Raw genomic sequence first — 55,643 nt, forward strand, 5'->3', positions numbered from 1 at the left:
ACCCTGCCGCGCGCCGCCACACCGCTGCGTGTGGTCGTCGCCGCCGACCGCAGCGCCTTGGACGCGCAGGTCAGCAGCTTCCGGCAGCGCACTGCACTGGCGTTGATCGTGCTGGTGGCACTGTGGTTTGCGGTGCTGGTCAGCCAGGTGCACTACGGCCTGCGTCCACTGGCCGAGCTGCGGCGTATCGCCGAGCAGGTCCGCAACGGTGAGAACGTGCGCTTCCCGCAACAGGGCCTGGTGAAGGAAGTAGCGCCGCTGGCCGACGAGCTCAACGCACTGCTCGACCATCATGGCCGCATGGTCCAGCGCGCGCGGCGCAGCGCTGCCGACCTGGCGCATGCGCTGAAGACCCCGTTGACCGTGCTGGGTACCGAAGCCGAGGGCGACGGCAGCGACTGGCGTCAGACGGTGCGGGGTGAAACCGCGCGCATGCAGGCCAGCATCGACCGCTATCTGGCAGTGGGCGTGGCCGCCGATCACCAGCAGCGCACGCCGGTCGGCCCGGTGCTGGATGCGCTGTGCCGGTTGATGCAGCGCGTGCATGGCGACCGCGACGTGCGCTTTTCCTGCGATGCCAACGCACAGGGCCTGTTCGCCGGGGCGCGCGAGGATCTGGAGGAGATGCTGGGAAATCTGCTCGACAACGCCGGCAAGTGGGCGGCGCACACGGTCGAAGTGAGGGTGCGTCACGAAGGCACTCGCATGCGCTTCGAAGTGCGCGACGACGGCGCAGGCCTGCCCGAGGAACAGCTGGAGAACGTGCTGGGACGTGGGGTGCGACTGGATGAGCGCGCGTCGGGCAGCGGGTTGGGGTTGGCGATCGTGGCCGATATCGCCGAGAGCTATGGTGGAACGCTGACGTTGCGCAACGGTGCGCCGGGACTGGTGGCGACGCTGGTGTTGCCGGCGGGATAAGAACGCTGGCACACGCATGTCGCCATTATTAGAGCACCTGCTACGGGAACCGGCATGACATGGGCGCGTGGCGACGCGTTCGTGTCCACGGCGTCTCCAGGTCTGTCATGCGCGCATCCACCAGCAGTCAATCGCATCCAGCACGATGTGGATCATCAACCCGATCCCGAACAGGCGCGTCTTCTTCGGTACGCACAGCCCCGCATACACCGCGATCGCTGGCGCGGTGTGCAACGGGTGGAAGCCGATGCTGCACCGGTTCGGTGCATAGATCGGATCAGCCAGCAGGTGGTCCAGGTCGATGATCCAGCCCAGCAGCAGCAACACCCAGGCTGACAGGAAGCGCTTGCGCCAGAAGATCCACGCCAGCAGTGCAGGCACTGCGGCGTGGAGGAACAGGTGGAAGATCGCGCGGCTGCTCATTGTTCAGCCGGGCATCGCCCGGCGCTACGGTTCTGGTCAGACCAGCGGTTCATCGGACAGGTAGGTGTAGCCGGTCAACCCGGCTTCCAGCGCCTCGGACAGCTCCTGCGCGCGCGCCGGCTCCAGCTTCGCCGCCGCCACGCGCTCGGCGTAGGCCGCACGCAGGTCGTCCAGACGGTAGCCCACATAGTCCAGCATCACGTCGGTGGTGTCGCCGCGACGCTGCTGGGTGATGGCATAGCCGTCGGCGTCGGCCACCACTTCCACCGCGTCGGTATCACCGAACAGGTTGTGGATGTCGCCCAGGATTTCCTGGTACGCACCGACCATGAAGAAGCCGATGCGGTAGCTTTCGCCGTGCTTCATCGCGTGCAGCGGCAGCGAGGTGTCCAGGCTTTCGTTCTCGACATAGGTCTTGACCATGCCGTCGGAATCGCAGGTCATGTCGGCGATGATGCCGCGGCGGTCCGGCACTTCGTTCAGGCGCTCGATCGGCACGATCGGGAACACCTGGTCGATCGCCCAGGCATCGGGAATCGACTCGAACACGCTGAAGTTGACGAAGTACTTGTCGACCAGGCGCTCGTTGAGTTCATCCAGCGCCGGCCGGTGGCTCTTCTCGTCGTAGCTCAGGCGTGCACGCACACCATGGGCGATGGCGTAGAACAGGTCGTCGATGCGCGCCCGCTGCGGCAGGTCGATCTGGCCCAGCGCGTAGCTGGCCAGGCCCTCGGCATGGAAATGCTGGGCTTCCTGGAACAGTTCCACCGCCGGGCGCTGGTCCAGTTCCTCGTGGATTTCGCGCAGGTGGCGGATCGCCGCCGGCTCGTCGTCATGCGCATCCGGCACGCGGCCTTCCTGCGCCTGCTCCACTTCGGAGACGTTGGCGATCAATACCGCGTGGTGCGCGGTCATCGCCCGGCCACATTCGGTAACGATGCGCGGCGGGGTCAGCCCGTGCTCCTCGCAGGCATTGGCCAGCGGCTGCACGATGTTGCTGGCATAGGCGTTCAGGCCGTAGTTGATCGAGCAGAAGCTGCGCGAGCGGGTGCCTTCGTAGTCCACGCCCAGGCCGCCACCGACGTCCACGTGGGTGATCTTCGCGCCCAGGCGCGACAGTTCCACGAAGTAGCGGGTGGCTTCGCGCATGCCGTTGGCGATGTCGCGCACGTTGGAGATCTGCGAGCCCATGTGGAAGTGCAGCAGGCTCAGGCAGTCGGCGTATTCGGTGTCGCGCAGCGACTTCCACAGGTCCAGCAGCTGGCGCGGGGACAGCCCGAACTTGGCCTTGTCGCCGCCGCTGTTCTGCCACTTGCCCGCGCCCAGCGAGGCCAGGCGCATGCGCACACCGAGGCCCGGCTTCACGTCCAGCGCCTTGGACTCCTCCAGCACCAGCTTCAGCTCGGAGGGCTTCTCGATGACGATGAAGGTCTGCAGGCCCAGCTTGCGGCCGATCAGGGCCAGGCGGATGTACTCGCGGTCCTTGTAGCCGTTGCAGACGATCAGCCCACCCGGGCGCGACAGCGCCAGCACGGCCATCAGCTCGGGCTTGCTGCCCGCTTCCAGCCCAAAGCCCTCGCCGTGGTGGCTGGCCAGGGTGCCGGCCACGCCGCGGTGCTGGTTGACCTTGATCGGGTACACGGCGGTGTAGCCGCCGGCGTAGTCCCAGTCCGCCTGGGCCTGACCGAAGGCCGCCTGCAGCTTGCCCAGTCGCTGACCGAGGATGTCCGGGAAGCGCACCAGCAGCGGCAGCTTGGCCCCGGCCGCACGGGCCGAATCCACAATCGTGGGCAAGGACACCACCGGGCCGTCCGGCCCCGTCGGTCTCACCACCATATGCCCCGCCGGATCCACGTCGAAGTAGCCATCCGCCCAGTGCGGAATCGAGTAGGTCTTACGGGCTTGGTCGAGGGACCAATCGGTCATTTCAGTGGGCCTGGTTGGTAAAAAAGGGGGTGCATGATAACGCCTATATGCCGACAGCTCCGTTATCATGCGCGCCCGCGCCCGTGTCCAGGCTTGAACCTGAACGGGGCGGACCCCGTCCGGACGCGCCTTGTGCCGCCATCCCGGCTCCAACACCCTCCGAACAGGACCGTTACTCCATGACTGACAACAGCAACTGGTACATCGAGCATTTCGAGCGCACCGGCTCGGCCATTGGCTACCGCATCACCGGCAAGCTGGACGAGGTGCAGTCGCCGTTCCAGAAGATCGAGATCTTCCAGACCACCGACTGGGGCAACCTGATGACCATCGACGGGGCCATCATGCTGACCAGCAAGGACAATTTCTTCTACCACGAGATGATCAGCCACCCGGTGCTGTTCACCCACGCCGCGCCCAAGCGCGTGGTGATCATCGGCGGCGGCGACTGCGGCACCCTGCGCGAAGTGCTCAAGCACAAGGGCGTGGAAAGTGTGACCCAGTGCGACATTGACGAGCAGGTCACCCGCATGGCCGAGAAGCACTTCCCGGAGCTGTGCGATTCCAACAGCGACCCGCGCGCCGAGCTGATGTTCGACGACGGCGTGGCCTACATGGCCAACTGCCCGGCCGGCAGCGTGGACGTGGTGATCGTGGACTCCACCGACCCGGTCGGCCCGGGTGAAGGCCTGTTCAACAAGGCCTTCTATGAAAGCTGCTTCAAGGCGCTGAAGGACGACGGCATCCTGGTGCAGCAGTCCGAGTCGCCGCTGATGCAGCTGGCGCTGATCAACGAAATGCGCACCGAAATGGGCAAGGCCGGCTTCCAGTCGTTCAAGACCCTGCCGTTCCCGCAGCCGTGCTACCCGACCGGCTGGTGGAGCGTGACCCTGGCGCGCAAGGGCCAGAGCAGCTTCGACTTCCGCCAGGCCGATTCGGCCTCCAAGAGCTTTGACACCCTGTACTACACCGCCGCGCTGCACACCGGCGTGCTGGTGACCCCGCCGTTCGTGCAGGCCGCCCTGAAGGGTTGATTCCGGCGTAATCGGAGTGCCGACCAACGGTCGGCACCTACCCGGGGGGCGGTAGGTATCGACCGTTGGTCGATACCCCCTGCCCCTTACAGCGCCCAGATCCCGGCAATCACCAGCAGCACCAGGCCCCACTTGATCGCGTGGTAGGCAAACGCGCTCTTCGCGCGCAGCGCCTTGGCCTTCAGTCGCACCTTGTACAGGCCGCCAAACGCCTTGTTCACCCCACCGGTCGGATCGCCCGGCAGGTTCGGCGAGGCTCCGCCGGCCAGCAGCGTGGCCGCCACCGCGCGGTTGAACAGCCCCGGCAGGCCGAAGCGCAACGGCCGGGCGATATCGCAGAACAGGATCACCCGGTCTTCCTGGGTCTCGTTGTGCGCGTGGTGGATGTAGGTTTCGTCGAACATCATCCACTCGCCGTCACGCCAGCTTTTGCGGATGCCGTCCACTTCGATGTAGCAGCCATCGTCGTTCGGCGTGGCCAGGCCCAGGTGCAGCCGCAGCGAGCCGGCAAACGGATCACGGTGCGGGCGCAGCTCACTGCCCGGCGGCAGCTGCGCGAACATCGCCGCACGCACCTCCGGAATCGACTCCAGCAGCGCCGTGGTCTGCGGGCACAGCGCCTTGGCCGACGGGTGCGACGGGCCGTACCAGCGAAGGTAGAAGCGCTTCCAGCCTCGGCGGAAGAACGAATTGAAGCCCGCATCGTTATAGGTGCTGGAGGCGGCGATCTTGTCCGCATCGCGCAGCGCCAGCGCCTCGTCACGGATCATCTTCCAGTTCGCGCGCAGCGGCTCCAGCTGCGGGAACTCCTTGCCCGGGTCGAGGAAGGGCGTGGTCGGCACCTTGGAGAACATGTACATCACCACGTTGATGGGGGCCATGAAGCTGGAATGGTCGAGCAGCTGGCGCGACCAGCGCGCCCGGACCTTGCCGCGGTAGTGCACGTACAGCACGCACGCCACGAACAGGGCCACCACAATTATCTTGATCATCGAACGTCCACCGGCGGGGGCCGGAAAGCATCAGTGAAGGGGAGTTACACGCGGTGCTGGCGGGCCATGGGGAGCGGCGGGCCACGCGTGCCGTATTCAAGATCGTTATGGTCCGCGTGGCTTCGTGTCCGGTCAAGCCAGCCGTGTACAGGTAGCGGACAGCGGGCGCGCGCCGTGTCTCGGTTCCACATCAAATCATTGATTCAAAAGTACATTCGCCTGGCAATGAGGCGGCCGATCACAGGTCGCGCGACAAACTGTTCCACGCCTGGGCCCGACATTTGTCCGACAGGGGGGTGGATTGCTGTACTTCCGGGTACTAAAATTAACGAAAGTTTGACAACGCCCCATTCAGCAGCACCGGTACGCCTGACGCTTCGCGCCGACCACCGGGTCGCCCAGAGAATCGTCATGAATACTCCTGTTGCCTCGTGTGTCGATGACACCGCCCCTGCCCTGTTGCTCAAGCGCGGCGAACGCCTGCTCGAACCGGACGTCTACCGCACCTGCCTGAACGGCCAGCCGGCCGTGGTCAAGGACTACACCCGTTACAAGGGCACCCCGCTGTCGCTGGTGGCGCGCCTGCTGGTGCGCCGCGAGGCCAGCATGCTCAAGCGCCTGAGCGGCTGGAAGCACGCTCCTGCCCTTCTGGGCACCATTGGGGGCTTGGCGCTGGGCATGGAGTTCATTCCCGGCCAGACCCTCAGCGCGGCCACCTCGGTGGGTGCGGAGGTGTTCGAGCAGCTGCAGTTCGCGCTGAGCCGCCTGCACGCCGCCGGCATCACCCACAACGACCTGCATGGCACCAACGTGATGGTGAACGGCGGCGTGCCGGTGCTGGTGGACTTCACCTCGGCCTGGCGCAGCCCGCGCTGGCTGCCGGTGCACCCGGTGTCGCGCCAGCTGCGGCGCAGCGACATGAAGAACCTGCTGAAGATGCGCCAGCGCCTGACCGGCGAGCGGCCGACCGCTTCGCAGGCAGCACTCGTCGCCGACCCGCGCTGGGTGGCCGGCGTGCGGGTGGCCTGGAAGCGGTTCTACCGGTGGTTCAAAGGCGTTTGACCGTTATAAGGCGTCCGCGTCCAACTCGCCGGTACGGATGCGCACCACGCTGCCCAGGTCGTACACGAACACCTTGCCGTCACCGATCTTGCCGGTCCCGGCCGCCTTGACGATGGCCTCCACCACCTCATCAACCTGGGTATCGGTGACCGCCACTTCGATCTTCACCTTGGGCAGGAAGTCGACCACGTATTCCGCGCCCCGGTACAGCTCGGTATGGCCCTTCTGGCGACCGAAACCCTTGACCTCGGTTACCGTGATACCGGTGACCCCACGCTCGGCCAGCGCCTCGCGCACGTCGTCGAGCTTGAACGGCTTGACCACCGCCATGACCATCTTCATTCGTTGGCTCCTGTATTCGCGGCAGCGAGGATACCGCCTGTCGGCCGATGAACGCGATGCTGCCGCCGTATTCCGGCCACCCCCACGGGGATTATCCTAGGCGTGAACCTGGCCAGCCCCCACCGAAGCGGAGTCCCCCATGATTGACCTCAACCAGATCGACGACCTGGCCCGCCGCCTGAGCGACATGGTGCCGCCGGGGCTGCGCGAGCAGCGTGAGGAACTGCAGGCCACCTTCAAGAGCGCCCTGCAGGCCGGGCTGGCCAAGCTGGACCTGGTGACCCGCGAAGAATTCGACGTACAGCGCGCGGTGCTGCTGCGCACCCGCGAAAAGCTGGAAGCGCTGGAAAAGACCGTAGCCGCGCTGGAAGCCGCTGGCACTGCGCCGGAACGCCCGGCCCCGTAACCCAATCGGGATCGGGATCGCAACGCAGGATCAACCGTAGAGCCACGCCCTGCGTGGCTGCGCGGTGCGCGAACGGAAGCAGCCACGCAGGGCGTGGCTCTACGGACACCTGGGTTCGTGATTGACGCGCATGGCGCGTCACTACGACACGGTGACATGTTGTCGCTGCTGGCTCCAATCCCCATCCACCGTCACCTGCGCGTCGCCCAGGCGCTGGGTCAGCGCATCGAAATCAAGTTCCGCCATCGCCCACAGCTGGTCACCCTGGGTGCTGGCCAGTACGCCATCGGCCGGGAAACCACGGTCCATCGGCGCGTACAGCACCGCCTCACCAGTATTGATGTCCAACGCCGGGCTCCACGCCGCCTCGCCCGCCGTGACCGCCTTGGCGACGAACATGCGGTTCTCCAGCGACCGTGCCATGCAGCCAACGGTCACACGGGTGGCACCGGCGTCGGTGTCAGTGCAGCTCGGCACCAGCAGCAGCTGTGCGCCAGCTTCGCGCTGGGCGCGCACGCTGAGCGGGAACTCGCTGTCGTAGCAGACCGCGATGCCGGTGCGCACGCCGCCCAGGTCGAAGACCTGCAGCGCATCACCGGGTTCAATCACACCCAGCTGCTTCTCGAAACCAGTAAGCTGCATCTTGTCCTGATAGCCACGACGACCGTCGGGCGTGAACCACCACGCACGATTGCGGTAGCGGCCCTGGCCGACCTGCAACAGGAACGTGCCCGCCTGGATGATCAGATTCAGGCTCTGCGCCAGTTCGGCGTACAGCGCCAGCCAGCCGTCATGGAATACCTGTGTGCCGCGCAGCGAAGCCGGCAGGCTCTTTGATACGTCCGGCCCGAGCGCTGCCGCCAGCTCCAGCGACAGATACTCCGGCAGCACCGCCAGCTGTGCACCGGCGTCGGCCGCCTCGGCCAGCACGGTCCGCTGGCGTGCAGCAAACTCTGCCCAGGACGCCGGAGCCTGGATGGGATACTTCGCCACCGCCACTTTCATTGAGATGTCTCCAGTTCGCGCAGCCAGATGGTCAGCGCGTGCTCGCTCTGCGCCGGTTCACCCACGTCTTTCCACGCAAGCGTTGCACGCAGTTGAGGGTGTTCGTGGTAGCCGCGGCGCTGCCAGAATGCATGGTTGCTGTGGTAGTCCGCCGGGCAACGCGGATCGTCCGCCGCGCGCACGACCGACGCGAACGCGCTGGTGCGAATCCCCGGCAGGCGGCGCGCATGCGCTTCGCGTTCGTCGAAGAAGCGGTGCCCCAGTCCCTGCCCGCGATACGCCGGCAGCAGCACCGACTCTCCGCAGTAGAAGATCCGGTCTTCAGCCAGGTTCGCCTTCTGGAAGGGCAGGCGGATCGCCTCCTCGGCCTCCACCAGCGGCATGCCGGTGGAGGCACCCACGGGCGCACCCGCCTCATCCAGTGCCAACACCAGAACTCCACCGGCGGCTTGGCTCAGCGACTGCAGGTACTCGCGCTCATAGGCCATGTCGCCGTCGTACAGATACGGGAAGTCGCGAAACACCGCGATGCGCAGGCGTGCCACATGGTCCAGCCACGGCAGCATGTCTGCGCCGGTGACCCGCAGCACCTGGATGACTTGATCCATCTCAGGCGTCCGGTGCGATCTGCGCGATCCAGTCGGCCAGGTTGTAATAGTTGGTCACCCGCGCAATACGGCCGTCGCGCACTTCGAAGAAAGCACCGCCCGGCAGCACATAGCGCTGGCCAGTTGCCTCCGGCAGACCGTCGTCGGTGGCCTGATACTGGCCATGCACCACATAGCTGGCGGCCACGTGCACACCGTCGGCGTTGCTCATCACCACGATGTCCTTCAGCTGCTCGGCATAGTTGCGGTCCATGCGCTGCAGGAAGGTCCGGAAGGCCTCACGACCCATCTCGCGCGCGCCCTGGTTCAGATCATGGGCCACGTCATCGGCCAGCAGGGCCAGCATGCCGTCCCGGTCGCCGGCATTGAACGCCTGGTAGTAGCGCTCAACGAGCGCTTGTGCCTCAAGGGACATCAAGATTCTCCTGGTGGGGGGGAGCTGCACCTCGCAGCAGACGGCCAGTATCGGAAATCTTCAGGAGCAGGTAAATCCAAACCCCGCGTAGCGCCAGCCCTGCGTGAACGAACAAGCCAATAGAACGCCAGTTCCCTCGGATCTCCACCCAGCCCTACAGTCACGCAGCATTGAGCCGCTAACGCTCAGCCACCTCTGATTTCTTCACCCGCAAGGAACCGTACAAGATGTTTTCACGGATGACGCGTCTGCCAATTCGCCGGCCGCAGGCTCGAGTGCCCCTGCTGCTGTGCGGCCTGCTACTGAGCAGCCTCGCCCACGCCGAAGGAGCCCCCAGCGTGCAGATGCACCGGGCCGGTGCGGGTACGCTCGGCGCCGACGGCTGGACCGAGGCCACCTCCACTCTGGGTGACTTCTCGGTAAGCCTGCCCTGCCTGTTCAATGACTTCCGGATGACGCCCACGAGCGGTGACATGATCATGGCAGACGGGCTCGGCTGCCCCGCTGGTGCCATCCGCCTCAGCGCGGTGCGGGCGCACTATCGCGATGAAGCCTCGGCAAGCAGGTACTTCGAGAGAATCGCCACGGCCGAAAAGACACCGGGCGCGCAGCTTGAGCGTTCCACCCAGGACGGGCATCCCGCACAGACGCTGCGCACCGAAACCGATGCGCTTTGCGCGCTGGCACGTACGGTGCGGGCGGGGCACAGCAACATTCTGCTGATTGTGGAAGGACCGCGATCTCAGTGCGACGCGATCAAGGCCACGGCCGCGCCCTTTCTGGCCTCGTTGAAGCAGGGCACCAGGGACGTGGCAGCAGCGCCGGCCAACACGACATTGCCGGAGTGTCCGTTGGCACTGGAACTGGCCAACGGTCCCGTGCAGTCTGCCTTCAATGCGCTGCCGCATGATGTGCGCGAACAGATGGAAGAGCAGAAATGCCAACCAGCGACGGTCATGACACTCATGATGAGCCGGCAAGGCATCTGCCGGATTGGCGATACCACCATGTCGATGGCCTCGCTGATGACCCTCAAGGACAGCGGAGCGCCACTGGCGGTGACGTTCGGAGCCTGGTACGGTGCGGACACGGACGCGGCGCTGAAGGCGCTTCTTGAAAGCCAGCACACCCGACAGCCGCTTTCCGTGTACGCGCGCCTTACCTCGATAACGCGCGACGTCACCACGGTGGTCGGTCAGCCAGGCGGCACTCTCCTGTCGCTGACCCGGCCCTCACCAGGATCACCCGGCGTGGGGTTCAGTACAGTCAGCCAGGTCGCTCCGGCCAATCTGGAGGTGGTCCACCGGGACCTCAACACCTGCCGCTGAGGCAGGCGCAAGGGCGGCTGGCAGACAGCCGCCGCAGCCGCTTATGATCTGCGCACTTCTCCCCTGCACCGGTGTCATGGATCGATTCCGTACGCGCGCGCTCTGGCCGGCCCGGCTGTTCTGGTGGGCAGCGCTGTTTCTGCTGCTCGGCTGCGCTGACAGCGCAGTCGCCCAGACCGCGCGCAAGCCATCCCCCTACGAAGTCCGCCCGGGCACTGATGCCGCATCGCCCACGGCCACCACTGGCCCGGACTTCCTGCCGCGCATCGACAACCGCGCCCAGTTCCTGCAGCTGGCGCGGGTGTACAACGCCGGCACCGCCTTGGAACTGCCGCACCTGATCTTCGTGATCGACCGGCGTGACGGCAACCGCATCTACTACGTCAACACCCCGCGGCACGCACTGCACGAGCAGTTCGTGCGCCAGCAACGGCTGGTGCCCAGCCTGGACAAGGCCGCCCTCAACGCCCAGTACCGCGCGCCCGACCGCCGCTTCCTGTTCGGCACGCTGGCGTGGCAGCAGGACCTGCCCGGCTACACCTACGAATTCTGGGAAGGCGACCAGCTCACCGCCGCGCTGCTGCGCGAGACCGACGCAGCGGTGCGGGCTTCGTTCGCCGAGCCTGTCCGCTTCAAGACCAACTCCACCCAGCACGACGCCCTTGCCCGATCGACCCGCCTGGCATTCGTCACCCAGGAGGCACTGCTGCGCGAACAGCGCTTCCTGCCCTTGAATACCGGCAGCGCCGAGGGCCGGTTGCGCATCGTGCGTACACAGGCACAACTGGACGCACTTTCACCGCGTGACATTCCGGTGTTGGACGAGGTGCCCATCGCGCTCGCCCCGGTGGCCGGGCTGGTGACACAGCGACCCTCCACCCTGCTCTCGCATGTGAACCTGCTGGCGAAAGGCTGGGGCATTCCCAACGTGTACGTGCGCGATGCCCAGCAGACGCTGCGCCAATATGATGGACGTTGGGTGTCACTGCAGGTAACCGGCAACGACTATCGGGTCACCCCGCTCCAGCGCCCAGCCCGGGTGCCCTCCAGCAGCACACCTCGCCCGACGCTACGCAACCTGCCTCGCCCCGACCTCAGCGTGACCGCGCTCAGGCCCTTGGCTTCGCTGCGTGCACGTGACAGCCGGCAATGCGGGGTGAAAGCGGCCAACCTGGGCACGTTGAAAGCCGTGCTGCCACCGGCCGCCAGCGTGCCTGACGGCTTCTGCATCCCGTTTGCACATTACCAGGCGATGTCCGATCGGCTTGGCATTGCCGCACGCCTGCAAACCCTGCAGCGCCGCCCCGGCTTCGACAGCGATCCCAATGTTCGCCGTCAGGCACTTGCAACCCTGCGTGCGGAGATCACGAGCGCAACACCTGATCCCGCCTTCGTTCGCGATCTGCAGAACCGGTGGCAGCGTCAGTTGAACGCTGCTGCGGTGTTCGTGCGCAGTTCGTCCAACTCGGAAGACCTGCCCGGCTTCAGTGGTGCCGGCCTGTACACCACGGTGCCGAATGTGACCCGCGCGGAGGCGGTGGCCGAGGCCGTACAAACGGTGTGGGCCTCGGTCTACAACTTCGAAGCGTACGAAGCACGTGCCGCCGCAGGCCTGCCACAGGATGCAGTGTCGATGGCGGTACTGGTGCAACGCGCCGCGCCCTCGGACAGCTCGGGGGTGATGATCACACGCGACCCATTTGACAGCAGTCGCAAGCACATCACCTACATCTCGGCCAAGCGTGGCCTCGGCATCCGCGTGGTGGAAGGCAAGCGGCAGGCCGAGCAGGTGATGTACTCGAACTGGTCCAAAGCGGTGCAGGTATTGAGCCGCTCGGCCGAGGACACCCAGCTGGTCGCCCAGGCCGGCGGTGGTGTGCGCGAGGTACCCATCACCGGCTCACGCCAGGTACTGACCGACGCACTGGTTGCGCGCCTCGCCAAACTGGGTGTGGCCACCAAGCAGGCGCTGGGTGGCGTGGACCAGGACATTGAATGGGCCGTAGTCGGCGACGAGGTGCTGATCCTGCAATCCCGCCCTTACACCCCGTAAAGGCATGCCAGGCGTGGCTGCGCCATGCCAGACCAACCGACGCCGGCGGACGGGCATGGCCCGTCCCTACGCATGGCACATGCACCGCGGGTACATACGCCGTGCACTCAGCCCTGCTTGAACACGGAGCGCTTGCCAATCGGTGCGGTCTTGCGCGCAGTCGGCTTGGCCAATCCAGGAATCAGATAATCCGCCACGCTGCGCCCGCGTGCGGTCTTCTCGAGCAGCCAGCGCGGCGTGCTGCCACGTCCGGTCCAGGTATTGCGCTTGTTGTCCGGGTCGCGGTATTTCACCGGCACCTTGCCAAGCTTCGCCCGCTTGACGCGTTTAACGCGCTTGGCCGCGACCGGCGCTGCGGCCGTGCCGTTGCCGAGCAGTTCTTCGATGCTGTAGCCAGAGGCTTTGGCAATGGCCAGCATTTTCCGGCGGACTTCAGCAACGGGCGGACGCTTCTCCAGAAGCGCTTTGCGCTTCTGGGCGGCCTTCATGAGAGACGTGAGTTCGCGTGAATTGAGCTTTTCGAGGTCAATAGTCATCAAGCGAGAGTCGTGCCAAGCGCGTGGGCTGTCAAGCGCCAACCGTCATCAAGGTCGGACATTATTGTCCGTTGGCTGCACTTCGTTTTCCTCTTCGTAAGCTGGCAACTCCTGGCCGATCCTCAACGTATCGGCCACATGGTCCGATGCGTTGAGGATCGCACGACGCCAATGCGCCCGTTCAATGGCCGTAGTTTCCTGTCCGATTTCCACGATGCGTCTCATGAACAGCCGGATGGCTTCGGCCGGCGCGTAGTGCGTGCGCTTCAGCACGCCTTTGAAGTCAGAACGCAGCTCTTCTTCTACACGCGTGCGTACCCAGGCGGGCTTTTTCATCGGCGTGCCCTCCGACGCGGGTAGCCCAGTGCGGCTTCAAATTCATCTACGGGTACGTACGACCTTCGTATTTGCATGGCGAACCTCCTGCAGAGTGCGACCCCTGCCGGAATGGCAAGGGGTCGGGAGGTTAGAACCGCAAACCTAGAACACAAACGGCGGGCATATTCCCCCCTTGCGGGGGTGTTGTATTAGCCACCCTCCCGACGCAGGACGTACGTTCCGACGCAGGACAACGGTAGTTCAAGGTTTGGAGATTCTACGCTCCGGGGCCTACCCTGCAGGAATCGAACAGCAACTGACATAGCCAATTGCGCCACAATCGTGGCGATTTACTGGCGCGCGATCAAATGGTGCGACGCAATCGGCGCGGCAAACGTTCGAAGCGCCTGCGGCAGTAGACGAAAGCAAACTCAGGTAGCGTGGCGGTCACAAGCGGATGGATATTCCATTGTGTGACGTGCATGCGCTTTTTGCACATCCACGACTTACCGGCCAATTGCGACATCTGGCTCACCTGCGACACGCACCCCCTACTTGCGCAACATCGCGTATAGCCTCGTATTCGAGTCGCTCCTACGCAAAGCAAATCCATATTCACCAATGTGAAAAAGTCGATTCCTATCATAAATGATAGGAGTTGCTGGGTTTCCTATACTTTATGACAGATATGCGCCGGAGCACTACGGACTACGCCACCGTTGCGACCCAGAAGACCGCCAAGCATCTGGGAGAGATGGTCAGAAGCGCCCGCAAGGCACGCGGATGGTCGCAGGAGAGCCTGGCCGAACGCGCCAGAGTGAGCCCTGCAACCATGAACCGGCTCGAACAGGGTGGCGTCAACATCGCCTTCGGCACATGGCTCGCCGCCTTTGAACGCCTGGGACTGCTGTCCAAGCTGGACCAGCTGCGGGACCCCGTGACTGAGGCCATCTTGGAGGGCACGAAGACCAAGCGCCCGATCCGTAGCAAGCCCTCCGACCTGGACTTCTAAGCGCAGGTAGAGCATGCCTTTTGTTTTTGCGTACCTCCCCTTTGAGGTTACTGCGGTGCCCGCCGGCCTGCTCGATCTGACCGAGCAAGGGCCGAAGATGCAGGCGTCTCAGTTCCAGTACGGCGGTGCATAGCATTGCCCCACCCGTGTCCGCTTACCCATCGTGGCCACGGACATCGCACCGCCCGGGTGATTCTGTGGCCGCTCAATGGCCCTCAGGATGCTTGCTCTGGTCTTTGGGCAGAAGCCGAAGGGACGACCCGAGGAACTTTTTGCCATGGCATCGGGGTGGCCTGCATCGCGGCCACCCCGATCCTGCTCTACTGGAAGTCCAACGACAGCTCGACGAACATCGAACGCCCGAACGCGTTGTAGACGCCCTGGTCGTAGTAAGGCCAGTTGCCGTTGGTGTAGTCGCGCGGCGGGCGTTCGTTGGTCAGGTTGTTGGCGGTCAGCAGCACGCTGGCGAGCTTGTTGATTCGGTAGTTGACCGTCGCGTTCCAGGTGGTCCACGGCCCGATGTTGCGTTCCTCGCCCGCGGAGTTCCAGGTGCGGGCGTTGCGCACGCCGAACACATTTGTACTGAAGGCACCGATGTTCCAGCTCGCGCCCAGCGTAGCGCGGTAGTGCAGCTCGTTGGAGTTGGCGCAACACAGCATGTCCAGCACCGGGTCGCCTTCCTGCTGCTGAAGTTCGTGCTTCAGCGGACGATAGTAACCAGCGTTCACCCCGAACTCGCCCGCACGCCCGGCGCTCCAGCGGTAATCGCCCGATGCCTGGATGCCGGTCTGGCGCTGCTTGGCCAGGTTGATCGGATAGGAGAACACCTTTTCGACGCCGTTTGGATTGAGCGGATCGGTGCCGGGCAGGCGCTGTACCTGGGCGAGGATCTGCTGACAGGTCGGAGAGTTGATGTCGAAGGCCACATCGCCGTTCTCGGAGCGTCCCAGCCGGCAGTTGGCTTCGGTGGTCAGAATGCTGTCGGTGCCGAGGATGGAGACCTCGTTCTCGATCTTCACCGAGTTGTAGTCAACCGACAGATTCAGGGCGTTGTCCAGCGCGGACCAGACGAAGCCGTAGGTGAAGGTCTCCGCGGTGATGTCTTTCAGGTCGCGGTTGCCGGTGCTGGAGGACAGCACCTGCAGCGAGGACTGCGGGCATTCGTCGTATGTTTCCGACGTGTATCCCGCCTGACGGCAGAGGAAGGTGTCCACGTTGGTGGTGTACCCGCTGCTCTCGCGCGAATACAGATAGAACATATCGGGCGAGCGGAACGCCGTTGCGTAGCTGCCGCGCAGCAACAGCGACTCCACCGGGCGGTATTCCAAGCCCAGCTTCCAGGTCGCCTTCCCGTTGCCGCCGCCCTGCAGCGAATACTTGTCGTAGCGCCCGGACAGATTGGCGCTGAAGGTATCGAAGATCGGTACCTGCAGTTCGGCACCCACCGCGTAAAGGTCGCGCTGGCCTTCCGCCGACGTACCGGCCGTCGACCCGCGGAACAGCACGCCAGCGTTCGGATCGGCCGACTGGTTGAAGAACTTCTCACGGGTGCCCTGGAGGATCATTGCAAAGCCGACATCGCCGGCGGGCACACCGAACAGCGACGTGTTGGTCAGCAGCGCGGTCACACCCGTGCGGGACGCCGAGGACTCGGCACGATTGATGCCGCTGAACTGGTCGTATTGCTGGCGCGTCAATGGCTGATACAACAGATCGAGATTGGGTGCATAGGCATCGTAGCCGTTTACCTTGCCCAGCTGCGGTCCCAGGTAGTAGTCATCAATACCGGCGGTGGCCAGGAAGTCGGTGGATTTGCGGGTGACATCAGTGCTGGACCGGTTCACGTACACGTCGTAGTCGAAGCCGGTATCGCCCAGCCCGCCGCGTGCGCCGGCCGTGATGTTCAACGAGCGCGTATAGACCCGCTGGTCCTTCGCGTCCATTCCCACTTCTTCGGGCGCGTAGATGCGCTGCCACTGCTCGTAGTTGCCGCTGGTCTGGTTGTAGAAGGTCTTGTTCCAGAACGGACTGCCACCAGAGTACGTCGGTCGGCTGAAGCTGAACAGGATGTCCGAGTACAGCTCAGTGGTTTCGCTCAGGTGATAGCGCAGGAACGTGGTCGCGTTGACGTCCTCGCTCTTGTTGTAAAGCGTGGCCGTGGCCACGTTGTCAGGGCTTCCGCAGTAGTAGCCGGTACCCGCCGCGTTGCGATGCGCATAGGTGGTGCTGCCACTGAACAGGTAGGAAAGCGGCGCGCAGGTAGCTTGGCCGGGGTCGATGTAGCCATTGGGGGACATCTGCATGCGCAGGAAGGTGCGCGAAGGGTCCTGCGGGCCGGTCGGGCTGTCGTTGACGCTGTCGATGTAGCTGCGGTCGGAACCGAAGATCGGCTTCTGCTTCGTGTACTCCAGCCCGTAGCTGATATCCAGATTTCCGAAGGACTGGCCGCTGCTGAAGATGAAGCGCTGGCTGGAACCACCCCCATCGCTGTAGCCACCGGCGCGGTAGCGGAAGTGCGTGCCCTCCACCTTGTCCTTCAGCACGATGTTGATGACCCCTGCCACAGCCGACGAGCCATACACCGACGACTGCCCACCGGTGAGCACGTCGATGCGTTCGACCATGCCCAGCGGGATGTTGGCGATGTCCACGATGCTGGTGTTGCCGTTGTAGGCAAGCGGATAGCTGTTGAGCGGGCGACCGTTGAGCAGGGTCAGTGTGTAACTGGGATCCAGCCCGAACAGACTCACCGTCTTGGCACCCGGGGTGTAGTTCCCCGTGCCTTGGGAATCCTGCACGGAGCCGTTGGACGTGGGCAGCGAACGCAGCGCGTCGAATACCGTGGTGAAGCCCTGCGCTTCGATCTCTTCAGCGGTGATGGTGGTCACCGGCGAAGGCCCTTCGACCTGCGCGCGGGGTATCAGCGAGCCGGTGACGTTCACAGTATCCAGCTGGCGTGTGGCCGGGGTGGCACCCTCCTCCTCGGACGTGGATGACTGTGCCTGTGCGAGCAGAGGTTGGAGCAGTACGGACGACACCAGCAACGACAGCAACGTGCGCTTCATCTTGCAGATCTCCAGTACGAGGTCTCCCGGCGCGGGTATGGCGCAGGAGAGGGGGTGCGGGTTCCATGAGGCGTGGGGGTGGGGATTTTCTAGATCGATCTAAACTCGTTGTCAATAATTTGAAATGAAACCATTTCCAAGCGCTTAGATCGAACGAAATGGCACTTGCGTCGGTCCACGGCCTTGTTGCAGGATCAGCGCGGTTGCCCATCACGTCCTGGAGTGCCGCACATGCGTCTGCGCCGTTGCCTGATCGTCCCCGTGGTTGCTGCAACCCTCGCCTTTTCCAGCGCTTACGCGGCCGACATTCAACAGACCCGCGACGGCGTCACACTGACGTACCAGGACGCAAGCGGATCGACAGTTGCAGATGTGCGGGACCGGATCATCGCCACTTTCTTCGCCACCTACCCGCAACAACGACGCGACTTCCATCCGTCGGCACCGTCCAGCGTGCGCATCGTGATGGACCCGTCGTATGACGGCGTCGCTTATGTAGGCGAAAAGGAAAAGTCGGCCACCATCACGATCAATCCGCGCTGGCTGGAAAAGCACCCTCACGACACCGACCTGGTGACCCACGAAGGCATGCATATCGTGCAGGGGTATCCCGGCTACGCCAGCGAGCAGGCACCTTCGTGGCTGGTGGAGGGCATCGCCGACTATGCCCGCGACCAGTACGGTGTTGACAACGCCGCCGGAGGCTGGGCGCTGCCAACGCAGGTCAAGCCGGAGCACAAGGTGGACAGCGGCTACCGGGTCACCGGCGCGTTCCTGAAATGGAGCGAGGCCGCGCATCCGGGCCTGGTGAAGGCGCTCGATTCGGCGTTGCGCAGTGGCCGCTATACGCCGGCGCTGTGGAAGGAGCGCACGGGTGAGGACCTGTCGGCGCTGTGGCAAGCCTATTCCACCCGGCAGTAGCGCGTCTGCAAAGCAGAAATCTCTGACATGGCCTATCTGCCTGTGCTGATAGGCATGGGCATGCCGCGCTTCCAGACTTTCGGGCTCCTGCCACAATCCGGAGCCCCGCATGAGTCTTGCGCTGGTGCACAGCCGCGCCCGCATCGGCATCCACGCGCCTGCGGTACGTATTGAAGTCATGCTGAGCGGCGGCCTGCCGCACACCACGCTGGTGGGTCTGCCTGCCGCGGCGGTGCGGGAGTCCTGTGACCGCGTGCGTGCGGCGTTGCTGTGTGCGCAGTTCGAGTACCCGAACCAGCGCATCCTGATCAATCTGGCCCCGGCCGATCTGCCCAAGGAAGGCGGCCGCTTCGATCTGGCCATTGCACTGGGCATTCTCGGGGCCAGCGGGCAGATCGACCCGCTGCTGTTGAATCGCTACGAGTTTCTGGGCGAACTGGCGCTGACCGGTGAGCTGCGCGGTGTGGATGGCGTCCTGCCTGCCGCGCTGGCAGCGGCGGAGGACGGCCGCAGCCTGATTGTGGCCACTGCCAATGGCGCGGAGGCCGGGCTGGCCCAGGACGCAGACGTTCGGGTAGGCCGCACCTTGCTGGAGGTATGCGCCTCACTGCAGGCGCATGATCTGCCGCGCGCCGTTCCAGCCGAGGCCGTCGCCGCGCGGGTGCCGGACCTCAGTGACGTGCGCGGGCAGCCCCTGGCTCGTCGAGCATTGGAGGTCGCCGCTGCCGGCGGCCATCACCTGTTGCTGCTGGGCAGCCCGGGTTGCGGCAAAACGCTGCTGGCGTCGCGTCTTCCCGGCATTCTGCCGGACGCAACCGAGGCCGAAGCGCTGCAGACCGCGGTCATCAGCTCGTGCAGCGGCAACGGCATTGATACGGCCCGTTGGCGACAGCGCCCGTTCCGCGCGCCGCATCACACCGCCAGCGCGGTGTCGCTGGTGGGTGGCGGCAGTTACCCACGTCCGGGTGAGATATCGCTGGCACACAACGGCGTGCTGTTTCTGGACGAGCTCGTCCTTAGGTCGTCAAGTTGACTGACAACACGTCGGCTTCTGACGGGAAGAGGGAGTACTCACTGCGTTTCACATAGTCACCATGTGCGGGGTCCGTTTCCGACCAGAAGCAGACAGCCACCCCCTCCCTCATGAATACCCCTAGGCCGCAGCAGACCTCGGGCCCGCTGTGGCCAAAGGGTTTTGGGGCAGACTACGCCAGTTGCCTAAATTCCCTGGGTCAGGAAGTCCAGCCCGCCCCTTCCAGGACGCTTTAGATCACGTCAAGTTGATGCATCGTCCACGCAGAAAATCCCATGCATCGCGCCCAGCAGTGCTGCAACGCGCGGGTCTTCCATGCGGTAGATGATCGACCGCGATTCCCGTCGGGTCGCTACGAGCTTTCGTTGACGGAGTTCGGCCAGTTGCTGGGAGAGCGCCGGCTGTCGAATGCCGGTGGCTTCCTCCAGTCCGCCCACCGTCATTTCACCTTGCGCGAGCTGGCATAGCAGCAACAGGCGCGAGGGGGTGGCCATGAAGCGCAGCAACTCGGCCACTTCAGGCACGCGCTCCTTCATCGTGGCTAGGTCTGACGGGCTGAATGGGGGGCTGGTCACGGGTAAGGGCAACTTGGGCAGGTGATGTGATGCAAAGACCATGCGGGCACGCGTCCAATCTAGCATATTTCCATAGTTGCACATATTACGTAACTATGTAATTCTCAGGTCGCGAAGCCTCTTGGAGCCAGCCATGATCCCATCCGTAGCGGTAGACGCCCCCTTGGACCAGGCTGTGCGCCTGGTCAGCGATGCGCGTGCCGGCCTGCTTCCCTCACCTTCCGTGAAGACGTTCTTTGACCCTGCTACGTTCACTGCCAGCCACGTCGTACGCGATCCAACTTCTTCAGCGTGCGCCATCATCGACAGCGTCCTGGACTTCGACATGGCCGCAGGCCGCACGTCCACTTCCTCCGCATCGGCGTTGGTGGACTACGTGCGTGCCGAGCGCCTGCAGGTGCAGTGGTTGCTGGAAACCCACGCGCATGCCGACCACCTGTCCGCGGCTCCATGGCTGCAGGAGCAGGTGGGAGGCGCGCTGGCTATTGGCGAACACATCACCGCAGTCCAGGAAACCTTCGGCAAGCTCTTCAATGCCGGTACTGCATTCAAGCGGGATGGCAGCCAGTTCGATCACCTGTTCGCCGACGGTGCCTCCTTCCGCATCGGTAATCTGCAGGCGATGTCGCTGCACGTGCCAGGCCATACTCCCGCTTGTCTGGCGTACGTGATCGGCGACGCCGTATTTCCTGGCGACACGCTGTTCATGCCGGACTACGGCACTGCCCGATGCGACTTCCCAGGTGGCTCAGCGCGCCAGTTGTATCGCTCGATCCAGCGCCTGCTGTTCCTGCCCGACGCCGCCCGCGTATTCCTGTGCCACGACTACAAAGCCACCGGCCGGGACCATTTCGCATGGGAAACTACCATCGGTGCCGAAAGGGCAACAAACATGCATGTGCACGAGGGCGTGAGCGAAGCCATGTTTGTGGAACTGCGGGAGGCTCGTGATGCCACACTTCCGATGCCACGGCTGATCCTGCCGTCAGTGCAGGTCAACATGTGCGCCGGCCATCTGCCCGAGCCCGAGGAAAACGGCGTGCGATATCTCAAGCTGCCGGTGGACCTGCTATGACGCTCTCTCACCTGGCCTGGTATTGGCCGCTCGCTGGCGGTGCCATGATCGGAACAGCGGCCGGAGCCTATCTACTCCTTCTCGGGCGCGTTGCTGGCATCTCGGGACTGCTTGCCAAGACACTGGGCATGACGGGTGACGGCGGGCGCAGCGGTGCAGTCCTGTTTCTGGCAGGACTTGCCCTGGCGTCAGGCTTGGCATTGGCGGCCCGACCCATACCCCTGCCGGCGCTCTCCGCAAACGGAACTGTGGTGCTGGTGATCGCCGGACTGCTGGTGGGTTACGGAACTCGCCTTGGGGCTGGCTGTACCAGTGGGCACGGTGTCTGCGGCCTGGGCCGGGCATCGCCGCGGTCGGTGGTGGCGACCTGCGTGTTCATGCTCGTGGGCATGGCCACGGCAACCCTGGTACAGATTACGACCGGGGGCCCGGCATGATCCGTCTAGCCGCGTTCCTGTGCGGCGCACTCTTCGGATTGGGCCTGGTCGTATCCGATATGGCCAACCCAGCCCGCGTGCTTGCTTTCCTTGATGTGAGCGACGCCTGGGACCCCTCCCTGGCGCTGGTCATGCTGGGCGCACTGATCCCTTCCGGCGCAGCCTACCTGTGGATACGCGCCCGCAAAACGCCGCTGCTTGCCGTATCGCTGCACATTCCCGCCCATCGCATCATCGATCGGCGCCTGGTGATCGGTGCGGCGATATTCGGCCTGGGTTGGGGTCTGGCCGGACTATGTCCCGGCCCAGCCATCGCGTTGCTGGGAACCGGCCAGCCCTTCGCGATCATCTTCGCCACGGCAATGATCGCTGGCGTGCTCCTGCATGGCCTCATTCACCGCCCCACTGCAACTACGGGAAAACCATGAACCTCAAGCCACTCTCCGCCAGCCTCAAGGTGTCCGGCCAGCTCCTGCCAAAGGACATTGAAGCCCTGAAGGAGCAGGGCTTTGCGAGCGTGATCTGCAACCGCCCCGACGATGAACAGCCGGAGCAGCCCAGTCACCATGCGCTGCAGGCCGCCTGCCACCAGGCGGGCATGCAGTTTGCCTATCTTCCTGCGCTGCCTGGCGTCATTACCGATGATCAGGTGCATACCTTTGCCAGGTTGATCGAAGCGCTGCCAAGCCCTGTTGCCGCGTACTGCAGAACCGGCACCCGTGCTGCGATGCTTTGGGCGCTGTCGGAAGTCGTTCACAATGGAGCGGCGTTTGACCACGTCCTGTCTGTTGCTTCGGATGCAGGCTATGACCTTTCTTCCATCGCAACACGGCTGCAGCAAGGCCCGGCGTCCGGCGACTGACATATGGAAGCGCTATCTCTGCTGCAGTTGGTTCTGGGCGGCCTGTCTGGCGTCCTGGTCGGCTTCGTCCTGGGCGTGGTCGGTGGGGGCGGATCCATCCTGGCGGTACCACTGATGCTCTACGTGGTCGGAGTGGGAGATCCGCATGTGGCTATCGGCACCAGCGCCCTGGCAGTAGCGGTCAATGCGGTGTCGAATCTGGTGATACATGCCCGTAGAGGGAACGTTCGATGGCCTTGTGCCTCGGTCTTCGCTCTGGCGGGGATCGCGGGCGCATACCTGGGTTCCAGCTTGGGCAAGGCGTTCGACGGCAGGAGCCTGTTGGCGCTGTTTGCTGTGGCTATGATCGTTGTCGGCATCGCCATGCTTCGCAGGCGCAACACGCCTGGACTCACGGACGCTCGGCTCGGCAGAGGCAACGCGCCCGCGCTGATTGGGCTGGGCGCCACCGCCGGCGGGCTTTCTGGCTTCTTTGGCATTGGCGGAGGCTTTCTCATCGTGCCCGCACTGGTGGCCGCGACGGGCATGCCGATGATCGCCGCAGTCGGAAGCTCGCTCGTCGCCGTCGCCGCATTTGGCATGACCACCGCACTGAACTACGCGCGTATAGGTCTGGTCAACTGGAAGCTCGCGGCAGTTTTCGTCGTTGCCGGCGTGGCTGGCGGTATTGCAGGTGCAGCAACTTCGACGAAGCTGGCCAACTATCGTGGAGCTCTGAACACGGTATTTGCAGTACTGATCTTCATTACTGCCGCATACATGCTGTGGAAGGTGAGCTGACCGGATGTGCTCCAGACCACAGCCGAGCACTGATAGCCAGCGCAGCGCTTCAAAGGCTTTGATAGGAAGATACTACGAACGGTGGTCCACATCCTCCAGAGTCAAATAAGATGCGACGGCTCGAAGCGCCTCGCGATCAGCTTCGAAATCCATGGCCAATAGGCCGCGCTCCAACGCGATGCGGGCATGCGCCTGTGATGCGACTCTTGTCGCTTCATTCGAGGACCCTGCCAACGCTGCGAAGGCCTTCTGCAGCCGGATACTGACCTCCAGGGACGCGGCGGCATCCCTGGCAATCGGAGTGAACGCGTCCTCAAACATGTCGCGTACGTCGAGACACTGCACGTGCACGCGCGGATACAGCACCTCGCCTGTCGCAGCGTCCCCTCCGTGGCTGGACCATGCACAGAGCAGCCTGACACATGTCCCGATGACGTCGATGCAGGTCCCAGGGTCGTTCACCGCAGGTGACATGGCTCGCTGGGCAATTTCCGCAAGCACGACCAGCCCGAACCGTGGGTCATTTTCGATGGAGCGCGCGTCGCTAAAGGAAATGGCTGAGATCACTTTACTCTGTACTTCAGGAAGTAGATTTCCCTCGATGGCTATCAACGGACGGGTTGGGGTTGCGAACGTACCCGGCTGGCAGAGCAGATGAACGCGTAGATCATGTTCCTGCGCAATGGCGTTGATCCGCCCGACATCCACGTGTTCAACGTAGGCCACCTGATCGCCGACCAGCTGCACCGCCCCCTCTCCTACCCGAACCGCACTGGCTCCGCCGAGCGAAGGCTCCTCGGCGCGGCGCTTCATTGCCACTTGGGTCGCCCGCTCCACCAGATCGATGGTTTCGCCGACGCGGCCAAAGCGTGAGAACTGCTCGATAGCCCGGAGCAACGTCACTGTGATGACGATGATGACCGCGATAGTTGCCCCGAACAGTACAAGCCGGCCGCTATCTCCGTAGATGCCGGTGCTGAGCGCGATGAGGCCCACGATCGAGAACAGGAAGGCACCAATGAAGGTGGCCAGCGCACCTTGGGCCCGGGTGTCTTCGATCAGCAGGCGGGCCGCGCGCGGGGTGGCGCTGCTGGACGCGGACCCGTAGGCCGAGACCATGGTGGACAGCGAGAAGGTGGTGACCGTCAGCATCGACGCGGCAAGAATGCCAAGAATGTTGCCGACGGAATCTGCGCCGATCCGCGCGGCAAGGCCGACGGGAATGAGGAACTTCAGGAACGCGCCCGCCAACGCCGTGATGATGCCTAGGGCGCCATACAGGGTCGAACGGAACCACATCCGCTTTGTAACTTTGCTGGCTGCAAGCCTCAATCTGGTGAGCATGGGCTACTTCCTGGGAAGTTCGACCATCAATAGCACGGCCGGGCGCCGAGGCCACGTCAACGCAGGGTCATGCCCGACCCAAGGCAGATGCCGCTACTCCGGGCGGCATCTGTGTGCAGATTCTACGAGCGCACCTTGTCCAGGAACTGACGGTGGCGCTCGTATTGATCGAGCACATCGTGGATGAGTTGAACCTTGGTCCATCCCATGACGTCGTAGTCCTGCCCGCCCTCCCGCAGATAGACCTCCGCACGGTAATGACGGGTACCCTCGCTGACCGGCCGACGGGGATCCTGCAGGGCGAACGTCGGCGGCTCATAGGGCTGGGGCCGTACCGAGTAGAAGAAGTCCATCTCCTCGCCATGGCCAACCTGCAGCCACGCACGACCATCCTCCCCCTTGGAGACCTGGACCGGCAGATCCTGCTTGCGCAGCTCAGCCGCAACCTCTTCCAATGCTGGGATGACACGCTGCTCGATGAAGCCTGTCACCTCGATCTTCAACGGATTGTGCGCCAGCAGGCGCAGGCGCGCCCGCCAATCCTCGCTGGTACCCGGCAAGATACGTGCCTCGCGCAGGATCGAGCGCTTGGTTGCATCCAGATGCATGGCCTTCAGCAGTCCCCAGCACATCAGGATCATGACGATCGTAAATGGCAACGCACTGGCAATGGTGGCCGCCTGCAATGATTCCAAGCCGCCGGCCACCAGCAGGGCAATCGCAAGGCCGCCGACCAGCAGCGCCCAGAAGATCCGCTGCCAGACCGGCGATTCCTGCTCACCCTTCGAGGTAAGCATGTCGATTACCAGCGCACCGGAGTCCGCTGAGGTTACGAAGAACAGCGCAACCAGGATGACCGCCAGCGAAGAGGTCAGCATGGTCAGCGGCAGGTGCTCCAGAAACTCGAAGAGCGCCATCGAGCTGTCGGTTGAGACCGCCTGCACCAACTGCTGGATGCCCTCCGCCCGCACCATGTGCAACGCGGTGTTGCCGTAGATGGTCATCCAGAGGAATGTGAAGCCAAGCGGCACAAGCAACACCCCCACCACGAACTCACGGACGGTGCGTCCACGTGAGATGCGCGCGATGAACATGCCAACGAAGGGCGACCAGGCAATCACCAGCCCCAGTAGAACAGCGTCCAGCCACCCAGCCAACCCGTGGGTTCGTAGGCATAAAGGTTGAAGGTCATCGAGAACAGCTGGGAAACGTACATGCCGGTGTTCTGCACCAGTGCCTGCATCAGGTGCACGGTGGGTCCACAGACCAGCACGAAGGCCAGCAACGCTGCCGCCAGGATCATGTTGAGCTCGGACAGCCTGCGTACGCCGCTGTCCAGGCCAGCCACGACCGAGCCGGTCGCCACCAGTGTGATGACGGTGATCAAGCCAACCTGGACGAGCGTACTGACCTCCAGGCCGAACAGGTAGTTCAGGCCGGCGTTGATCTGCATGACGCCCAGCCCCAGCGAGGTGGCCAGGCCGAAGATGGTACCCAGCGCGGCGAACGTGTCTACAGCATGCCCCAACGGGCCGTGGATACGATCGCCGATGAGCGGATACAGTGCGGATCGGACACGCAGCGGGAGATTGTGCCGGTAGGCAAAGTACGCCAGCGACAGCGCTACCACTGCGTAGATCGCCCATGCGTGGATGCCCCAGTGGAAGAAGGTGATGCGCATGGCCTGGCGGGCAGCTGCGGCCGACTCGGGCGAGCCGACCGGCGGCGTGGCGTAGTGCATGATGGGCTCGGCAACGCCGAAGAACATCAGACCGATGCCCATGCCGGCAGCGAACAACATGGCGAACCAGGAGCCGTAGCTGTAGTCCGGCGTACTGTGGTCAGGGCCGAGTTTGATGCGGCCGTAACTGCTGATGGCGACGCCGACGACGAAGACCAGGAAGCCGGCCACCGCAAGGATGGTGAACCAGCCTGCATCATTGGCAGCCCATGACTTGGCCGCGGTGAACCACCGCGTGGCTATATCGGGCGCGATGGCAGCAAGCGCCAGCAGCGCGATGACGATGGCTGCCGTGGGAATGAACACCTGCGGAAGGATCCGCTGGCGAACGGAGGGATGTTGCGGAGCCGTGCTCTGCATGGATACCTCCGTGTTGTTGGGTGAAGAAGCCTCTGGCTTGCGCGAGGCCGATCAGAAGTAGAAGCCGATGTTGAAGTTCAGCCGTGAATGCCAGCGGGAAGGACCTCCCTCGTCGATGCCGATACCATCACCACCGGCAAACCACATGTTGCGGCCAGCGATCCAGTCGACATAGGTGAGCATGATGCCTTTCTGCAGGCTGCAACCGGTCACGTTCTGCCACGAATCACGAAGGCCCGCGCGGTGCCCGACCGGGCGGGTCATGCTGAGGTTGTTATAGCAGGTGATGTCATCCAGCCAGCCCTTCTGGCCGAACGAATAGGCGATGTTGGCGCTTGGCACATCGGCCTGCGCTGCAACCTGGAAGGGGGATTGGAACGCCGACATTGCGATGCGATCTCCGGGCACGGCATACCGGTACCGCGCCCACTGCAACTGCGCGGTCCAACCATCGCGCTGCCACTGTGCGTGGAGGGCCGCGCCCTGATGACCGTAGTGACGCCGTGTCTGAGTGTTCTGCACCTTGCCAGCAAACGCTGATGCGCCCAGCAACAGCTCGCCGCCGCCCCAGGCGCGCGCGCGCTCCACGCGTGCATGCAGTCGTTGCCGCTCACGATACGGCAACGCCTCGGTCTGCGCGACATCAAAGGAGTAGCGATCATAGCGAGCCCCGGACCCGTATTCGTCTCCGGAGAACCAGCCGAGATGCCAGGTCGTGCTGCCGGTGCGGTGAATCACTACAAGGCCCGGATCGTAATCATCCTCAATGCCCAAGTAGTAGCCGGAGCCGAACCAGAAGCTCTGCGAAACGGTAGGGAGCAGCCCGAACGGGACTTGCTGGATACCTGCCTTGAGCTGGGTAGCATCGGAGAACTGCCAGCCCGCGTAGGCGTGATGCACGGCGTCGAAGCCATCGTACCAGCGGTATTGGGCAGAGAAGGAAAACGGTCCGGTTCCAGCGTCAAGGTCTGCACGCAGCAGTTCAAGCTGCAGGCGGCTGGTCGGCCCGTAGTCGAGCCAGCCATAGTTGAACCTGACGGCGCCTCCTGGATCAAAGTAAGGATCTCTATGGAGGTTATCCTCAGAAGCATCTGCAGCCAGCGAAGTTCCCGCCAACGCGGCAGCGACAATGAAGGGAATTGATCTCACGGTTATGCGCCTTGCCTCCCTGATCTGCTACGGAAAGCGCTTGAGTCTAACGTCGATTCATCCAATGCCTCAAACTGGCGATCTCAAAGAATTCTTGGCGGGACCACAGCAATCACTCACGGCGCATCTTTAGTCCTCAGGTCCATATGCCACGTGAAAATCATGTGCAGTGAGAGAGTAGCTAACACGATAAACTTCTTAGTAGTCGATCCTGAGATTGAGCGACTCATAGTGGACATGGAGTGACACGCAATGTCATTTGAGAATAGGCTAGGGCCTCGACATCGGGGAAGAATTCATGACTATTGATATCAGCGGCCTTTCTGCCAAGGAACTTCGCTCACTGATTGCTCAGGCGGAGAAGCAGCAGTCCAAAGTGCTGTCACGCCCTAAGGCCACAGCGATGCGCGCCAAGATCAACAAGTACGTCAAGGATCATGGATACACGATAGAGGAACTCTACGGCGCTTCAGTGATCGTGCCCTCCGAAACCGCCAAGAAGCGAGGTGATCGGAGGCCTGCCAAATCGACAGTGCCCAAGATCGCTCCCAAGTACCGCAATCCTGCAGTGCGCGGCCAGACGTGGTCCGGTCGAGGGCGGCAACCGCGATGGATAGCCGAGCTGGTAGCAAGCGGAAAATCACTGAATGACTTCCTGATCAAGTAGTGATAGCGAGGTAGCCGCACACCGGTACCGCAGCAAGTCCTGAGAATCATTAGTCATCAGATCGAACAGGATGCTGGTGCGCGGAATGCCCTGCCAGGTAGGCGATCAAAGATTTCAGCTAGTCGCAGTTGATGTGACAGCGGGCGAACAGCAGGCGCTCCCCTTGCCTTTGGAGAGTGGGCTCAGGCAGCAATGATTGCAGTATCCACTTCTGGCCGACAGCTGCCGTCCGATCTGGCAGGATCCGATTCCTAGCGGGGATTCGACGCTGCCCGGGCCCTGCGTGTGGCGTGCAACCGCTCCGGGCGTCAGGCAGCCCGATCAGCCCCATGCCGAGCGGGCCGCCGATGCGCGGGCTCACCTAACTTCCCCCGGACCATTCAGCCAACTCCATTGTGAGCATGACTCTTTGCACTGTCGTGCCCGGGTGCCTGGGCCTAAGGTTGCCGGCCGGCATCGGTTCCGTCGGCACTCGCCAATCCATTTTCCAGACGACCTGGCCCAGGGAAATCCATGCTGCCTGCACTCTTGCGCACCGCCTTGCTGACCGTTGCCCTGTCGGCATGGCTTCCAGCCCAGGCGCTTGCGGCCGGTTCTCTTAAGGAAGCCAACAGCAAGGCCAGGGCCTTCATCCAGCAGGCCATGCAGAAGCAGCGGATTCCGGGCCTCCAGCTGGCAGTGGTGCAAAACGGGAAAGTAGTGCTGCTGGAGAACTACGGGTTCGCCAATGTCGAGAACCGGGTGCCTGTTACTGGCAAGACGCTGTTCCCGATCAACTCGGCCACCAAGTCGTTCACCGGCGTAGCCATGATGCAACTGGTCCAGGACGGACGGGTGGATCTGGACGCCCCCTTGTCACGCTATTTGGACGATGTGCCCGCGACCTGGCGTGGGGTGCGGATCCGGCAGCTGCTGGGGCATACATCAGGCCTTCCGGAGATCATCGACTCGCAGGGGGCCTTTGGCGGTGCGACGGAGCCGGAGGCATGGAGCGCGGTCGAGGCTCGGCCTCTGGAGGTATCGCCAGGCGAACAGTTCTCGTACAACCAGACCAACTACGGCCTGCTGTCGCGGATCATCGTCAAGTTGAGCGGGCAACCATACGAGCGATTCGTGACGCAGCGACAGTTCGATGTGGCGGGCATGCCCTCTACCACGTTCGGTGACAGCTATGACCTGGTTGCCGGAGCCGCCACGATCTACAGCTGGTCGCCGCGGGGCTCGCTGGCACCGGACGATGGTGAGCGCCTGTCGCATTGGATTTATGAAATGCCCTACAGCCTGTGGGCGGGTGGCGGAATCCAGACGACGGCCGAAGAGCTGCCGCGCTGGATCATTGCGCTGTCGCAGGACCAGTTGATTGATGATGCACATGTCCAGCGCATGTGGCAGCAAGAGCCACTGAACAGCGGGGCGAAAAGCGATTGGGCCTTAGGCTGGCCGGTTTTGAAGGCTGATCGCCCGCGCCAGGTCGCAGGCATTGGCGGTGCCCGCGCGGCATTCGTCGTCTACCCGGACGAAGACTTGGCCGTGATCGTGCTGACCAATCTTGCCGGTGCGAACCCGCAGCGGTTTGTTCGACGCATCGGCGAGTTCTACCAGTCGCGGGCGAACGACTCCACCCATTGATGCCGACGAAGCTCCGGGACGACGTGTGCTTTCGGCACGAAGCGGACGTCCACACGCACACCTTCTGGCTGGCGCCAGGGGCGGCCGCCGCGAGAACAGGGACAGGTGTGCGGCCCTCGGTGTTCGGCTATCTTGAGAGTTCTTGCCAAAACCCTTCAAGCACAGACGCATGCAAGCGATTTCGAGGATTGTTCGAAACGGGCGGTGGCTCAACTACTTCGTATTGTCCGTCGTGTTCTTGGCTGCCGGCTGCAAGGGCGAGCATGTGCCGGCAAAGGATCTCGGGGCGGACCTCGATGAGGTGGCCGCAACACTGATACAGCAGCCGTTGCTCCACTCAACCTCGATCGCAGTCGTATATCGGGGCCAGGAATTCATCCGTCATCGCGGCAACATGGAAGCCGGCAGGCTGAGCCCTCCGACCGACGCGACCCTCTACGAAATCGGTTCGTTGAGCAAGACCATGGCAGGGACCCTGATGGCCAATGCCGTCCTGGAGCGCAGGCTGGGGCTGGACGACGATGTCCGGAAGTATCTGCACGGCAATTATCCGAACCTGCAGTACAAGGGCGACCCCATCCGCATCCGTCACCTGCTGTCGCATACGAGCGGTCTTCCGAACATGTTGCCGGAACGCGCGAACACGGTGCTCGCGGACTTCACCGATCAGCGTACGCCTCGTGAACTCAATGCCATTTACGCCGGCTATGGCAAGGCGGATTTCTTCAGGGACCTGCATGCCGTCGAGATTCACCAGGTGCCCGGAAAGGATTACGCCTACTCCAGTGCTGGAACCCAACTGGCGGCGCATATTCTGGAGACGGTTTACAAGAGCGACTATGAGTCGCTGTTACGCGAATTCTTCCGCGATTCCGCGGCAATGGCGGACCTCAGAATCAGGCTGGGCGATGCTGAGGCGCCCCGGCTTGCGGTCGGCTACCACAGTGACAACGCGGTACCGACCTCGCCCATGCCGGAGTTGCCTTGGGGAGCATCGGGGAACGTAAAGGCGACCGTTCCGGAAATGGTGAAGTTCCTCAAGTTCCAGCTGGCCGGTGGGCCCGTCGTGACGGAATCACGCCGTACTCTTGTCGAATTCGATTCCGAGTTCAGCATCGGCTATTTCTGGAACATCGTCGGCGGCGACCACTTGAAGGGCACCTACTATGCCCATCATGGTGGTGTGCCCCGCTCGCAGTGCTATATCTACATCATGCCGAAGTATGACCTTGGCATTTTCGTCATCACCAACCAGAGCGGCGACAAGACTGCCCACGCCATGGAGGCGGCGATCAATACACTGGTCGAGAGAATAGCCGCGCGAGATAACATCTCTAGCTAGGGCCTGTCACGTTCGCGTCCTGCGACTCGACTTGACCGAGGGATTGTGAATGACCGCTGCTGGCCAGAAGCAGACGTTATGTTGTGCTGCAGAGGCGCGCCTGATTGACCTGGCGGCGTTACCGTGGCAGGGCCCAGGTCGTCATGGCAGCCAGCAACACAACCAAGATCGGCGGTGTACGCGCGAGGGCCAGTAGCCCGAACGCAACCAGCGCCATCGCGGCATCCCATCGGTCATGGATCGCACTCGTCCACACCGGGTTGTACAACGCAGCCAGCAGAATCCCGACCACCCCGGTGTTGACGCCAGCAATCGAAGCTTGCAAAGCCTTTCGGTGGCGCAGGGCCTCCCAGAACGGCAGCGCCCCCACGAGCACAAGAAAGGCTGGCAGGAAAATGACTGCCAACAGCACAAGGCCTCCAAGCCAGCCACCCAGCGGCCCCTTGGCCAGGGCTCCCAAGTACGCCGCGAAAGTGAAGAGAGGGCCTGGCACCGCCTGCGCCGCACCGTACCCAGCGAGCAGATCCGCAGTGGTCACCGTGCCGCTTTGGACAACCGCGGTCTGCAGCAACGGCAGTACGACATGGCCGCCGCCAAAGACCAAGGCACCAGCACGGTACGTCCCCTCCAACAGCACAGCCAACGGGGAGCCACTAGCCACCACCCACACAGGCAGCAGAACAAGCGGCAGCACCAACAGCATCAGCGCTACCGAGCCCGTTCTTCGCGAGACGGGATAGCTGCAAGCGAACTGGCCCTGGGCAGGCTCGATTTTCAGCGCCCAGCGACCGAGCAGGCCGCTGCAGATGATCACCACCATCTGGCCGAAGACCGAGGGCAGTGCTAGCGTCAATACGGCGGCGACAAGCGCCATCCCTGCCCGCAGGCGGTCCGGGCATAGGGTCCGGGCCATTCCCCATACAGCCTGCGCCACCACGGCAACTGCAACGATCTTCAGGCCATGCAGCCAACCGGATTCGAGGATGCCTTGGTATCGAGCAACGCCAAATCCGAACAGGATCATCAGTACGGCCGATGGCAGGGTAAAACCTGCCCAGGCGGCCAGCAGGCCAAGCCAGCCGGCGCGAGCCAAGCCCAGCGCCATCCCAACCTGGCTGCTGGCTGGGCCTGGCAGTAACTGGCACAAGGCCACCAGATCCGAGTAGCTACGGTCCGTCAGCCACCGGCGGCGCTCGACAAACTCGAGGCGGAAGTAGCTCAGATGGGCGATCGGGCCGCCGAACGAGGTCAGTCCCAGTCGTAGGAACACCAGGAAGACACGCCACGCACTTTCGCTTTTTGCGGGATGGAGCGTCGGCATGGGGCAGGATCTCCGGTTGTTCTCAAAGGCGGCCAGCCCGGCCCAGCACCCAGACTAGGTCGCCGGGCTTCCCCTGTGCTCGGCCACCAACTCTCCATCTTCCTTCCGGAATGGTCCGGGAAGCTTCGGCAGGATCCAGCACCAGTTCGGAAGGGCGGCACAGGCGCGTGCCATTATCGGTTTGCACGAAAGGACGATTGATGAGTATTGGGTGCGCCAGCATGGCATCAAGCAGCGCGTCGTCGCTCAGTGCCGCATCGCCCAGTGCCAGCTCGTCATAAGGAGTGCCCTTCTGCCGGAGGGCGTCGCGCACGCTCAAGCCCGCGGCCCTGATGAGGTCGACCAGGCGCGCGCGGCTGGGCGGGTGGGCCAGGTAGTCGATCACTTCCGGCTCGATCCCGGCGAAGCGGATCATCGCCAGGGTGTTGCGCGAGGTGCCGCACTTGGGGTTGTGGTAGATGACCGCGTTCACGCACTTTCCTCCTCGTTCAAAACAGTTTCCACCACCGCTGCAGCGGCCGCGAGCGCCGCCGCCTCGATGGCCCCCTTGCGCTCGCTGTAACGGTCCACCAGGTAGTCGGTGCGCCCACGTACCAGCAGGGTGAACTTGACCAGTTCCTCCATGACGTCCACCACGCGATCGTAGTACGCCGAGGGTTTCATTCGACCTTCGTCGTCGAACTCCTGCCAGGCCTTGGCGACCGAGGACTGGTTGGGGATCGTCACCATCCGCATCCACCGGCCGAGCACACGCAGCGCGTTGACGACGTTGAACGACTGCGAACCGCCGCAGACCTGCATCACGGCCAGCGTGCGGCCTTGGGTGGGGCGCACGCTGCCCTCTTCCAGTGGCAGCCAGTCGATCTGGTTCTTGAATACCGCGGTAAGGGTGCCATGGCGTTCCGGGCTGACCCACACGTGTCCCTCCGACCACAGCGAGGCCTGGCGCAGCTCCTGCACCTTTGGGTGGGTGGCTGGCACCGAGTCAAGCATCGGCAGCTCATGTGGATCGAACAGGCGGGTTTCCGCCCCGAGCTGTTCCAGCAGCCGCTGCGCCTCCAGCGCCAGCTTGCGACTGAACGACTGAGGTCGCAGCGACCCGTACAGGATCAGGATGCGCGGGCGGTGCGGCTGCGCGGCCGGGTCGTTGAGCTTGGTGGCCGTCGGGATGTCCAAGGCACCTGGGACCAAGTTGGGGATCTGCTGCACGGGGTTGTCCTACGGAATCGATTCTATTATTCTAGAATCATGGAACATAACGCTGCAACCCACGCTCTTGCTGCCTTGGGCCACGCCACCCGCCTGTCGATCTTCCGCCTGCTTGTACAGGCCGGCAGCGGCGGCAAGCTGGCCGGTGACATTGCCCAGACGCTCTGCTTGCCTGGTGCCACGCTCTCCTTCCACCTGAAGGAACTGTTGGCTGCGGGCCTGATCAGCGCCGAGCAACATGGTCGGACGATCTGCTACCGGGCCGAGTTCGAGGCGATGACCGCATTGGTGGCCTATCTCACGGAGAACTGTTGTGCCGACGAACAGGCCTGCGAACGACCCGTTGGCTGCTGACCAACCCACCTTAGAGATCGCTCAGATGACCCGTCGCGTCCTGTTCTTGTGTACCGGTAATTCCGCTCGCAGCGTGTTGGCCGAATCGACCCTGAAAAAGTGGGGCCAAGGCCGCTACGAGTCCTTCAGCGCCGGCAGCCAGCCGGCCGGCCGCGTCAACCCGTTTGCCATTGCTCAGTTGCAGCGCGAGGGTTTCCCGGTGGACGGCCTTCGCAGCAAGTCGTGGGACGAGTTCGCCGAAGCGGATGCCGCGCCGATGGATCTGATCGTCACCGTCTGCGACAGCGCGGCGGCCGAGGCATGCCCGGTAGTGTTCGGCGACTTTGTACGGGTGCACTGGGGCCTGTTCGATCCGGCCGGCGTTGAAGGCTCGGACGGACAGAAAGCCGAAGCGTTCGATCGCGCGCACCAGATCATCAAGGCGCGCCTGAAGGCGTTTCTGGAGATCTCAGACAGCGTCTGGGATGACAGCGAGGCCCTCAAGGCCCGGCTCGACCCGATCGCACAGATCAACTGACCGTCTTTCCGGAAATCCCCATGACCACTGATACCTCCCGCCTGTCCTTCCTGGACCGGTATCTCACGCTCTGGATCTTCGCCGCCATGGCGCTCGGCGTCGGCATGGGGGCGTTGTTCGAAGGTGTACCCAGCGCGTTGAACAGCCTCTCCATAGGGTCGACCAACATCCCGATCGCGATTGGTCTGATCCTGATGATGTATCCGCCGCTGGCCAAGGTGAAGTACGAGGAACTGCCGCGGGTCTTCGCCGACAAACGGGTACTGATGCTCTCGCTGCTGCAGAACTGGATCGTCGGTCCGTTCCTGATGTTCGGCCTGGCCGTGCTGTTCCTGCGCGATTACCCCGAGTACATGACCGGCCTGGTCCTGATCGGGCTGGCACGGTGCATCGCCATGGTGCTGGTCTGGAATCAGCTTGCCCGCGGTGACGGCCAGTACGTCGCCGGGCTGGTGGCATTCAACTCGATCTTCCAGATTGCGCTGTTCAGCGTCTATGCGTGGTTCTTCCTGTCCTGGTTGCCGCCGGTGTTCGGTCTGCAGGGCAGCGTCATCGATGTCAGTTTCTGGACCATCGCCGAGGCTGTTCTGATCTACCTTGGTATCCCGTTCCTGGCGGGCTTCCTCACCCGCCGATGGTTGAAGGCGCGCAAGGGCGTGCAATGGTATGAAGAGACGTTCCTGCCCGCCATCAGCCCGGTAACCCTCGCCGCACTGCTGTTTACCATCGTGGCGATGTTCAGCCTGAAGGGAGGCGATGTGCTGAGGATTCCGATGGACGCGGTACGCATCGCGATCCCGCTGACGTTGTACTTCATCATCCAGTTCGTCATCAGTTTCTTCATGGGCAAGCTGATCGCCAAAGACTACCCCCGCACCACCGCGATCGCGTTCACCGCAGCAGGCAACAACTTCGAACTGGCCATCGCCGTGGCGATCGCGGCGTTCGGGCTGGCTTCCCCGGTAGCCTTCGCGGCTGTTATCGGCCCGCTGGTGGAAGTGCCCGTGCTGATTCTGCTGGTCCACGTCGCCCTGCGCCTGGGCAAAAGCTACTTTCCTGCCGATGCACGGAGCCGCTGAATCGCCTAGGTGCTGCAGCATGAGGAAGTCCCGATGGACAGCGTCGATGTCGTGGTGATCGGAGGTGGCCAGGCGGGTCTTTCGGCTGGCTACTTCCTGCGTCGCAGCGGGCTGTCCTATGTGATTCTTGATGCCGAAACGTCACCTGGCGGGGCGTGGCAGCATGCGTGGAAATCCCTGCATCTGTTCTCGCCGGCGGGCTGGAGCTCGATTCCTGGTTGGCCGATGCCTGCTACCCGGGAACCGTGCCCGTCGCAGGCGGAAGTGCTCGACTACCTCGCGCGCTACGAGCATAAGTATGCGCTGCCCGTCATCCGTCCCGTGCAGGTGAAACGCATCAGCCGCTCGGGGAGCCGGCTGCGGGTGGAAGCAGATGACGGCCGGCAGTGGCAGACACGTGCAGTGATCAGCGCCACGGGTACGTGGCGGCATCCCTGCACGCCCGGATATGAAGGTCTGGACGCTTTCGGCGGCGTGCAGCTGCACTCGGCCCACTACAGCCATCCCGAACCCTTCGCCGGAATGCGCGTGGCCATCATCGGCAGCGGCAACTCAGGCGCACAGATTCTGGCCGAGGTCTCCAAGGTGGCCAAGACCACGTGGATCACCCAGCGGGCGCCAGCCTTCCTGGCCGACGATGTCGACGGGCGCGTTCTGTTCGCACGCGCAACCGAGAAGTGGAGGGCTCAGCAGGAAGGACGTGAGCCGGATATTCAGCGGGATGGTTTTGGCGACATCGTGATGGTGCCGCCGGTGGTGGACGCACGGCGCCGCGGTGTACTGGTCTCCATGCCGCCACCCGTCCGTTTCACCGCCACCGGCATGCAGTGGGCAGATGGCAGCGAACGCAACTTCGACGCGGTGATCTGGTGCACCGGCTTCCGGCCGGTATTGTCGCACCTGGAAGGACTGGGCATTGTCAACGCTCGTGGTCGGATCGACGTGGATGACACCCAGGTTCGGTCGGTCGCAGCGCCATCGGTTTGGCTGCTCGGCTATGGCGACTGGAATGGCGCAGCATCGGCCACGCTGATCGGGGTGACCCGATACGCGCGCGAGGCAGTAAGGCAGATCAGCGACTACATCGGGGAGGCTTCTCCGGTGTTATCTGGCGCGTGAGCCTCGGCGCCATTGCCCAGCGCCCGCACCTGCGATTGCAGGGCCATGCGGTCCAGCGCTTCAGGCTTAAGCGCCAACAGCAATCCGAGACGGTGCTGGAGCTGGTGAAGCGTGCTCAGGAACGCCTTATGGACCTGATCAGCACTGCCCTGCACTGCGGCCGGGTCGGGGATGCCCCAGTGGGCGGTAGCCGGGTGGCCCGGCCACACGGGACACGCTTCACCCGCGGCACGATCGCACACCGTTACGATGAGATCCATCTGCGGTGCTTCCGGACCTGCGAATGCATCCCACGGCTTGCTCGACAGCCCGGCAACGTCGAAGCCAATCTCCGAGAGCACCTGCAGGGCCAACGGATGAACTACGCCCTTGGGATGACTGCCCGCACTGTAAGCGCGGATACGTTCGCGCCCTAAATGGCTGGCCAGTGCTTCGGCAAGAATGCTGCGCGCCGAGTTGCCTGTGCAAAGGAACAGAACATTCAGGGGACGCATGTCATCGCAACCATTTATCCAGAATAATCGAAGTATTGCCTTGCCATATGTCAACTCGATGACTGCCGAAAAGGAAGCGGGCACCCCTCGGTGCCCGCTTCGCTCATCTGTTCAATGACCCGACGACCGTGTGGCGCCTGGCGTACGATGCTTTCCCAAGCGGTCTACCAAGGTCTCACTTGCATCGTTGAGACCGAACACCTCAACGGTCGCGCCGTGCTCGCGCAGCTTCATCACTACCCGGTCGAGCGCATCAACGGCGGTCACGTCCCAGAAGTGGGCGTCCTTCAGATCGATGATGACCTCCTTGGGGACATCCAGATAGTTGAAGCTACTCACGAACTGTCCAGAAGACGCAAAGAACACCTGCCCCTTCACAACGTAGACGCGCGAGTCGGTCTCGACCTGGGTGTCGTCGATGATCAGCATCTTGCCGACCTTGCGGGTGAAGAACACCGCCGACAGGATCACGCCTGTCAACACGCCTTTGGCGAGGTCGTGGGTAGCCACGGTCACGATGACCGTGCCAATCATCACGACCGAAGAGCTCTTGGGATGAATGGCCAGCTCGCGCAGCGAGCGCCAGCTGAAGGTGCCGATGCTGACCATGATCATCACTGCGACCAGTGCGGCCATTGGAATCTGACTCACCAGGTTTGACCCATAAACAACCAGAAGGAGCAAAACCACGCCGGCCACAAGGCACGAGAGACGGCCCCGGCCACCGGAAGTGATGTTGATCACCGACTGGCCGATCATTGCACAGCCTGCCATGCCCCCAAAGAAGCCCGTTACGGTGTTAGCCAAGCCTTGGCCCGCACATTCGCGATTCTTCTGGCTCGGGGTATCGGTCATGTCTTCGACGATCTGCGCGGTCATCAGCGATTCCAACAAGCCAACGACCGCCAAAGTCGCCGAAACCGGCAGCAGGATCTGGAGTGTTTCCCAGGTGAATGGCACATCCGGAATCAGGAACGACGGCAGGCTGTCAGGCAGCGCCCCCATGTCGCCTACGGTGCGTACCTGGAAGCCGAAATACATGGAAGCGGCCGTGAGAACCACGATCGCCACCAATGCCGAAGGAACGGCTTTGGTCAGCAGCGGCAGCAGGTAGATGATTGCCAGACCCACAGCACAGATCGCATACACCATCCACGGCATGCCGATGAGCTCGGGAAGCTGCGCCATGAAAATGAGAATCGCCAGTGCATTCACAAATCCGGTCACCACCGAGCGCGACACAAAGCGCATCAGCGAGCCCAACCGCAGGGCGCCGGCCAGCATCTGCAGGACGCCGGCCAGGATGGTGGCGGCAAACAGATACTGAATGCCGTGCTCGCGCACCAGCGTGACCATCACCAACGCCATGGCGCCGGTCGCAGCCGAGATCATGCCAGGGCGGCCACCGGCGATGGCGGTGATGACGGCGATGCAGAACGAGGCATACAAACCTACCCTTGGGTCGACGCCGGCGATGATGGAAAACGCGATTGCCTCAGGAATCAGGGCTAGCGCAACGACAATGCCCGACAGCAGGTCACCACGGATGTTACCGAGCCATTGCTGGCGCAGGGGATAAATTGCAGACATAGAAAATGATCTCCGCGCACAGCCGTGCGCGCCAAACGAAAGAAACAGGCACCCTTCCAGACCTATGTGTCTGGGTCGCTTCTTCAATCAAGCGTCAGGGTGGAGTCATCGCTAGCCGATCCGTTGGGTACTTGACGGTATATTGTAGACTTGCATAGCGCCTGAGGGGAAATCCGGCCGGCATCGCGGTCGCGTCGGTGCATTCTCAAGGGTAGCTTCCCAGATCCCAAGATCATTTCGCAGGCGAAGTCGACAAGCTGGTAGGCAGTTGATCAGATTGAATTGAGCTCTGACCGAATCGCCAAAGAAGAGGTGGACATTCGCCGCGGGGCCTATGTCCGCTATCGGCCAAAAGCGGTCAGTTGGACGGGTTGAACTGGGGCCGAAAGATTCTGCTCTCAGCCCCAGAAATGGCGATTAGACTGTCACCACGATCTTTCCAATCTGCTGATTGGCCTCAAGGAAACGATGGGCTTCCTGGATGTCACTCAGAGGGAAGGTCTTGGCGATTATCGGGCTCAGTGCTCCAGACTCCAGCCCCTGCAGAATAAACGCCTTGGCACGTTCAAGGACTTCTGGGTCGGCCACAATTTCTGCATAGAGATAGCCCTTGAGGGTTAGGCTTTTGCCCAGCACGGTAAACAGCGGGAATGGCGTCGGTTCCGAGCTGAGTGCACCGTATACCAGCAGAATGCCACCTCGGGCCATGCTCTGCGTGAGGGGCTCGAAGGACCGCCCGCCAACCGGGTCGAACACAACGCGGGCGCCTTGTCCGGCCGTTATCTCCATCACGCGCTCGACGATATCCTCTTCGTCACTCACGATCACATACGCGGCACCAGCATCCAGAAGGGCCTGTTTCTTCGCACGGGTTCGCGTGATTGCAATTGGTGTGGCGCCGACCATGCGTGCTATCTGGAAGGCAGCCAGACCGACACTGCTTGATGCCGCGGTGACAAGGACAAAGTCGTGTTGCCCGAGTTTGGCCTGCTCGATGAGTGCACCCCAGGCGGTGACGTACTGCATCCAGGACGCAGCAGCCTCTTCAAAGGACAACCTCTCGGGGCTCTTCACCACCAGATGAGCAGGTACATTGGCCAGCTCTCCGTAGGTGCCCCAACGGGCGATGTCCAGAGGCGGGATGAGAGCGACTGCATCACCCACCTTGATCCCGGTTACTGCGCTACCCACTGCAACCACGATGCCTGCGGCCTCGTAGCCCAGGCGGCTAGGGAACTCGGCTTCCTGTAGGTATGCGTGATTGCGAAACATCACCTCGGCTCGGTTCAAGCCAATCGCTTTGACGCCAATCTGCACCTCGTTTGCCGCCGGTGCCGATACGTCCAAATTTTCCAGCTTCAGAACACTGGCGTCACCGTATTCATGGATTCTGACAATGCGTGCCATTGCGGATACCTCGTTTTTGAATGGGCTTCGAAGTGCGCAGGAAAGGTCTGCGGCTAATCGAAGAGTGAATAAAATGTAATCATTGGTTGGTAGCGGATAAAGGCCTACTATGACGTAATATTTGAAACAGAGAGTTTTTAATGGATCGCCCGACCCAGATGGCTACGTTCGTCAGAGCTGGGATCATTCAGCCCTGCTGCGGATGACCTCAACCTATCCCCTCAGTTGGTGGGAAAGCAGGTAAAAATGCTCGAACAACACCTGGGGGTTTCCTTGCTGCATCGGACTACGCGCAGGCAAAGCCTCACCGGGAACACAATGGCGGCTATTGGCCGACACCCATCTGATGCAACAAACTCAAACCGGCCAAACGCGGTTATCTGGTAACTACAGAACCAGGGGGCGATTCACACAGCTTTTCACTCGATATAAGCGGGGCCTGACGCCGAAGCGGCAGGCCCTAAGCTCATTAGAATTCCTGCACCGTTGGGCGCAGAACGATCTCGTTAATATCCACTTCAGCAGGCTGCTCAATTGCGAAGGCGATAGCCCGAGCGACGGATTGAGCGGGAATTGCATGCTTGTAGAAGTCCACCACGAAATCGCGGCTCTGTTGGTGGGTGCTGCCGAATTTCAACTCGGAGTCCACAGCACCCGGTTCGATAGTCGTGGTGCGAATGCTGCCACCGACTTCGTGACGCAGTCCTTCGGAAATGGCCCGTACAGCAAACTTGGTGCCGCTGTACACCGTGCCGCCAGGGCTGAATACCTTCAGGCCTGCAACCGATGCGATGTTGATGAAGTGGCCACTGTTTTGTTTCTGGAAGACCGGCAATGCAGCCGCGACTCCGTACAGCAGCCCCTTGATGTTGATGTCGATCATGCGATCCCACTCGTCAGTGCGAGCATCACTGAGCGGTGCAATCGCCATCAGCCCGGCATTGTTGACCAGTACATCAATGCGCCCGTAGGTGTCCACGGTACCTTGAATGAGCGCTTTGACTTCTTCCTGAGAGGTGACATCGGTCTGATACGCGATTGCCTGACCACCTGCATTGGTCAGCTCAGTCACCAATGCGTCGAGTTTATCTTTGCGGCGTGCGGCCAGCACTACGCGCGCGCCAAGCGCAGCAAGGTGGCGTGCAGTCGCTTCACCCAAGCCACTGCTGGCGCCGGTGATAACGACAACTTTTCCAGAAATGTTATTGCTCATGTTGAGAACCTCATCGGCGGGTTTGTATTTCGCCATGGCTGATTAACCTGGCAGTGAACAAATCTTAGCCCCATGATTGATCTCAATAAATGGAAATTATTGGATTAAGCTATTCCTGAATATGGAACAAATAGGAGGGCAACATGCTTAACCGCTCAAAGCCGGCAAGGTGAGCCACACGACGGTCTACCGGTATGCACGCGAGCTCGGCTTGCACTCGCACTTGCGGCAACCGAAGCGGCGTCGCGGTTACGGCCAGCGCCGCACGGGCCGCTTCGCCGACCGCAAGCCGATTCAGGCTCGACCGCCTGAAGTCGCCGAGCGAAGCCGCATTGGCGACTGGGAAGGCGACTCGGTGCGTCCCGCACGCGGCACGGGCGCGGTGATCACATTGGTCGAGCGGCGAAGCGGCTTCGTGCGCCTGACCTGGAGTCCGGACGGCACCGCCGATGCCGTCTCGCAAGCCATCGAGTGCCGCATGGATCGGCTGGCCGACTACATCCACACCATCACCTTCGATCGAGGCAGCGAGTTCGCCGAGGACCGCAGGCTGGAGAGATCACTCAAGGCTGCGATCTACTTCGCCGATCCGCACAGCCCGTGGCAACGCGGCTGCAACGAGAACCTCAACGGCCTGCTGCCACAGTATTTCCCGCGCAGCCGCGACTTCTCGACCATCACCATGGAAGAGCTACAAGCCGCCGAGGATCGTCTCAACGACAGGCCCAGAAAGAGGCTCGGCTACCTAACCCCAAGCGAGGTATTCTTCAACCCCAACCACATTGCACTTCAACGTTGAATTCGCCGGGGGATTACCATTCAACCGGAGGGGTGAGCCACCGAGCCTCAGTGCCCCGCTTTTCAAGGTGTGTGCCCTACAGAGTCTTGCGACGCGTCAGGGCAAAGCTGGCAACGATCCAACGGCGACCAGCATTTCATCAAATACCGCTCGAACCCTTCCCGGAATTGGGCCACGCTGAGGCCGATAGACGTACAACCCCCATGCCGGAGGTTCTTCGTTCTCCAGCACTTGCACGAGCTTCCCGCTGGCAATGTAGGGGGCGGCCATGTAGTCCGCCAGTTGCGCGAACGCGATCCCGACCAGCGCCGCTCCCATTTCCATGTCGGCATTGTCGGCGACGAGAGTGGGTGCGGTAGGTGTCCACTGGCGTCCCGCCTTGAAGTGCCAAGGCCAGGGACGGCCGGTATTGATATCCAAGGCCACGGTAACTGGCAGGCTGCTTAGCGCATCGATTTTTGCAGGTACGCCCACTTTCTTGATCAGGCGCGGAGCGGCAACGATGGGGAGTCTCATGTCGGCGGCCTTGCGTGCGACGAAGCGGCTATCGCGCATGAATCCGACCCTGATCCCGACGTCAATCCCTTCGTCAACCGTATTGCTGATGCGATCGGACAGGCGCACATCCAGCGTGATGCCCGGATGACGCTCGGCCACGCGCTCCAGTGCCGGTAGCACCGCTCTGGTGCCCAGGCTGTGCGGTGCGGTGATGCGAACCGTACCGGACAGAGAGGCCTGCTGGTCGGAGCCAGGCGTTCGCCACAGATCCTCGAACTGCTCCAATGCGGGGCGCACTCGGTCTAGCAGCCCTTCGCCGAAGGCGGTGATGCGCACCTGGCGCGTGCTTCGATGAAACAACACCTCGCCGTAGTGTTGCTCCAGTTGCTGGATGGCACGGGTTACACCTTGCGGAGAAGTCCCCAGCCGGGCGGCCGCATCGCGAAAACTGCTGCTTTCGGCCGCCACCCGAAAGATACGCAGTAGTTCCATTTCCTTGTTCATGACGCACGCCTCATGGCCGGTTCTGCTGCTCGTTGATTGTTCCATATTGTGAAATTATAAAATCGAAACAATTCCATATACAAGCGGGGAGCGGTTGCCCAGACTAACAGCACCCCGGAATGCTCCGCTCCGAACAACCCAATAAGGAACGCGAATGAACGCTGCCACTCTAATCACTGCCTACTACGACGCCTTCAACCGCGGCGACCGCGAGGCCATGCTGTCCATGTTGACCGATGACGTCGCGCACGACTTGAACCAGGGCGCTCGTGAGGTCGGTCGCGAAGCCTTCCGCGCCTTCCTGCAGCGCATGGACCGCTGCTATGGCGAGCAACTGCGCGGGATCGTGGTGATGGTCAGCGCCGACGGCCTGCGCGCAGGCGCGGAGTACGTGGTGCATGGCGAATACAAAGTGACGGACGACGGGCTGCCGGAAGCCAAGGGCCAGCGTTACGTGCTGCCGGGTGGCGCGTTCTTCGACATCCGCGATGGCAAGATCGCTCGTGTCACCAACTACTACAACCTCGGCGACTGGATCGCACAGGTTGGAGGGGACGCCTGAGATGACCAGCGACGTGCAGGTGCTGGTTCGTCGTGGTCCGGACATTGCCGAATGGTTCGATGCCGTGGCAGGCCTGCGGGCGAGCGTCTTCCGCAGCTTTCCTTACCTGTACGAGGGCGACACCGAATACGAGAAGCACTACCTCGCTATGTACGCCCGTTCGGCAGACAGCCTGCTGGTACTCGCGCTCGCTGATGACGTGGTCGTGGGTGCGTCCACGGGATTGCCGCTCGGCGATGCGGAGCCGGCCTTCCACGTGCCGTTCGCCGATCGAGGAATCCCGATGGAGACAGTGTTCTACTGCGGCGAATCAGTCCTGCTTCCGGCCTTCCGGGGCCTTGGCCTGGGCCATCGCTTCTTTGACGAACGCGAAGCGCATGCCCGTTCGTTGGGGGGCATGCAGTGGACATCGTTCGCGTCGGTGGATCGAGCAGACGACGATCCCCGGCGTCCTTCCAACTACCGCAGTAATGATCCCTTCTGGACCCGTCGTGGCTACGTGCGGCAGTCGGACATGAAGGTTACGCTGCCCTGGAAACAGGTGAGTGAGCCGAGCGAAACCGAGCAGACGCTCACGATGTGGCTGCGCCCCCTGGAGAACGCGAAATGAAAGTAGCAGTTGCGAAATACGCCGTGGGTCAGCCCACGGACTTCGAGGCATTCGCAGCGCGGCAGCGGCAGGTTCTGGAGGAGGCGAGCCGTGCCGGAGCGGAACTGGCCGTGTTGCCCGAATATCTGTCCCTCGAACTGGCTGCGATGTTCGAGCCTGGCATCCGCCAGGATTTCAACGCCTCGCTGGCCGCGCTGCAGGCCTTGCAGCCTGCGTGGCTGGACCTGTACACCGACCTGGCGCGCGAGCTGCGCATGACCATTCAGGCTGGTACGTTCTTGACCCGGGTTGGACCGGATCGCTATCGCAACCGCGCGTGGTGGTTTGCGCCGGACGGCACGCGTGATTACCAGGACAAATTGCAGTTGACGGGGTTCGAGAAAGACACTGGCGTCATCGAGGGGGGCGACGAACTCAAGGTGTTCGACCTGAATGGCGTGCGTGCCGGCATCGCTGTTTGCTACGACAGTGAGTTTCCATTGCCCGTGCGAGCCCAGCGAGAGGCGGGTGCACGCCTGCTGTTGGTCCCGAGCTGTACGGACACGAGGGCAGGTGCAACCCGGGTTCGTGTGGGCTGCATGGCGCGGGCACTGGAGAACCGGATGTTCGTCGCACAGGCCGTGACGACGGGAGCCGCTGACTGGAGTCCGGCGCTGGACACGAACACTGGCGAGGCCACGATCTATGCACCCATGGATCGTGGATTCCCCGAGGACGGCATTCTCGCGACTACTTGCGGCACGCAGACATGGGCGATCAGTGATCTTGACGTTGAGGCACTGGAACGAAACCAAGAACAGGCCCAGGTTGCGGTCGATCGTGACTGGGACGGACAGATGTTGCCTGCACTGCGGAAAGCTCGCCACTCGGGTCATCAGGTCGCCTAGCGACTCTTGAGCAAGCGCTTGATGCAGGTGCGCAATGCCCTGCAGCTGCTCAGCAGCTTGCGGCCGTTCGCGGAGCAGTCAACGGATGGATGGAAACCGTTCTGGAGAGCTATCTGCGGGAAGAATTTCCCAGTAGCGAAATCAGGAGCGATTCGCAGAACAAGTCCATTGACGAGACCATCTCTATCGTCCGCTCCTATCTGCGATAGAGGCACCAGGGTGCCCTCGATGAGGGCAAATTCAGTTAGGCAGTAAAGGAAGCGACATCATGAAATCACGTGCAGCAGTAGCCTTCGGGCCAGGAAAGCCGCTGGAAATCGTCGAGATCGACGTCGAGCCACCACGCAAGGGCGAGGTGCTCATCAAGATCACGAATACCGGCGTTTGCCATACCGACGCCTTCACCCTGTCGGGCGAGGACCCCGAAGGTATCTTCCCGGTCGTGCTGGGTCATGAAGGTGCGGGTATCGTCGTGGAGGTGGGTGAAGGTGTGACCAGCGTGAAGCCTGGCGATCACGTCATTCCGCTCTACACCGCCGAATGCGGCGAGTGCCTGTTCTGCAAGTCCGGCAAGACCAACCTGTGTGTCGCGGTTCGCGCAACCCAGGGCAAGGGGCTGATGCCCGATGGTACGACTCGCTTCTCGTACAACGGTCAGCCGGTTTACCACTACATGGGCTGCTCGACCTTCAGCGAATACACGGTCGTCGCCGAAGTCTCGCTGGCCAAGATCAACCCGGACGCCAACCACGAGCACGTCTGCCTGCTGGGCTGCGGCGTGACCACCGGCATCGGTGCCGTGCACAACACGGCCAAGGTACAGCCCGGCGACTCGGTGGCCATCTTCGGCCTCGGCGGCATCGGTCTGGCTGCGATTCAAGGTGCACGCCAGGCCAAAGCGGGGCGCATCATCGCCATCGATACCAATCCGGCGAAGTTCGAACTGGCTCGTACCTTCGGCGCGACCGAATGTCTCAACCCGAAGGACTTCGACAAGCCGATTCACGAGGTTCTGATCGAGATGACCGGCTGGGGTGTCGATCACACCTTCGAGTGCATCGGCAACGTCGACGTGATGCGTTCGGCTCTGGAAGCTGCCCACCGCGGCTGGGGCCAGTCGATCGTCATCGGCGTGGCTGGTGCTGGCAAGGAAATTTCGACCCGCCCGTTCCAGTTGGTCACCGGTCGCACCTGGAAGGGTTCGGCGTTCGGTGGGGTCAAGGGCCGCACTCAGCTTCCCGGCATGGTGGAAGACGCAATGAAAGGCGAGATCGATCTCGCCCCGTTCGTCACCCACACCATGGGCCTGGACGACATCAACAAGGCCTTCGACCTGATGCATGAAGGCAAGTCGATTCGCACGGTGATCCACTACTGATCACCCACTATCCATTCAACATCAGCCACCAAGGAAATCAACCATGTCCAATCCTGTCATTTCCGGCGACGGCATCTTCTCGCACGTCTTCGTCGGCGCCGCCGACCTCCAGGAGTCGACCGCGTTCTATGACGCCGCTCTGGGTGCTCTCGGCATCAAGAACCTCGGTCCTTTCGGCAACGGATGGGTGCTTTTCGGTCGCGAAAAGCCGGCTTTCATCATCGCCCGTCCGGGCAATGGTGAAGCGTCTTCCAGCAACGGCGTGACGGTCGGCTTTGCGGCCGCCACTCCCGCCGAAGTGGACGCCTTCCACGCCGCCGGCCTTGCCGCAGGCGGTACCGACGAGGGCCAGCCCGGCCCGCGTGGCCACCTGCCGGGTGCCTATGCGGCCTACCTGCGTGATCCGGCGGGCAACAAGGTCTGCGCGTACACCTTCGTCTGAAAGCCCGGAAGCTGAGGGCGTTCTGAAAAGGCCAGCACAAGCCTCTAGACGGCCAGCCTATTGGACGGACCGTGTAGAGCGGTGCCCGCTCATGAAGATGGCCCGCAGCCATGTGCCAAACGCATGGCTGCGGGCATTTGCTTTGAAGCGTGTTTTTTCACCAAGAGGAAATGAGGTCGTTGTGAAAGAGCCGGCCAACATCAATACGACGACCGTACACCCCACTGCGACCGCCACCGTGTACGGCATGCCGGCCTATACCGATCGTGCTGCCGCCGCGGGTGAAGTGCACGCGCGCCCGCATCTGTTGATTCAGGCCCCCCGCGGCATATTGCAGCTCGCTTTCATGACCGAAGGCGACCAGGCCAGGGATCAGATGGCGATGAGCGAGTTGTCCCATCGCTTCGGCGTTGCCGAACCCGACCATGCTACGCCGCTTCACGGCGTGACATGGGATGAAGGAGACCTGCACTGCGAAAAGCACACCGAGTTCTCGACGTATCTCTGGTGCGCTTCGCTGGATTCCGAGACGGGAGAGCCGTGCGGCGAAAATCCGTTCAAGCATGGATTTGTTCCTCCCGGCCCGGTCGTATCCGGCATCCGTTTGAGACTTCTTCCGTGGACGCAGGAAACGGAGAAGGAGGTCGATCGCTTCGATCCTGCCAGCCTGTGCTACTCGCTGGTGGAGAACGGCTCAGCGTCGCTTTGAGCTGGGTATGGAACCACAGCATCGGCTACCGCGGCTCTCGCATCATCATGCATGCGATTGCCGACAAAGAGCCCACGGCGTTGGACAAATCCGGCTCCCTGGATTGAGGTGCCAACGTTATCGGAACGTCAACTATCACAAATGCCAGGGTGAGGAACTTGGCCGATCTATTCACGACAAAGCCCAAGCCTCCCTTGGCCGAACTCCTGCGGCCCAAGGCGCTGGATGAATTCGTTGGGCAACGGCACTTGCTCGGCCCCGGCAAGCCGCTGCGTCTCGCGTTCGAGGCGGGCAAGTTGCACTCGTTCATCCTCTGGGGGCCGCCAGGCGTGGGCAAGACCACCCTGGGGCGCCTGGCCGCCAGTGCGACCAACAGCCGATTCATCGCCATCTCGGCCGTGCTGGCCGGGGTGAAGGACATCCGGCAAGCCATCGACGAGGCCCAGGCTGAACTGGACAACCATGGTCGATCGACGGTGCTTTTCGTCGATGAGATCCATCGCTTCAACAAGGCGCAGCAGGATGCCCTGCTGCCCCATGTCGAGTCCGGTCTCCTGACCCTGGTGGGGGGGACGACCGAGCATCCGGGGTTGGCGGTCAATTCCGCACTGCTCTCGCGCGCACAGGTCTATACCCTCGAACCGCTGTCCAGCGACGAACTGAACCAGCTCTACGAACGCGCACTGCCGCATCTCCAGGGCGTCACGCTGGACGCGGACGCGCTTGACCTGCTCAAGGGCTTTGCCGATGGCGATGGCAGGCGCTTCCTCAATCTGCTTGAGCAGGTGACGAATGCGGCGTCGGGCGCTGGCAAGACCGTGGTCGATGGCGAGTTTGCCAGGCTGTCCACCAGTCCATCGCTGCGCAGGTTCGACAAGGGCGGTGACGAGTTCTACTGGCAGCTCTCAGCCTTCCACAAGTCGCTACGGGGCTCCGACCCCGATGCGGCCCTGTATTGGCTGGCCCGCATCCTCGACGGCAGCGGCGACGTAAGCCAGGTGACCCGCCGCATGGTGGTGATGGCCAGCGAAGACATCGGCAATGCCGACCCGCAGGCGCTGCAACTGGCACTCAATGCCGCGCTGGCCTACGACAGGCTGGGCTCACCCGAAGGTGAGATACCGCTGGCCCAGGCGGTGACTTACCTCGCACTGACCCCCAAGTCGAATGCCGCCTATGCGGCCTGGGATCAGGCCAAGGCATTCGTCAAGCGCAGCGGTTCCCAGCCAGTGCCACTCCATCTTCGCAATGCGCCGACGAAGCTGATGAAGCAGATGGGCTATCGCGAAGGCTACCGCTACGCGCATGATGAGCCCAACGGCTATGCCGCTGGGCAAACGTATTTTCCCGAGGGCGTGGCGCGGCCGGGCTGGTACCAGCCAACGGACAGGGCGTCGAGCGAAGGCTGGGAGAAAGGCTTGCTTGGCTGCGCTCGCTCGATGACGCGACGCCGCCAAGCCCGGACGCTTGACCGACATCCCCCCGAAATCGGCCCATTGCTACCTCACGAACTACAGGATAAGAATATGCCAGACGCTTCTCTCGGTGAATCCTCTGCGAATATCAGACGGAGTCGAGTTGCCCGCTATCTACGCACGGAGTCTGGGGCGGCGGTGCTGCTGGTGATCGTCACGGTTGTGGCGCTGGCGTGGGCGAACTCGCCGCTATCCGATGCCTATTTCGGGTTGTGGCACCTGGACGTCGGGTTCAACTTTGGGCCGCTGGGCCTGCACATGGACCTGCATCACTGGGTCAACGATGGCCTGATGGTCATCTTCTTCTTCCTGATCGGCCTGGAGGTGCGTCAGGAATTCGCCCACGGGTCGCTCAGGGACCCCAGCCGTGCCCGTCTCGCCCTGATCGCGGGGGTCGCGGGTGTTGTGCTTCCCGCGCTGGTGTACGTCCTGCTCGTGGGGCTGGCCGGAGGTCAGGGCCTGCACGGGTGGGGGGCGGTGGTCGGCACCGATACGGCGTTCATGCTGGGCACCCTGGCGATCGTCGGTCCGCGGCTGTCTGGTCAATTGCGTGTGTTCCTGCTCACCCTGACCGTGGTCGATGACTTCCTCGCCGTGTCCATCATCGGCATCGTCTATAGCGAGGAGTTCCGCGTCGTCCCGTTGTTGATCGCCCTTGCCAGTCTCGTCGGGTTGTGGTTGCTGGGGCGCACCCGCCAGTGGCGGGCAATGCCGTATGTGCTGATCGTGATCGTGCTGTGGCTCGCAACCGTGTATTCCGGCATCCATGCCTCCCTCGCCGGGATGGCCGCGGGGCTGCTGATCCCCGCCTATGCGACGCAACGTCACGGGGTCGTTGCGGCAAGACAGTTGTTCCGTGACTTCTGGCAGTCTCCGAGTGCCGCATCGGCCCGCGCGGTGGACTACGGGCTGTCCCGGGGTATCTCGGTGAACGAGCGGCTGCACGAGTTCCTGCGGCTGCCGACGGCGCTGCTGATCGTGCCGGTGTTCGCCTTGGCGAACGCCGGGGTGGACCTGCGTGGCGGGCTGCTCGCCGAGGCCTTTGGCTCGCCAGTCACGTGGGGCATCATCGCAGGGCTCGTGCTCGGCAAGCTCCTGGGCATCGGGCTCACCACGCTCGTCGCCATCCGTCTCGGCCTGGGCCGGCTGCCCGAGGGCGTCGGGGTGGGGAGCGTGTTCGGTGGGGCGGCGCTGTCCGGGATCGGCTTTACCGTGTCGCTGCTGATCATCGGGCTCGCGTTCGGCACGACCTCGGACCTGGGCCGCCAGGCGACGGTCGGCGTGCTCGTGTCGATGGTGTTCGCCACGTTGCTCGGGTGGCTCATCTTCAAGGTCGCCGCCCAGCGGTGGGGTGAGAAGACCGCGGACCTGCCGATGGTGCTTGAGCCGCCGGTCGATCCGGAGATCGATCACATCCGCGGGCCGGAGGACGCGCAGCTCACACTCGTCGAGTACGTGGACTTCGAGTGCGAGTACTGTGCGCACGCCACCGGTTCGTGGGACGATCTTCGCGCCCACTTCGGTGACGACCTGCGGTATGTGGTGCGCCATCTTCCGCACCACCCGCACGGGCCGATTGCCGCGCGTGCGTCCGAGGCAGCGGCGAACCAGGGGATGTTCTGGCCGTGGCTGGACTTCGTGTTCACCCGTCAGCACGCGCTGGAGCGCGAGGATCTGATCGGCTACGCCGCAGAGCTTGGGCTCGACGTCGATCGGTTCATCGCCGATCTCGACAGCCCTGCGGTGATCGAGCGTGTCGAGCGCGACCTCGCCAGTGCGGTCGCCAGCGGTGCGCACGCCACGCCGACGTTCTTCGTCGAGGGTCGCCGCCTGCGCGGCAGCTACGACGCCCGCTCTGTCACCGCAGCACTGGAAGCCAGCCGCCGCGGCACCCGAACTCAGGAAGTCCCGTCCTGAGCGGGACGAACTACAAGTCAAGAACATGCCAAACAATTCTTTCGGTGAATCCTCTTGTGCCGCTGCGGCCAGCGGCCTCGTGCAGGTGCGTGGCGCGCGCGAGAACAACCTCAAGGAGGTGGACGTCTCCATCCCGCGTAACGCGCTGGTGGTGTTCTCGGGTGTCTCCGGCTCCGGCAAGTCCTCGCTGGCCTTTGGCACCATCTATGCCGAGGCCCAGCGGCGCTACTTCGAGTCGGTGGCTCCCTATGCGCGGCGACTGATCGACCAGGCCGGCGTGCCGGACGTCGATGCGATCGACGGCCTGCCGCCGGCGGTGGCGCTGCAGCAGCAGCGAGGCTCCAGCAACGCGCGTTCCTCCGTGGGCAGTGTCACCACCCTGTCCAGCCTGGTGCGGATGATGTATTCGCGTGCCGGCGCCTATCCGGCCAACCAGCCGATGCTGTACGCCGAGGATTTTTCGCCCAACACGCCGCAGGGAGCGTGCCCGACCTGCCACGGCCTGGGCCATGTGTACGAGGTGACCGAGGCGAACATGGTGCCCGACCCCTCCCTGAGCATCCGCGAGCGGGCGATCGCCTCCTGGCCCCCCGCCTGGCAAGGCCAGAACCTGCGCGACATCCTGGTCAGCATGGGCTACGACGTTGACCGACCGTGGAAGGACCTGCCGAAGAAGGATCGCGACTGGATTCTGTTCACCGAGGAAACACCGACGGTGCCGGTGTACGCCGGCCTCACGCCGGCCGAGACCCGCGCCGCGCTCAAGCGCAAGATGGAGCCGAGCTACATGGGCACCTTCACCGGCGCCCGACGGTATGTGCTGCAGACCTTTGCCAACACCCAGAGCGCGCTGATGAGAAAGCGCGTGTCCCGGTTCATGGAGGGCAAACCGTGCCCCACCTGCCACGGCAAGCGGCTCAAGCCCGAGGCGCTGTCGGTCACGTTCGCCGGCGTGGACATCGGCGAGTTCATGCAGGTGCCGCTGGACCAGTTGGCGGCCTTGCTCGAACCCATCGCCCAGGGCGATTTCCGCGCCCATGCAGCGGGGGCGGCTACGGACAAGGAAGCGACCCGACGCGACCGTGCCGAACGCGCGGCCTCCGGCCGCGCCGTCCATGCGGTATCGCCCGACGTGCGCCGCACCTCGGCGCTATCGGAAGAAAAGCGCCTCGCCGCGCAGCGCCTGGCCGGTGGCGTGATGGCGCGCCTGCGTCAACTGCGTGGGCTGGGTTTGGGTTACCTGACGCTGGACCGAGCCACGCCGACGCTTTCAGCCGGCGAGTTGCAGCGCCTGCGGCTGGCGACGCAATTGAGTTCCATGCTGTTCGGTGTCGTGTACGTACTCGACGAACCCTCGGCGGGCCTGCACCCCTCCGACAGCCAAGCCCTGTACGACGCGCTCGACCGTCTGCGCGAGGCCGGCAACTCGGTGTTCGTGGTGGAGCACGACTTGGACCTGATGCGCCGTGCACAATGGCTCGTGGATGTCGGGCCGGATGCCGGCGAGCGTGGCGGCCGCGTGCTCTACAGCGGCGAGCCGGATGGCCTGCGCAAGATTGCCGAATCGCGTACTGCACGCTACCTGTTCGATGAGATCCCCGCGCCGGGAAGCCGGGCACGCGAAGCGACCGGCTGGCTGGAGCTGCAGGACATTCACCGCCACAACCTGCATGGCGTGAATGCGCGCATTCCGCTGGGCGTGCTGACGGCCGTCACCGGCATCTCCGGCTCGGGCAAGTCCAGCCTCGTCGCGCAGGCCCTGCCGGAGCTGGTGCTGCTGCACCTGGGCCACGAGCCGGAAGACGATGCGGCCGAAACCGCCACCAGCGAAGGGCCGACAGTGATCGAAGCGACTGGCGGTCGTCTGGCAGGCGACGTGGACGCCATACAGCGAATGGTGCAGGTGGACCAGAAACCGATCGGGCGCACGCCGCGGTCGAACCTGGCCACCTACACCGGCCTGTTCGACCATGTGCGCAAGCTGTTCGCTGCCACGCCCGATGCGCGACGCCGCCGCTATGACGCCGGGCGCTTCTCGTTCAACGTCGCCAAGGGGCGCTGCGAGACCTGCGAGGGCGAGGGCTTCGTCAGCGTGGAACTGCTGTTCATGCCCAGCGTGTACGCGCCGTGCCCGACGTGCCATGGCGCACGCTACAACGAGGCCACGCTGAAGGTGCAATGGAACGGGCGCAACATCGCCGAGGTGCTGCAGATGACCGTGGACGAAGCCAGCGAATTCTTCGCGGGTGAAGACGCTGTGGCAAGGCCACTGCAACTGCTGCGCGATATCGGACTGGGCTACCTGCGCCTGGGGCAACCGGCCACCGAGCTTTCCGGTGGCGAGGCGCAGCGTATCAAGCTGGCGACCGAGCTTCAGCGCAGCCAGCGCGGCCGAAGCCTGTACGTGCTCGACGAGCCGACTACCGGGCTGCATGCGTCGGACGCCGACCGGCTGCTGGTACAGTTGCAGCGCCTGGTCGATGCCGGCAATACCGTAGTGATGATCGAACACGATATGCGCGCGGTGGCCCAGGCCGATTGGGTGATCGACGTGGGGCCTGGTGCAGGCGCTGCCGGCGGCAGCATCGTGGTGGCGGGCTCCCTTCAGCAGGTGGCCCGAACGTCTGGCAGCAGAACCGCTCCGTTCCTTGCACAGGAGTTGGCGCGGGCCGAGTAGCTCAGTTCGCCAAATGTTGCCAATTTTCGCGGGGACTTGATCGTCGCCACACGACGGTGGCGATCAATGCCCGAATCGCGTCATCCTTCCTGAGTCAGAGCAAGATGGGGGTTGTTGGGCGGTATTTCGGCGAGTGCCAAGGACCCATCTTCGAGGAGGTAGCCATGCAGTCGGCGGGACTTCCTCGGGCCCGTGACTTCACAGGTCCAAGTGTTCAGTCCTGGGCTGCTTTCGATGTAGCTGCAGCTTCTCGAAGCTCTTCTGCACCCACTGCCAATCCTGTTGATTCTCCTGCTTGGCGAGTGCGGCCACTTCGGGATGCTCCTGCGCATAGCGTGTGGAACACACCCGGGCTGACCAGGCAGGCCGTGTCATTCACCGTATGCACGAGTACCTTCGCGTCGTTGATGATGAACCGTCGTGAGGCGATTCCCTGCTTCAGCCAAACCATGAACTGTTCCCCGGATGGCTTCGTTGCCGATGGCCCAGGCGTAGGCGCGGGTGCAGGCGATGGAATGGACGTCGCGGCTGTTGCTGGCGCGGGGGTGTGGAGGAACTCCTCGGCATCCTGGCCAACGCCGGCCGAATCACCCAAGCCCACCATCGCGAGCAAATCCTCCATGACGTCGGGCACGGGCTGGGCTGCGGGCGGTGAAACGATGGTGGTGCTGTCGCCCTCCCAAATCGGCCTCGGCACTACCTGAGCCGGAGACGATGTACGAGTTCGGCGGGCGGCGAAGCAAACCGAGGCAACTTATCAATTAAAGATCGTGATGGCGCACAACACTCGGTAGACGCCATCGATTCACAGCTTCGCAAGATCGAAGGGCAGAGCCTTGGGTATAAAGTGGCTCGTTTCTTCGGTCTTCTGGGGCGGTGACTTACGCGACCTGCAGTGTCGGATAGTCTGTATAGCCCTTGGCGCCACCTGCGTAGAACGTGTTGGAGTCAGGCGCGTTCAGCGGTGCCTTGGCCCTGATGCGTGCGGGCAGGTCCGGGTTAGCCAGGAAGGCGGTGCCAAAGGCCACAGCGTCAAGCTTACCTTCGGCAATAGCTGCCTCTGCCTCATCAGCGCTGTAACCCATATTGCCCACCAACACACCCTTGTACTTTTCACGCGCTACGGGCATGACATCGGCCTTCTGCACGCCGAAGAAATCGGCGCGCATCACGTGCAGGTAGGCTAGCTTGAAGGCATTGAGCCTATCGGCCACGAAGCCGATGAAGGCCAGCGGGTCGCTGTCTTTCATGCTGTTGAAGCTGTTGAGGGGCGACAGGCGCAGACCCACACGTTCGGAACCGATCGCCTGGGTCACGGCAGTGAGTACCTCGAACAGCAAACGTGCACGGTTTTCCGGCGATCCGCCGTAAGCATCGGTGCGCTGGTTGGGCGTGTCGCGCAGAAACTGGTCAATCAGGTAGCCGTTGGCGCCGTGTACTTCCACACCATCAAAGCCGGCGGAAATGGCGTTGCGTGCGCCTTGAGCAAACGCAGCCACGATGCCGGGAATCTCTTCGACGGCC

Annotated in this window: 51 protein-coding genes and 7 pseudogenes (1 of these 58 running past the window's edge); 33 read left to right on the top strand and 25 right to left on the bottom strand. The window is 63.0% G+C overall.

The window, feature by feature from the left end:
• Positions 1 to 918, top strand: a 918-nt coding sequence (locus EGJ34_RS01540; protein WP_148100470.1) for a HAMP domain-containing sensor histidine kinase, incomplete at its 5' end; no start/stop codon positions are given.
• Between the two features lie 105 nt (positions 919 to 1,023).
• Here EGJ34_RS01540 and EGJ34_RS01545 read toward each other — a convergent pair.
• Together EGJ34_RS01545 and speA are read right to left on the bottom strand one after the other, a co-directional pair.
• A complete protein-coding gene (locus EGJ34_RS01545) occupies positions 1,024 to 1,341 on the bottom strand; it encodes a DUF6122 family protein (RefSeq protein WP_125358407.1) in 318 nt (105 codons plus the stop codon).
• A 36-nt stretch (positions 1,342 to 1,377) separates the two neighbouring features.
• Entirely contained in the window at positions 1,378 to 3,267 is a 1,890-nt protein-coding gene (speA, locus tag EGJ34_RS01550; RefSeq protein ID WP_125358409.1) for an arginine decarboxylase, read from the bottom strand.
• 179 nt (positions 3,268 to 3,446) lie between these two features.
• On the opposite strand from speA, the gene speE reads away from it, so the two are divergent.
• Complete coding sequence (gene speE / locus EGJ34_RS01555) at positions 3,447 to 4,301, top strand: polyamine aminopropyltransferase (RefSeq protein WP_125358411.1); 855 nt, start codon at positions 3,447 to 3,449, stop codon at positions 4,299 to 4,301.
• 86 nt (positions 4,302 to 4,387) lie between these two features.
• Here the strand turns inward: speE and EGJ34_RS01560 are convergent, their stop codons facing one another.
• Positions 4,388 to 5,293: an aspartyl/asparaginyl beta-hydroxylase domain-containing protein gene (locus tag EGJ34_RS01560; protein ID WP_125358413.1), complete on the bottom strand. Its 906-nt coding sequence runs from the start codon at positions 5,291 to 5,293 to the stop codon at positions 4,388 to 4,390.
• 411 nt (positions 5,294 to 5,704) lie between these two features.
• Between EGJ34_RS01560 and EGJ34_RS01565 the strand changes: the two genes are divergently transcribed.
• Positions 5,705 to 6,355 (top strand): RIO1 family regulatory kinase/ATPase, encoded by a 651-nt coding sequence (locus tag EGJ34_RS01565; protein ID WP_125358415.1) that lies wholly within the window; start codon positions 5,705 to 5,707, stop codon positions 6,353 to 6,355.
• Between the two features lie 3 nt (positions 6,356 to 6,358).
• Here the strand turns inward: EGJ34_RS01565 and EGJ34_RS01570 are convergent, their stop codons facing one another.
• A complete protein-coding gene (locus tag EGJ34_RS01570; protein WP_125358417.1) occupies positions 6,359 to 6,697 on the bottom strand; it encodes a P-II family nitrogen regulator in 339 nt (112 codons plus the stop codon).
• A gap of 139 nt (positions 6,698 to 6,836) precedes the next feature.
• Between EGJ34_RS01570 and EGJ34_RS01575 the strand changes: the two genes are divergently transcribed.
• The gene (locus tag EGJ34_RS01575; RefSeq protein WP_125358419.1) at positions 6,837 to 7,103 is read left to right on the top strand and encodes an accessory factor UbiK family protein; all 267 of its coding nucleotides are present in this window, start codon (positions 6,837 to 6,839) and stop codon (positions 7,101 to 7,103) included.
• 141 nt (positions 7,104 to 7,244) lie between these two features.
• On the opposite strand, the gene EGJ34_RS01580 is transcribed toward EGJ34_RS01575, so the two are convergent.
• Genes EGJ34_RS01580 through EGJ34_RS01590 form a run of 3 tightly spaced genes read right to left on the bottom strand, consistent with a single transcriptional unit; the run spans position 7,245 to position 9,131 of the window.
• Positions 7,245 to 8,108: a carbon-nitrogen hydrolase family protein gene (locus EGJ34_RS01580; protein ID WP_125358421.1), complete on the bottom strand. Its 864-nt coding sequence runs from the start codon at positions 8,106 to 8,108 to the stop codon at positions 7,245 to 7,247.
• A complete protein-coding gene (locus EGJ34_RS01585; protein ID WP_125358423.1) occupies positions 8,105 to 8,716 on the bottom strand; it encodes a GNAT family N-acetyltransferase in 612 nt (203 codons plus the stop codon). Before EGJ34_RS01585 ends, EGJ34_RS01580 begins: the two co-directional genes overlap by 4 nt.
• A 1-nt stretch (position 8,717) precedes the next feature.
• On the bottom strand, positions 8,718 to 9,131 hold the full coding sequence (locus tag EGJ34_RS01590; RefSeq protein ID WP_125358425.1) for a ketosteroid isomerase-related protein: 414 nt from the start codon (positions 9,129 to 9,131) through the stop codon (positions 8,718 to 8,720).
• A gap of 275 nt (positions 9,132 to 9,406) precedes the next feature.
• On the opposite strand from EGJ34_RS01590, the gene EGJ34_RS01595 reads away from it, so the two are divergent.
• Positions 9,407 to 10,459 (top strand): hypothetical protein, encoded by a 1,053-nt coding sequence (locus tag EGJ34_RS01595; RefSeq protein WP_125358427.1) that lies wholly within the window; start codon positions 9,407 to 9,409, stop codon positions 10,457 to 10,459.
• Positions 10,460 to 10,535: 76 nt separating this feature from the next.
• On the top strand, positions 10,536 to 12,512 hold the full coding sequence (locus EGJ34_RS01600) for a PEP/pyruvate-binding domain-containing protein (protein WP_125358429.1): 1,977 nt from the start codon (positions 10,536 to 10,538) through the stop codon (positions 12,510 to 12,512).
• 107 nt (positions 12,513 to 12,619) lie between these two features.
• Here EGJ34_RS01600 and EGJ34_RS01605 read toward each other — a convergent pair whose 3' ends face one another.
• Both EGJ34_RS01605 and EGJ34_RS01610 read right to left on the bottom strand, forming a co-directional pair.
• The gene (locus EGJ34_RS01605) at positions 12,620 to 13,048 is read right to left on the bottom strand and encodes an H-NS histone family protein (protein ID WP_125358431.1); all 429 of its coding nucleotides are present in this window, start codon (positions 13,046 to 13,048) and stop codon (positions 12,620 to 12,622) included.
• A 48-nt stretch (positions 13,049 to 13,096) separates the two neighbouring features.
• The gene (locus EGJ34_RS01610) at positions 13,097 to 13,384 is read right to left on the bottom strand and encodes a hypothetical protein (RefSeq protein ID WP_125358434.1); all 288 of its coding nucleotides are present in this window, start codon (positions 13,382 to 13,384) and stop codon (positions 13,097 to 13,099) included.
• Between the two features lie 670 nt (positions 13,385 to 14,054).
• On the opposite strand from EGJ34_RS01610, the gene EGJ34_RS01615 reads away from it, so the two are divergent.
• A complete protein-coding gene (locus tag EGJ34_RS01615) occupies positions 14,055 to 14,378 on the top strand; it encodes a helix-turn-helix transcriptional regulator (protein ID WP_185750034.1) in 324 nt (107 codons plus the stop codon).
• A gap of 320 nt (positions 14,379 to 14,698) precedes the next feature.
• Here the strand turns inward: EGJ34_RS01615 and EGJ34_RS01620 are convergent, their stop codons facing one another.
• Positions 14,699 to 17,443 (bottom strand): TonB-dependent receptor, encoded by a 2,745-nt coding sequence (locus tag EGJ34_RS01620; RefSeq protein ID WP_125358440.1) that lies wholly within the window; start codon positions 17,441 to 17,443, stop codon positions 14,699 to 14,701.
• A 231-nt stretch (positions 17,444 to 17,674) separates the two neighbouring features.
• On the opposite strand from EGJ34_RS01620, the gene EGJ34_RS01625 reads away from it, so the two are divergent.
• Both EGJ34_RS01625 and EGJ34_RS01630 read left to right on the top strand, forming a co-directional pair.
• Positions 17,675 to 18,364 carry a basic secretory protein-like protein gene (locus EGJ34_RS01625; RefSeq protein ID WP_125358442.1) on the top strand — a complete coding sequence of 230 codons (690 nt, stop codon included), beginning with the start codon at positions 17,675 to 17,677 and terminating at the stop codon, positions 18,362 to 18,364.
• Between the two features lie 109 nt (positions 18,365 to 18,473).
• Positions 18,474 to 19,376 (top strand): annotated as a pseudogene (locus EGJ34_RS01630) (YifB family Mg chelatase-like AAA ATPase); the annotation flags it as partial.
• Positions 19,377 to 19,639: 263 nt separating this feature from the next.
• Here the strand turns inward: EGJ34_RS01630 and EGJ34_RS01635 are convergent.
• Complete coding sequence (locus tag EGJ34_RS01635; RefSeq protein WP_024957933.1) at positions 19,640 to 19,933, bottom strand: metalloregulator ArsR/SmtB family transcription factor; 294 nt, start codon at positions 19,931 to 19,933, stop codon at positions 19,640 to 19,642.
• Positions 19,934 to 20,105: 172 nt separating this feature from the next.
• Here EGJ34_RS01635 and EGJ34_RS01640 point away from each other — a divergent pair, with 172 nt between their 5' ends.
• The 5 genes from EGJ34_RS01640 to EGJ34_RS01660 are packed head-to-tail and all read left to right on the top strand — an operon-like array spanning position 20,106 to position 23,126.
• On the top strand, positions 20,106 to 21,047 hold the full coding sequence (locus EGJ34_RS01640; RefSeq protein ID WP_223224754.1) for an MBL fold metallo-hydrolase: 942 nt from the start codon (positions 20,106 to 20,108) through the stop codon (positions 21,045 to 21,047).
• Positions 21,044 to 21,484, top strand: a complete 441-nt coding sequence (locus EGJ34_RS01645) for a membrane protein (RefSeq protein ID WP_033834872.1) — start codon at positions 21,044 to 21,046, stop codon at positions 21,482 to 21,484. Before EGJ34_RS01640 ends, EGJ34_RS01645 begins: the two co-directional genes overlap by 4 nt.
• Positions 21,481 to 21,912: a DUF6691 family protein gene (locus EGJ34_RS01650; protein ID WP_101766223.1), complete on the top strand. Its 432-nt coding sequence runs from the start codon at positions 21,481 to 21,483 to the stop codon at positions 21,910 to 21,912. The genes EGJ34_RS01645 and EGJ34_RS01650 overlap by 4 nt, the downstream gene beginning before the upstream one ends.
• Complete coding sequence (locus EGJ34_RS01655) at positions 21,909 to 22,346, top strand: TIGR01244 family sulfur transferase (RefSeq protein ID WP_049453266.1); 438 nt, start codon at positions 21,909 to 21,911, stop codon at positions 22,344 to 22,346. Before EGJ34_RS01650 ends, EGJ34_RS01655 begins: the two co-directional genes overlap by 4 nt.
• A gap of 18 nt (positions 22,347 to 22,364) precedes the next feature.
• On the top strand, positions 22,365 to 23,126 hold the full coding sequence (locus EGJ34_RS01660; RefSeq protein WP_101766454.1) for a sulfite exporter TauE/SafE family protein: 762 nt from the start codon (positions 22,365 to 22,367) through the stop codon (positions 23,124 to 23,126).
• 72 nt (positions 23,127 to 23,198) lie between these two features.
• On the opposite strand, the gene EGJ34_RS01665 is transcribed toward EGJ34_RS01660, so the two are convergent.
• From EGJ34_RS01665 to EGJ34_RS01675, 4 genes are all read right to left on the bottom strand, one after another.
• Positions 23,199 to 24,470 (bottom strand): DUF2254 domain-containing protein, encoded by a 1,272-nt coding sequence (locus EGJ34_RS01665; RefSeq protein WP_024957939.1) that lies wholly within the window; start codon positions 24,468 to 24,470, stop codon positions 23,199 to 23,201.
• Positions 24,471 to 24,592: 122 nt separating this feature from the next.
• Complete coding sequence (locus tag EGJ34_RS22615; RefSeq protein WP_260476869.1) at positions 24,593 to 25,564, bottom strand: BCCT family transporter; 972 nt, start codon at positions 25,562 to 25,564, stop codon at positions 24,593 to 24,595.
• Positions 25,565 to 25,587: 23 nt separating this feature from the next.
• Complete coding sequence (locus EGJ34_RS22620; protein WP_260476870.1) at positions 25,588 to 26,571, bottom strand: BCCT family transporter; 984 nt, start codon at positions 26,569 to 26,571, stop codon at positions 25,588 to 25,590.
• Between the two features lie 51 nt (positions 26,572 to 26,622).
• Entirely contained in the window at positions 26,623 to 27,720 is a 1,098-nt protein-coding gene (locus tag EGJ34_RS01675) for a hypothetical protein (RefSeq protein WP_024957941.1), read from the bottom strand.
• Positions 27,721 to 28,018: 298 nt separating this feature from the next.
• On the opposite strand from EGJ34_RS01675, the gene EGJ34_RS01680 reads away from it, so the two are divergent.
• The 3 genes from EGJ34_RS01680 (at position 28,019) to EGJ34_RS01690 (ending at position 31,358) form a co-directional block, all read left to right on the top strand.
• A complete protein-coding gene (locus EGJ34_RS01680) occupies positions 28,019 to 28,387 on the top strand; it encodes an H-NS histone family protein (protein ID WP_049461414.1) in 369 nt (122 codons plus the stop codon).
• Between the two features lie 513 nt (positions 28,388 to 28,900).
• Positions 28,901 to 30,016, top strand: coding sequence for a serine hydrolase domain-containing protein (locus EGJ34_RS01685; RefSeq protein ID WP_125358445.1), 1,116 nt, complete (start codon positions 28,901 to 28,903; stop codon positions 30,014 to 30,016).
• Positions 30,017 to 30,185: 169 nt separating this feature from the next.
• Complete coding sequence (locus tag EGJ34_RS01690; RefSeq protein ID WP_125358448.1) at positions 30,186 to 31,358, top strand: serine hydrolase domain-containing protein; 1,173 nt, start codon at positions 30,186 to 30,188, stop codon at positions 31,356 to 31,358.
• 118 nt (positions 31,359 to 31,476) lie between these two features.
• On the opposite strand, the gene chrA is transcribed toward EGJ34_RS01690, so the two are convergent.
• The 3 genes and pseudogenes from chrA to arsH all read right to left on the bottom strand — a co-directional run bounded on the left by chrA (position 31,477) and on the right by arsH (position 33,888).
• Complete coding sequence (chrA, locus tag EGJ34_RS01695) at positions 31,477 to 32,679, bottom strand: chromate efflux transporter (protein WP_024957944.1); 1,203 nt, start codon at positions 32,677 to 32,679, stop codon at positions 31,477 to 31,479.
• Between the two features lie 54 nt (positions 32,680 to 32,733).
• Positions 32,734 to 33,151: pseudogene (arsC, locus tag EGJ34_RS01700) on the bottom strand (arsenate reductase (glutaredoxin)).
• Positions 33,148 to 33,888: an arsenical resistance protein ArsH gene (arsH, locus tag EGJ34_RS01705; protein WP_125358451.1), complete on the bottom strand. Its 741-nt coding sequence runs from the start codon at positions 33,886 to 33,888 to the stop codon at positions 33,148 to 33,150. The pseudogene arsC and the gene arsH overlap by 4 nt, the downstream one beginning before the upstream one ends.
• Before the next feature lie 39 nt (positions 33,889 to 33,927).
• Here arsH and EGJ34_RS01710 point away from each other — a divergent pair, with 39 nt between their 5' ends.
• From EGJ34_RS01710 to EGJ34_RS01725, 4 genes are read left to right on the top strand one after another with little or no spacing between them, the layout of a single operon-like run.
• The gene (locus EGJ34_RS01710) at positions 33,928 to 34,242 is read left to right on the top strand and encodes a metalloregulator ArsR/SmtB family transcription factor (protein WP_024957946.1); all 315 of its coding nucleotides are present in this window, start codon (positions 33,928 to 33,930) and stop codon (positions 34,240 to 34,242) included.
• 25 nt (positions 34,243 to 34,267) lie between these two features.
• Positions 34,268 to 34,759 carry an arsenate reductase ArsC gene (locus EGJ34_RS01715; protein ID WP_024957947.1) on the top strand — a complete coding sequence of 164 codons (492 nt, stop codon included), beginning with the start codon at positions 34,268 to 34,270 and terminating at the stop codon, positions 34,757 to 34,759.
• Positions 34,760 to 34,779: 20 nt separating this feature from the next.
• Positions 34,780 to 35,838, top strand: coding sequence for an ACR3 family arsenite efflux transporter (arsB, locus tag EGJ34_RS01720; protein WP_033834878.1), 1,059 nt, complete (start codon positions 34,780 to 34,782; stop codon positions 35,836 to 35,838).
• Between the two features lie 33 nt (positions 35,839 to 35,871).
• Positions 35,872 to 36,957, top strand: a complete 1,086-nt coding sequence (locus tag EGJ34_RS01725) for an ArsO family NAD(P)H-dependent flavin-containing monooxygenase (protein ID WP_033834879.1) — start codon at positions 35,872 to 35,874, stop codon at positions 36,955 to 36,957.
• Here EGJ34_RS01725 and EGJ34_RS01730 read toward each other — a convergent pair.
• From EGJ34_RS01730 to EGJ34_RS01740, 3 genes are all read right to left on the bottom strand, one after another.
• Complete coding sequence (locus EGJ34_RS01730) at positions 36,918 to 37,451, bottom strand: arsenate reductase ArsC (protein WP_125358454.1); 534 nt, start codon at positions 37,449 to 37,451, stop codon at positions 36,918 to 36,920. The two genes, EGJ34_RS01725 and EGJ34_RS01730, sit on opposite strands and share 40 nt — an antisense overlap.
• Positions 37,452 to 37,562: 111 nt before the next feature.
• Complete coding sequence (locus EGJ34_RS01735) at positions 37,563 to 39,041, bottom strand: SulP family inorganic anion transporter (RefSeq protein ID WP_032964208.1); 1,479 nt, start codon at positions 39,039 to 39,041, stop codon at positions 37,563 to 37,565.
• 417 nt (positions 39,042 to 39,458) lie between these two features.
• Positions 39,459 to 40,448, bottom strand: coding sequence for a zinc-dependent alcohol dehydrogenase family protein (locus EGJ34_RS01740; protein ID WP_024957952.1), 990 nt, complete (start codon positions 40,446 to 40,448; stop codon positions 39,459 to 39,461).
• 144 nt (positions 40,449 to 40,592) lie between these two features.
• On the opposite strand from EGJ34_RS01740, the pseudogene EGJ34_RS01745 reads away from it, so the two are divergent.
• Positions 40,593 to 40,757: pseudogene (locus EGJ34_RS01745) on the top strand (LysR family transcriptional regulator); the annotation flags it as partial.
• Between the two features lie 160 nt (positions 40,758 to 40,917).
• Here the strand turns inward: EGJ34_RS01745 and EGJ34_RS01750 are convergent.
• Positions 40,918 to 41,661: an SDR family oxidoreductase gene (locus EGJ34_RS01750; protein WP_033835953.1), complete on the bottom strand. Its 744-nt coding sequence runs from the start codon at positions 41,659 to 41,661 to the stop codon at positions 40,918 to 40,920.
• Positions 41,662 to 41,830: 169 nt separating this feature from the next.
• Between EGJ34_RS01750 and EGJ34_RS01755 the strand changes: the two genes are divergently transcribed.
• Positions 41,831 to 42,460, top strand: coding sequence for an IS30 family transposase (locus EGJ34_RS01755; RefSeq protein WP_024957954.1), 630 nt, complete (start codon positions 41,831 to 41,833; stop codon positions 42,458 to 42,460).
• Positions 42,461 to 42,556: 96 nt separating this feature from the next.
• Here the strand turns inward: EGJ34_RS01755 and EGJ34_RS01760 are convergent, their stop codons facing one another.
• Positions 42,557 to 43,462 carry a LysR family transcriptional regulator gene (locus EGJ34_RS01760; protein WP_125358457.1) on the bottom strand — a complete coding sequence of 302 codons (906 nt, stop codon included), beginning with the start codon at positions 43,460 to 43,462 and terminating at the stop codon, positions 42,557 to 42,559.
• A 154-nt stretch (positions 43,463 to 43,616) separates the two neighbouring features.
• Between EGJ34_RS01760 and EGJ34_RS01765 the strand changes: the two genes are divergently transcribed.
• The 10 genes and pseudogenes from EGJ34_RS01765 to EGJ34_RS01810 all read left to right on the top strand — a co-directional run bounded on the left by EGJ34_RS01765 (position 43,617) and on the right by EGJ34_RS01810 (position 54,119).
• Positions 43,617 to 44,024: a ketosteroid isomerase-related protein gene (locus EGJ34_RS01765; RefSeq protein ID WP_024957956.1), complete on the top strand. Its 408-nt coding sequence runs from the start codon at positions 43,617 to 43,619 to the stop codon at positions 44,022 to 44,024.
• A gap of 1 nt (position 44,025) precedes the next feature.
• A complete protein-coding gene (locus EGJ34_RS01770) occupies positions 44,026 to 44,634 on the top strand; it encodes a GNAT family N-acetyltransferase (RefSeq protein WP_125358459.1) in 609 nt (202 codons plus the stop codon).
• Complete coding sequence (locus EGJ34_RS01775) at positions 44,631 to 45,521, top strand: carbon-nitrogen hydrolase family protein (RefSeq protein ID WP_024957958.1); 891 nt, start codon at positions 44,631 to 44,633, stop codon at positions 45,519 to 45,521. Before EGJ34_RS01770 ends, EGJ34_RS01775 begins: the two co-directional genes overlap by 4 nt.
• Positions 45,458 to 45,730 carry a metal-sensing transcriptional repressor gene (locus EGJ34_RS01780; RefSeq protein ID WP_050426966.1) on the top strand — a complete coding sequence of 91 codons (273 nt, stop codon included), beginning with the start codon at positions 45,458 to 45,460 and terminating at the stop codon, positions 45,728 to 45,730. Before EGJ34_RS01775 ends, EGJ34_RS01780 begins: the two co-directional genes overlap by 64 nt.
• Positions 45,731 to 45,789: 59 nt before the next feature.
• Positions 45,790 to 46,899 (top strand): S-(hydroxymethyl)glutathione dehydrogenase/class III alcohol dehydrogenase, encoded by a 1,110-nt coding sequence (locus EGJ34_RS01785; RefSeq protein ID WP_024957959.1) that lies wholly within the window; start codon positions 45,790 to 45,792, stop codon positions 46,897 to 46,899.
• A gap of 43 nt (positions 46,900 to 46,942) precedes the next feature.
• Entirely contained in the window at positions 46,943 to 47,341 is a 399-nt protein-coding gene (locus EGJ34_RS01790) for a VOC family protein (protein WP_024957960.1), read from the top strand.
• Positions 47,342 to 47,522: 181 nt separating this feature from the next.
• A pseudogene (locus tag EGJ34_RS01795) lies at positions 47,523 to 48,047 on the top strand (DUF3422 family protein); the annotation flags it as partial.
• 161 nt (positions 48,048 to 48,208) lie between these two features.
• Positions 48,209 to 49,521: pseudogene (locus EGJ34_RS01800) on the top strand (replication-associated recombination protein A).
• A gap of 124 nt (positions 49,522 to 49,645) precedes the next feature.
• Positions 49,646 to 51,442 (top strand): annotated as a pseudogene (nhaA, locus tag EGJ34_RS01805) (Na+/H+ antiporter NhaA); the annotation flags it as partial.
• Positions 51,443 to 51,467: 25 nt separating this feature from the next.
• Positions 51,468 to 54,119 carry an excinuclease ABC subunit UvrA gene (locus EGJ34_RS01810; RefSeq protein WP_024957962.1) on the top strand — a complete coding sequence of 884 codons (2,652 nt, stop codon included), beginning with the start codon at positions 51,468 to 51,470 and terminating at the stop codon, positions 54,117 to 54,119.
• Between the two features lie 80 nt (positions 54,120 to 54,199).
• Here the strand turns inward: EGJ34_RS01810 and EGJ34_RS22625 are convergent.
• Positions 54,200 to 54,801: pseudogene (locus EGJ34_RS22625) on the bottom strand (DNA-binding domain-containing protein); the annotation flags it as partial.
• A 199-nt stretch (positions 54,802 to 55,000) separates the two neighbouring features.
• A protein-coding gene (locus EGJ34_RS01820; RefSeq protein WP_024957963.1) for an alkene reductase crosses the window boundary here: on the bottom strand, positions 55,001 to 55,643 show its 3' portion. The gene runs 422 nt beyond the window's last position; only the last 643 of its 1,065 coding nucleotides appear in the window; the start codon falls outside the window, past its right edge; its stop codon occupies positions 55,001 to 55,003.

This window comes from Stenotrophomonas sp. 278 (genome assembly GCF_003935715.1).
Classification (GTDB): domain Bacteria; phylum Pseudomonadota; class Gammaproteobacteria; order Xanthomonadales; family Xanthomonadaceae; genus Stenotrophomonas; species Stenotrophomonas maltophilia_AH.

Bases quoted from the DNA above. Each gene is read 5' to 3' on its own strand.
- EGJ34_RS01610 (WP_125358434.1), bottom strand. From the start codon at position 13,384: ATGAAAAAGCCCGCCTGGGTACGCACGCGTGTAGAAGAAGAGCTGCGT.
- arsB (WP_033834878.1), top strand. From the start codon at position 34,780: ATGACCACTGATACCTCCCGCCTGTCCTTCCTGGACCGGTATCTCACG.
- EGJ34_RS01645 (WP_033834872.1), top strand. From the start codon at position 21,044: ATGACGCTCTCTCACCTGGCCTGGTATTGGCCGCTCGCTGGCGGTGCC.
- EGJ34_RS01725 (WP_033834879.1), top strand. From the start codon at position 35,872: ATGGACAGCGTCGATGTCGTGGTGATCGGAGGTGGCCAGGCGGGTCTT.
- EGJ34_RS01665 (WP_024957939.1), bottom strand. From the start codon at position 24,470: ATGCTCACCAGATTGAGGCTTGCAGCCAGCAAAGTTACAAAGCGGATG.
- EGJ34_RS01640 (WP_223224754.1), top strand. From the start codon at position 20,106: ATGATCCCATCCGTAGCGGTAGACGCCCCCTTGGACCAGGCTGTGCGC.
- EGJ34_RS01565 (WP_125358415.1), top strand. From the start codon at position 5,705: ATGAATACTCCTGTTGCCTCGTGTGTCGATGACACCGCCCCTGCCCTG.
- EGJ34_RS01600 (WP_125358429.1), top strand. From the start codon at position 10,536: ATGGATCGATTCCGTACGCGCGCGCTCTGGCCGGCCCGGCTGTTCTGG.
- EGJ34_RS01730 (WP_125358454.1), bottom strand. From the start codon at position 37,451: ATGCGTCCCCTGAATGTTCTGTTCCTTTGCACAGGCAACTCGGCGCGC.
- EGJ34_RS01770 (WP_125358459.1), top strand. From the start codon at position 44,026: ATGACCAGCGACGTGCAGGTGCTGGTTCGTCGTGGTCCGGACATTGCC.
- EGJ34_RS01685 (WP_125358445.1), top strand. From the start codon at position 28,901: ATGCTGCCTGCACTCTTGCGCACCGCCTTGCTGACCGTTGCCCTGTCG.
- EGJ34_RS01620 (WP_125358440.1), bottom strand. From the start codon at position 17,443: ATGAAGCGCACGTTGCTGTCGTTGCTGGTGTCGTCCGTACTGCTCCAA.
- EGJ34_RS01560 (WP_125358413.1), bottom strand. From the start codon at position 5,293: ATGATCAAGATAATTGTGGTGGCCCTGTTCGTGGCGTGCGTGCTGTAC.
- EGJ34_RS01570 (WP_125358417.1), bottom strand. From the start codon at position 6,697: ATGAAGATGGTCATGGCGGTGGTCAAGCCGTTCAAGCTCGACGACGTG.
- EGJ34_RS01680 (WP_049461414.1), top strand. From the start codon at position 28,019: ATGACTATTGATATCAGCGGCCTTTCTGCCAAGGAACTTCGCTCACTG.
- EGJ34_RS22620 (WP_260476870.1), bottom strand. From the start codon at position 26,571: ATGCAGAGCACGGCTCCGCAACATCCCTCCGTTCGCCAGCGGATCCTT.
- EGJ34_RS01765 (WP_024957956.1), top strand. From the start codon at position 43,617: ATGAACGCTGCCACTCTAATCACTGCCTACTACGACGCCTTCAACCGC.
- EGJ34_RS01740 (WP_024957952.1), bottom strand. From the start codon at position 40,448: ATGGCACGCATTGTCAGAATCCATGAATACGGTGACGCCAGTGTTCTG.
- EGJ34_RS01785 (WP_024957959.1), top strand. From the start codon at position 45,790: ATGAAATCACGTGCAGCAGTAGCCTTCGGGCCAGGAAAGCCGCTGGAA.
- EGJ34_RS01760 (WP_125358457.1), bottom strand. From the start codon at position 43,462: ATGAACAAGGAAATGGAACTACTGCGTATCTTTCGGGTGGCGGCCGAA.
- EGJ34_RS01585 (WP_125358423.1), bottom strand. From the start codon at position 8,716: ATGGATCAAGTCATCCAGGTGCTGCGGGTCACCGGCGCAGACATGCTG.
- EGJ34_RS01590 (WP_125358425.1), bottom strand. From the start codon at position 9,131: ATGTCCCTTGAGGCACAAGCGCTCGTTGAGCGCTACTACCAGGCGTTC.
- EGJ34_RS01635 (WP_024957933.1), bottom strand. From the start codon at position 19,933: ATGAAGGAGCGCGTGCCTGAAGTGGCCGAGTTGCTGCGCTTCATGGCC.
- speE (WP_125358411.1), top strand. From the start codon at position 3,447: ATGACTGACAACAGCAACTGGTACATCGAGCATTTCGAGCGCACCGGC.
- EGJ34_RS01810 (WP_024957962.1), top strand. From the start codon at position 51,468: ATGCCAAACAATTCTTTCGGTGAATCCTCTTGTGCCGCTGCGGCCAGC.
- EGJ34_RS22615 (WP_260476869.1), bottom strand. From the start codon at position 25,564: ATGTTCATCGCGCGCATCTCACGTGGACGCACCGTCCGTGAGTTCGTG.
- EGJ34_RS01710 (WP_024957946.1), top strand. From the start codon at position 33,928: ATGGAACATAACGCTGCAACCCACGCTCTTGCTGCCTTGGGCCACGCC.
- EGJ34_RS01625 (WP_125358442.1), top strand. From the start codon at position 17,675: ATGCGTCTGCGCCGTTGCCTGATCGTCCCCGTGGTTGCTGCAACCCTC.
- EGJ34_RS01580 (WP_125358421.1), bottom strand. From the start codon at position 8,108: ATGAAAGTGGCGGTGGCGAAGTATCCCATCCAGGCTCCGGCGTCCTGG.
- EGJ34_RS01790 (WP_024957960.1), top strand. From the start codon at position 46,943: ATGTCCAATCCTGTCATTTCCGGCGACGGCATCTTCTCGCACGTCTTC.
- EGJ34_RS01650 (WP_101766223.1), top strand. From the start codon at position 21,481: ATGATCCGTCTAGCCGCGTTCCTGTGCGGCGCACTCTTCGGATTGGGC.
- EGJ34_RS01615 (WP_185750034.1), top strand. From the start codon at position 14,055: ATGCGCCGGAGCACTACGGACTACGCCACCGTTGCGACCCAGAAGACC.
- EGJ34_RS01545 (WP_125358407.1), bottom strand. From the start codon at position 1,341: ATGAGCAGCCGCGCGATCTTCCACCTGTTCCTCCACGCCGCAGTGCCT.
- EGJ34_RS01605 (WP_125358431.1), bottom strand. From the start codon at position 13,048: ATGACTATTGACCTCGAAAAGCTCAATTCACGCGAACTCACGTCTCTC.
- chrA (WP_024957944.1), bottom strand. From the start codon at position 32,679: ATGCCGACGCTCCATCCCGCAAAAAGCGAAAGTGCGTGGCGTGTCTTC.
- EGJ34_RS01735 (WP_032964208.1), bottom strand. From the start codon at position 39,041: ATGTCTGCAATTTATCCCCTGCGCCAGCAATGGCTCGGTAACATCCGT.
- EGJ34_RS01655 (WP_049453266.1), top strand. From the start codon at position 21,909: ATGAACCTCAAGCCACTCTCCGCCAGCCTCAAGGTGTCCGGCCAGCTC.
- speA (WP_125358409.1), bottom strand. From the start codon at position 3,267: ATGACCGATTGGTCCCTCGACCAAGCCCGTAAGACCTACTCGATTCCG.
- EGJ34_RS01775 (WP_024957958.1), top strand. From the start codon at position 44,631: ATGAAAGTAGCAGTTGCGAAATACGCCGTGGGTCAGCCCACGGACTTC.
- EGJ34_RS01690 (WP_125358448.1), top strand. From the start codon at position 30,186: ATGCAAGCGATTTCGAGGATTGTTCGAAACGGGCGGTGGCTCAACTAC.
- EGJ34_RS01575 (WP_125358419.1), top strand. From the start codon at position 6,837: ATGATTGACCTCAACCAGATCGACGACCTGGCCCGCCGCCTGAGCGAC.
- EGJ34_RS01750 (WP_033835953.1), bottom strand. From the start codon at position 41,661: ATGAGCAATAACATTTCTGGAAAAGTTGTCGTTATCACCGGCGCCAGC.
- EGJ34_RS01715 (WP_024957947.1), top strand. From the start codon at position 34,268: ATGACCCGTCGCGTCCTGTTCTTGTGTACCGGTAATTCCGCTCGCAGC.